At 68.1% G+C, this 54,671-nt stretch carries 58 protein-coding genes (1 of these 58 running past the window's edge); 31 read left to right on the forward strand and 27 right to left on the reverse strand.

The features are described 5' to 3' along the window. A partial coding sequence (locus tag BEMPMBAN_RS17905) for an LCP family protein (protein ID WP_234897552.1) occupies positions 1-1,126 on the forward strand: 1,126 nt, incomplete at its 5' end. Between the two features lie 124 nt (positions 1,127-1,250). Beyond that, positions 1,251-1,805, forward strand: coding sequence for a ferritin (locus BEMPMBAN_RS17910; RefSeq protein WP_159232520.1), 555 nt, complete (start codon positions 1,251-1,253; stop codon positions 1,803-1,805). Here the strand turns inward: BEMPMBAN_RS17910 and BEMPMBAN_RS17915 are convergent. From BEMPMBAN_RS17915 to BEMPMBAN_RS17925, 3 genes are all read right to left on the reverse strand, one after another. After that, the gene (locus BEMPMBAN_RS17915; RefSeq protein WP_159232522.1) at positions 1,802-2,623 is read right to left on the reverse strand and encodes a glycerophosphodiester phosphodiesterase; all 822 of its coding nucleotides are present in this window, start codon (positions 2,621-2,623) and stop codon (positions 1,802-1,804) included. The two genes, BEMPMBAN_RS17910 and BEMPMBAN_RS17915, sit on opposite strands and share 4 nt — an antisense overlap. Positions 2,624-2,627: 4 nt before the next feature. Then, the gene (locus BEMPMBAN_RS17920) at positions 2,628-3,677 is read right to left on the reverse strand and encodes a DUF4328 domain-containing protein (protein WP_159232524.1); all 1,050 of its coding nucleotides are present in this window, start codon (positions 3,675-3,677) and stop codon (positions 2,628-2,630) included. A 64-nt stretch (positions 3,678-3,741) separates the two neighbouring features. Next, a complete protein-coding gene (locus BEMPMBAN_RS17925; protein WP_159232526.1) occupies positions 3,742-4,083 on the reverse strand; it encodes a rhodanese-like domain-containing protein in 342 nt (113 codons plus the stop codon). A 372-nt stretch (positions 4,084-4,455) separates the two neighbouring features. Between BEMPMBAN_RS17925 and BEMPMBAN_RS17930 the strand changes: the two genes are divergently transcribed. Beyond that, complete coding sequence (locus BEMPMBAN_RS17930) at positions 4,456-4,614, forward strand: hypothetical protein (protein ID WP_200846026.1); 159 nt, start codon at positions 4,456-4,458, stop codon at positions 4,612-4,614. Here the strand turns inward: BEMPMBAN_RS17930 and BEMPMBAN_RS17935 are convergent. After that, positions 4,565-4,945, reverse strand: a complete 381-nt coding sequence (locus tag BEMPMBAN_RS17935) for a S26 family signal peptidase (RefSeq protein WP_337761917.1) — start codon at positions 4,943-4,945, stop codon at positions 4,565-4,567. The genes BEMPMBAN_RS17930 and BEMPMBAN_RS17935 overlap by 50 nt on opposite strands. 22 nt (positions 4,946-4,967) lie before the next feature. Between BEMPMBAN_RS17935 and sodN the strand changes: the two genes are divergently transcribed. The 4 genes from sodN to BEMPMBAN_RS17955 all read left to right on the forward strand — a co-directional run bounded on the left by sodN (position 4,968) and on the right by BEMPMBAN_RS17955 (position 7,906). Next, complete coding sequence (gene sodN / locus BEMPMBAN_RS17940) at positions 4,968-5,390, forward strand: superoxide dismutase, Ni (protein WP_159232528.1); 423 nt, start codon at positions 4,968-4,970, stop codon at positions 5,388-5,390. A gap of 176 nt (positions 5,391-5,566) precedes the next feature. After that, entirely contained in the window at positions 5,567-6,100 is a 534-nt protein-coding gene (locus tag BEMPMBAN_RS17945) for a peptidase (RefSeq protein ID WP_159232530.1), read from the forward strand. A gap of 266 nt (positions 6,101-6,366) precedes the next feature. Beyond that, positions 6,367-7,056, forward strand: coding sequence for a TMEM165/GDT1 family protein (locus BEMPMBAN_RS17950; protein WP_159232532.1), 690 nt, complete (start codon positions 6,367-6,369; stop codon positions 7,054-7,056). Positions 7,057-7,507: 451 nt separating this feature from the next. Beyond that, the gene (locus BEMPMBAN_RS17955; protein ID WP_159232534.1) at positions 7,508-7,906 is read left to right on the forward strand and encodes a helix-turn-helix domain-containing protein; all 399 of its coding nucleotides are present in this window, start codon (positions 7,508-7,510) and stop codon (positions 7,904-7,906) included. On the opposite strand, the gene BEMPMBAN_RS17960 is transcribed toward BEMPMBAN_RS17955, so the two are convergent. The 3 genes from BEMPMBAN_RS17960 to BEMPMBAN_RS17970 form a co-directional block, all read right to left on the reverse strand. Then, positions 7,903-9,105 (reverse strand): hypothetical protein, encoded by a 1,203-nt coding sequence (locus BEMPMBAN_RS17960; protein WP_234897553.1) that lies wholly within the window; start codon positions 9,103-9,105, stop codon positions 7,903-7,905. The two genes, BEMPMBAN_RS17955 and BEMPMBAN_RS17960, sit on opposite strands and share 4 nt — an antisense overlap. Then, complete coding sequence (locus BEMPMBAN_RS17965) at positions 9,102-9,593, reverse strand: ImmA/IrrE family metallo-endopeptidase (RefSeq protein ID WP_159232536.1); 492 nt, start codon at positions 9,591-9,593, stop codon at positions 9,102-9,104. Before BEMPMBAN_RS17965 ends, BEMPMBAN_RS17960 begins: the two co-directional genes overlap by 4 nt. 61 nt (positions 9,594-9,654) lie before the next feature. Further along, complete coding sequence (locus BEMPMBAN_RS17970) at positions 9,655-10,764, reverse strand: hypothetical protein (RefSeq protein WP_159232538.1); 1,110 nt, start codon at positions 10,762-10,764, stop codon at positions 9,655-9,657. Between the two features lie 229 nt (positions 10,765-10,993). Between BEMPMBAN_RS17970 and BEMPMBAN_RS17975 the strand changes: the two genes are divergently transcribed. The 5 genes from BEMPMBAN_RS17975 to rraA all read left to right on the forward strand — a co-directional run bounded on the left by BEMPMBAN_RS17975 (position 10,994) and on the right by rraA (position 14,228). Continuing rightward, entirely contained in the window at positions 10,994-11,650 is a 657-nt protein-coding gene (locus BEMPMBAN_RS17975; protein WP_159232677.1) for a DUF6474 family protein, read from the forward strand. Between the two features lie 10 nt (positions 11,651-11,660). Continuing rightward, on the forward strand, positions 11,661-12,230 hold the full coding sequence (locus BEMPMBAN_RS17980; protein WP_159232540.1) for a copper resistance CopC family protein: 570 nt from the start codon (positions 11,661-11,663) through the stop codon (positions 12,228-12,230). Then, positions 12,206-13,150, forward strand: a complete 945-nt coding sequence (locus tag BEMPMBAN_RS17985) for a CopD family protein (protein ID WP_159232542.1) — start codon at positions 12,206-12,208, stop codon at positions 13,148-13,150. Before BEMPMBAN_RS17980 ends, BEMPMBAN_RS17985 begins: the two co-directional genes overlap by 25 nt. Before the next feature lie 79 nt (positions 13,151-13,229). Continuing rightward, on the forward strand, positions 13,230-13,685 hold the full coding sequence (locus BEMPMBAN_RS17990; protein ID WP_159232544.1) for a hypothetical protein: 456 nt from the start codon (positions 13,230-13,232) through the stop codon (positions 13,683-13,685). A 54-nt stretch (positions 13,686-13,739) separates the two neighbouring features. Further along, complete coding sequence (gene rraA, locus BEMPMBAN_RS17995) at positions 13,740-14,228, forward strand: ribonuclease E activity regulator RraA (protein ID WP_159232546.1); 489 nt, start codon at positions 13,740-13,742, stop codon at positions 14,226-14,228. A gap of 55 nt (positions 14,229-14,283) precedes the next feature. Here rraA and BEMPMBAN_RS18000 read toward each other — a convergent pair whose 3' ends face one another. Next, positions 14,284-15,759 carry a flavin-containing monooxygenase gene (locus BEMPMBAN_RS18000; protein WP_159232548.1) on the reverse strand — a complete coding sequence of 492 codons (1,476 nt, stop codon included), beginning with the start codon at positions 15,757-15,759 and terminating at the stop codon, positions 14,284-14,286. Between the two features lie 76 nt (positions 15,760-15,835). On the opposite strand from BEMPMBAN_RS18000, the gene BEMPMBAN_RS18005 reads away from it, so the two are divergent. Further along, positions 15,836-16,486 carry a TetR/AcrR family transcriptional regulator gene (locus BEMPMBAN_RS18005; protein ID WP_200846027.1) on the forward strand — a complete coding sequence of 217 codons (651 nt, stop codon included), beginning with the start codon at positions 15,836-15,838 and terminating at the stop codon, positions 16,484-16,486. 23 nt (positions 16,487-16,509) lie between these two features. Beyond that, positions 16,510-17,727, forward strand: coding sequence for a DNA polymerase IV (dinB, locus tag BEMPMBAN_RS18010; RefSeq protein ID WP_159232554.1), 1,218 nt, complete (start codon positions 16,510-16,512; stop codon positions 17,725-17,727). A gap of 9 nt (positions 17,728-17,736) precedes the next feature. Here dinB and BEMPMBAN_RS18015 read toward each other — a convergent pair whose 3' ends face one another. Further along, on the reverse strand, positions 17,737-20,472 hold the full coding sequence (locus BEMPMBAN_RS18015) for a Vgb family protein (RefSeq protein WP_159232556.1): 2,736 nt from the start codon (positions 20,470-20,472) through the stop codon (positions 17,737-17,739). A 130-nt stretch (positions 20,473-20,602) separates the two neighbouring features. After that, positions 20,603-21,607 carry a PHP domain-containing protein gene (locus BEMPMBAN_RS18020; RefSeq protein ID WP_159232558.1) on the reverse strand — a complete coding sequence of 335 codons (1,005 nt, stop codon included), beginning with the start codon at positions 21,605-21,607 and terminating at the stop codon, positions 20,603-20,605. Between the two features lie 118 nt (positions 21,608-21,725). Here BEMPMBAN_RS18020 and BEMPMBAN_RS18025 point away from each other — a divergent pair, with 118 nt between their 5' ends. Both BEMPMBAN_RS18025 and BEMPMBAN_RS18030 read left to right on the forward strand, forming a co-directional pair. Next, positions 21,726-22,103: an ArsR/SmtB family transcription factor gene (locus BEMPMBAN_RS18025; RefSeq protein ID WP_159232560.1), complete on the forward strand. Its 378-nt coding sequence runs from the start codon at positions 21,726-21,728 to the stop codon at positions 22,101-22,103. Next, a complete protein-coding gene (locus BEMPMBAN_RS18030; protein ID WP_159232562.1) occupies positions 22,100-23,746 on the forward strand; it encodes a SulP family inorganic anion transporter in 1,647 nt (548 codons plus the stop codon). Before BEMPMBAN_RS18025 ends, BEMPMBAN_RS18030 begins: the two co-directional genes overlap by 4 nt. A 13-nt stretch (positions 23,747-23,759) precedes the next feature. On the opposite strand, the gene BEMPMBAN_RS18035 is transcribed toward BEMPMBAN_RS18030, so the two are convergent. After that, positions 23,760-24,362, reverse strand: a complete 603-nt coding sequence (locus BEMPMBAN_RS18035; protein ID WP_234897555.1) for a TIGR03086 family metal-binding protein — start codon at positions 24,360-24,362, stop codon at positions 23,760-23,762. A 38-nt stretch (positions 24,363-24,400) separates the two neighbouring features. On the opposite strand from BEMPMBAN_RS18035, the gene BEMPMBAN_RS18040 reads away from it, so the two are divergent. Continuing rightward, positions 24,401-25,255: an LLM class F420-dependent oxidoreductase gene (locus BEMPMBAN_RS18040; RefSeq protein WP_159232564.1), complete on the forward strand. Its 855-nt coding sequence runs from the start codon at positions 24,401-24,403 to the stop codon at positions 25,253-25,255. Positions 25,256-25,760: 505 nt separating this feature from the next. On the opposite strand, the gene BEMPMBAN_RS18045 is transcribed toward BEMPMBAN_RS18040, so the two are convergent. Beyond that, positions 25,761-27,227: a glutamate synthase subunit beta gene (locus BEMPMBAN_RS18045; RefSeq protein WP_159232566.1), complete on the reverse strand. Its 1,467-nt coding sequence runs from the start codon at positions 27,225-27,227 to the stop codon at positions 25,761-25,763. After that, entirely contained in the window at positions 27,220-31,845 is a 4,626-nt protein-coding gene (gene gltB, locus BEMPMBAN_RS18050) for a glutamate synthase large subunit (protein WP_200846028.1), read from the reverse strand. Before gltB ends, BEMPMBAN_RS18045 begins: the two co-directional genes overlap by 8 nt. A 643-nt stretch (positions 31,846-32,488) precedes the next feature. On the opposite strand from gltB, the gene BEMPMBAN_RS18055 reads away from it, so the two are divergent. After that, positions 32,489-33,289 (forward strand): PaaI family thioesterase, encoded by an 801-nt coding sequence (locus BEMPMBAN_RS18055; protein WP_159232570.1) that lies wholly within the window; start codon positions 32,489-32,491, stop codon positions 33,287-33,289. A gap of 10 nt (positions 33,290-33,299) precedes the next feature. On the opposite strand, the gene BEMPMBAN_RS18060 is transcribed toward BEMPMBAN_RS18055, so the two are convergent. The 3 genes from BEMPMBAN_RS18060 to BEMPMBAN_RS18070 all read right to left on the reverse strand — a co-directional run bounded on the left by BEMPMBAN_RS18060 (position 33,300) and on the right by BEMPMBAN_RS18070 (position 35,206). Next, a complete protein-coding gene (locus BEMPMBAN_RS18060) occupies positions 33,300-33,842 on the reverse strand; it encodes a Dps family protein (RefSeq protein WP_159232572.1) in 543 nt (180 codons plus the stop codon). Positions 33,843-33,913: 71 nt separating this feature from the next. Beyond that, positions 33,914-34,822, reverse strand: coding sequence for a DNA-3-methyladenine glycosylase family protein (locus tag BEMPMBAN_RS18065; protein ID WP_159232574.1), 909 nt, complete (start codon positions 34,820-34,822; stop codon positions 33,914-33,916). Positions 34,823-34,831: 9 nt separating this feature from the next. Continuing rightward, a complete protein-coding gene (locus tag BEMPMBAN_RS18070) occupies positions 34,832-35,206 on the reverse strand; it encodes a DUF427 domain-containing protein (RefSeq protein ID WP_159232576.1) in 375 nt (124 codons plus the stop codon). Positions 35,207-35,248: 42 nt separating this feature from the next. Here BEMPMBAN_RS18070 and BEMPMBAN_RS18075 point away from each other — a divergent pair, with 42 nt between their 5' ends. Beyond that, on the forward strand, positions 35,249-35,719 hold the full coding sequence (locus tag BEMPMBAN_RS18075) for an SRPBCC family protein (protein ID WP_159232578.1): 471 nt from the start codon (positions 35,249-35,251) through the stop codon (positions 35,717-35,719). Between the two features lie 72 nt (positions 35,720-35,791). Here BEMPMBAN_RS18075 and BEMPMBAN_RS18080 read toward each other — a convergent pair whose 3' ends face one another. Beyond that, entirely contained in the window at positions 35,792-37,174 is a 1,383-nt protein-coding gene (locus BEMPMBAN_RS18080; protein ID WP_234897556.1) for an NAD(P)/FAD-dependent oxidoreductase, read from the reverse strand. Between BEMPMBAN_RS18080 and BEMPMBAN_RS18085 the strand changes: the two genes are divergently transcribed. Beyond that, the gene (locus BEMPMBAN_RS18085) at positions 37,167-37,706 is read left to right on the forward strand and encodes a DUF4262 domain-containing protein (RefSeq protein ID WP_337761918.1); all 540 of its coding nucleotides are present in this window, start codon (positions 37,167-37,169) and stop codon (positions 37,704-37,706) included. The genes BEMPMBAN_RS18080 and BEMPMBAN_RS18085 overlap by 8 nt on opposite strands. Before the next feature lie 3 nt (positions 37,707-37,709). Here the strand turns inward: BEMPMBAN_RS18085 and BEMPMBAN_RS18090 are convergent, their stop codons facing one another. Both BEMPMBAN_RS18090 and BEMPMBAN_RS18095 read right to left on the reverse strand, forming a co-directional pair. Further along, positions 37,710-38,759 carry an NAD-dependent epimerase/dehydratase family protein gene (locus BEMPMBAN_RS18090; protein WP_159232582.1) on the reverse strand — a complete coding sequence of 350 codons (1,050 nt, stop codon included), beginning with the start codon at positions 38,757-38,759 and terminating at the stop codon, positions 37,710-37,712. Further along, entirely contained in the window at positions 38,756-39,256 is a 501-nt protein-coding gene (locus BEMPMBAN_RS18095; protein WP_159232584.1) for a nuclear transport factor 2 family protein, read from the reverse strand. Before BEMPMBAN_RS18095 ends, BEMPMBAN_RS18090 begins: the two co-directional genes overlap by 4 nt. Positions 39,257-39,394: 138 nt before the next feature. On the opposite strand from BEMPMBAN_RS18095, the gene msrB reads away from it, so the two are divergent. Both msrB and msrA read left to right on the forward strand, forming a co-directional pair. Continuing rightward, positions 39,395-39,853: a peptide-methionine (R)-S-oxide reductase MsrB gene (msrB, locus tag BEMPMBAN_RS18100; protein ID WP_159232586.1), complete on the forward strand. Its 459-nt coding sequence runs from the start codon at positions 39,395-39,397 to the stop codon at positions 39,851-39,853. Further along, a complete protein-coding gene (gene msrA / locus BEMPMBAN_RS18105; protein ID WP_159232589.1) occupies positions 39,850-40,359 on the forward strand; it encodes a peptide-methionine (S)-S-oxide reductase MsrA in 510 nt (169 codons plus the stop codon). The genes msrB and msrA overlap by 4 nt, the downstream gene beginning before the upstream one ends. A 4-nt stretch (positions 40,360-40,363) precedes the next feature. Here msrA and BEMPMBAN_RS18110 read toward each other — a convergent pair whose 3' ends face one another. Continuing rightward, on the reverse strand, positions 40,364-41,716 hold the full coding sequence (locus tag BEMPMBAN_RS18110; protein ID WP_159232680.1) for a cytochrome P450: 1,353 nt from the start codon (positions 41,714-41,716) through the stop codon (positions 40,364-40,366). A gap of 107 nt (positions 41,717-41,823) precedes the next feature. Between BEMPMBAN_RS18110 and BEMPMBAN_RS18115 the strand changes: the two genes are divergently transcribed. Further along, on the forward strand, positions 41,824-42,405 hold the full coding sequence (locus BEMPMBAN_RS18115; protein WP_159232591.1) for a TetR/AcrR family transcriptional regulator: 582 nt from the start codon (positions 41,824-41,826) through the stop codon (positions 42,403-42,405). A gap of 7 nt (positions 42,406-42,412) precedes the next feature. Here the strand turns inward: BEMPMBAN_RS18115 and BEMPMBAN_RS18120 are convergent, their stop codons facing one another. Continuing rightward, the gene (locus tag BEMPMBAN_RS18120; RefSeq protein WP_159232593.1) at positions 42,413-42,982 is read right to left on the reverse strand and encodes a TetR/AcrR family transcriptional regulator; all 570 of its coding nucleotides are present in this window, start codon (positions 42,980-42,982) and stop codon (positions 42,413-42,415) included. An 84-nt stretch (positions 42,983-43,066) separates the two neighbouring features. Between BEMPMBAN_RS18120 and BEMPMBAN_RS18125 the strand changes: the two genes are divergently transcribed. After that, a complete protein-coding gene (locus BEMPMBAN_RS18125; protein WP_159232595.1) occupies positions 43,067-43,744 on the forward strand; it encodes a class I SAM-dependent methyltransferase in 678 nt (225 codons plus the stop codon). A gap of 23 nt (positions 43,745-43,767) precedes the next feature. Here BEMPMBAN_RS18125 and mmpH read toward each other — a convergent pair whose 3' ends face one another. The 4 genes from mmpH to BEMPMBAN_RS18145 form a co-directional block, all read right to left on the reverse strand. Continuing rightward, complete coding sequence (gene mmpH / locus BEMPMBAN_RS18130; RefSeq protein WP_159232597.1) at positions 43,768-44,832, reverse strand: MMP endo-(1,4)-3-O-methyl-alpha-D-mannosidase; 1,065 nt, start codon at positions 44,830-44,832, stop codon at positions 43,768-43,770. Further along, the gene (locus BEMPMBAN_RS18135; RefSeq protein ID WP_159232599.1) at positions 44,825-45,550 is read right to left on the reverse strand and encodes a class I SAM-dependent methyltransferase; all 726 of its coding nucleotides are present in this window, start codon (positions 45,548-45,550) and stop codon (positions 44,825-44,827) included. Before BEMPMBAN_RS18135 ends, mmpH begins: the two co-directional genes overlap by 8 nt. Continuing rightward, the gene (gene manT, locus BEMPMBAN_RS18140; RefSeq protein WP_159232601.1) at positions 45,544-46,779 is read right to left on the reverse strand and encodes an MMP alpha-(1->4)-mannosyltransferase; all 1,236 of its coding nucleotides are present in this window, start codon (positions 46,777-46,779) and stop codon (positions 45,544-45,546) included. Before manT ends, BEMPMBAN_RS18135 begins: the two co-directional genes overlap by 7 nt. Positions 46,780-46,997: 218 nt before the next feature. Further along, positions 46,998-47,453 carry a PPOX class F420-dependent oxidoreductase gene (locus tag BEMPMBAN_RS18145; protein WP_159232603.1) on the reverse strand — a complete coding sequence of 152 codons (456 nt, stop codon included), beginning with the start codon at positions 47,451-47,453 and terminating at the stop codon, positions 46,998-47,000. Between the two features lie 49 nt (positions 47,454-47,502). On the opposite strand from BEMPMBAN_RS18145, the gene BEMPMBAN_RS18150 reads away from it, so the two are divergent. Then, a complete protein-coding gene (locus BEMPMBAN_RS18150) occupies positions 47,503-47,808 on the forward strand; it encodes a DUF222 domain-containing protein (protein ID WP_159232605.1) in 306 nt (101 codons plus the stop codon). 218 nt (positions 47,809-48,026) lie between these two features. Next, positions 48,027-48,665 (forward strand): FMN-binding negative transcriptional regulator, encoded by a 639-nt coding sequence (locus tag BEMPMBAN_RS18155; protein ID WP_159232681.1) that lies wholly within the window; start codon positions 48,027-48,029, stop codon positions 48,663-48,665. Here the strand turns inward: BEMPMBAN_RS18155 and BEMPMBAN_RS18160 are convergent. Together BEMPMBAN_RS18160 and BEMPMBAN_RS18165 are read right to left on the reverse strand one after the other, a co-directional pair. Continuing rightward, on the reverse strand, positions 48,605-49,150 hold the full coding sequence (locus tag BEMPMBAN_RS18160) for a hypothetical protein (RefSeq protein WP_159232607.1): 546 nt from the start codon (positions 49,148-49,150) through the stop codon (positions 48,605-48,607). The two genes, BEMPMBAN_RS18155 and BEMPMBAN_RS18160, sit on opposite strands and share 61 nt — an antisense overlap. After that, the gene (locus tag BEMPMBAN_RS18165; RefSeq protein ID WP_159232609.1) at positions 49,147-49,317 is read right to left on the reverse strand and encodes a hypothetical protein; all 171 of its coding nucleotides are present in this window, start codon (positions 49,315-49,317) and stop codon (positions 49,147-49,149) included. The genes BEMPMBAN_RS18160 and BEMPMBAN_RS18165 overlap by 4 nt, the downstream gene beginning before the upstream one ends. A gap of 141 nt (positions 49,318-49,458) precedes the next feature. On the opposite strand from BEMPMBAN_RS18165, the gene BEMPMBAN_RS18170 reads away from it, so the two are divergent. The 5 genes from BEMPMBAN_RS18170 to BEMPMBAN_RS18190 form a co-directional block, all read left to right on the forward strand. After that, positions 49,459-50,841 (forward strand): acyl-CoA dehydrogenase family protein, encoded by a 1,383-nt coding sequence (locus BEMPMBAN_RS18170; protein ID WP_159232610.1) that lies wholly within the window; start codon positions 49,459-49,461, stop codon positions 50,839-50,841. A gap of 94 nt (positions 50,842-50,935) precedes the next feature. Beyond that, positions 50,936-52,783: a hypothetical protein gene (locus tag BEMPMBAN_RS18175; RefSeq protein WP_159232612.1), complete on the forward strand. Its 1,848-nt coding sequence runs from the start codon at positions 50,936-50,938 to the stop codon at positions 52,781-52,783. Continuing rightward, a complete protein-coding gene (locus tag BEMPMBAN_RS18180; protein WP_200846029.1) occupies positions 52,780-52,935 on the forward strand; it encodes a hypothetical protein in 156 nt (51 codons plus the stop codon). Before BEMPMBAN_RS18175 ends, BEMPMBAN_RS18180 begins: the two co-directional genes overlap by 4 nt. Positions 52,936-52,948: 13 nt before the next feature. Next, entirely contained in the window at positions 52,949-53,356 is a 408-nt protein-coding gene (locus BEMPMBAN_RS18185; RefSeq protein ID WP_159232614.1) for a hypothetical protein, read from the forward strand. Next, a protein-coding gene (locus BEMPMBAN_RS18190; protein WP_159232617.1) for a hypothetical protein crosses the window boundary here: on the forward strand, positions 53,353-54,671 show its 5' portion. 10 nt of this gene lie beyond the right edge of the window; only the first 1,319 of its 1,329 coding nucleotides appear in the window; the start codon lies at positions 53,353-53,355; its stop codon lies beyond the right edge, outside the window. Before BEMPMBAN_RS18185 ends, BEMPMBAN_RS18190 begins: the two co-directional genes overlap by 4 nt.

Here is a 54,671-nt window from a genome sequence, read left to right on the forward strand (position 1 = left end):
ACCGCCACCTCCGCGTAGGCCGCCCCCACCGGCCGCATCTCCCCCACCTCGACACACACCTGCACCTCGACACACACCTACACCGAGGCCTTCGGCACGGACGGGGCCACCGCCCGCCGCCCCGGCACGCCCCAGCAGACGGCCCGGACGGGTGCGGCGCTGGCTGCGCGTTCTGCTGGCGTGCCTGGTGGCGCTCGGCCTCGCAATGGTCGGCGTCGGGGTCTGGGTACAGACGTCGCTGACACGCATCACCGCCCTGACCGACTATCCGCAACGGCCGGCCCAGGGCGCGGGCACCACCTGGCTGCTCGTCGGCTCGGACAGCCGCGCCGGCCTCACCCCCGAGCAGCAGGCCGAACTGGCCACCGGTGGGGATCTGGACTTCGCCGGTTCGGCGCGCACCGACACCATCCTGTTGGTGCATCTGCCCGGGTTCGGCTCGGCGACCCCGGCGACGATGGTGTCCATCCCCCGCGATTCGTATGTCCCGATTCCCGGGTACGGCTCCGACAAGGTCAATGCGGCGTTCACCCTGGGCGGACCGGCGCTGCTGACCCAGACCGTGGAGCAGGCCACCGGGCTGCGCGTCGACCACTACGCCGAGATCGGTTTCGGTGGGTTCGCGGGCCTCGTCGACGCCGTCGGCGGCGTGACCATGTGCCCGACCGAACCGATCAGTGACCCACTGGCCGGCATCGACCTGCCGGCCGGATGCCAGCAACTCGACGGCCGCTCGGCGCTGGGGTTCGTCCGCACCCGCGCGACACCCCGCGCTGATCTGGATCGGATGGCCAATCAGCGTCAGTTCATGTCCGCACTCGTCGACCGCGCCACCAGCCCGGCCGTGCTGCTGAACCCGTTGCGGTGGTATCCGACGGCCCGCGCGGCGGTCGACACCGTGACCGTCGACGACGGCGACAACCTCTGGGATCTGATCCGGCTGGCGTGGGCGTTGCACGGGGGTCCGTCGTCGATCACCACCGTGACGGTGCCGATCGGCGAGTTCACCGACAACGGGTCCGGCTCGATCGTGGTCTGGGACAGTGAGGCCGCACCGCGGTTGTTCGCCGCGCTGGCATCGGACGCAGCCATCCCGCAGGATGTGCTCGACGCCGCGAACCCCTAGCCTTGGCAAACACTCCGACGAGCCGTAATCACCGTCACGGCAGCGGCTCACACTAAGGATATGCTGGCCTGCGTTAGGTCAACCTTCGCTGACAATAGGGTTTGACCTGCTATATCTTCGAGACATGACCACTACGGAATCTTTCGACGCGACCGAGACCAAGTTCCACGGCCTGCTCGATGAACAGGTCCGCAGCGAACTCACCGCCTCGCAGCAGTACCTCGCCATCGCGGTGTATTTCGACGGCGCCGACCTGCCGCAGTTGGCCAAGCTCTTCTACCGGCAGTCGGTCGAGGAACGCAATCACGCGATGATGCTGGTGCAGTACTTCATCGACCGCGACGTGCTCGTCGAGATCCCGGCGGTGGACCCCGTCCGCAACGGTTTCCAGACGCCACGCGACGCCCTCGGGCTCGCGCTCGACTCGGAGCGGGCGGTCACCGAGCAGTTCAGCCGGCTGGCCAGCACAGCCCGCGACGAAGGTGACTACCTGGGCGAGCAGTTCGTCCAGTGGTTCCTCAAGGAACAGGTCGAGGAGGTCGCGCTGATGACGACGCTGGTGCGCATCGCCGACCGTGCCGGAGCGGACCTGTTCCACCTCGAGGATTTTGTCGCCCGCGAGATCGCCACGCCCACAGGCGATCCCGTGGCACCCAAGGCCGCAGGCGGCGCACTCTAGTCGCGACCGGCACCGGTCAGGCCGTCCTGCAGCCACGCCTTGGTGCGGCCCGGATGGTTGGTCGCGATCCAGGCCACACCCACGTCACGGCAGTACTGCACGTCCTCGTAGTGATCGACGGTCCAGCAGTACAGGGCACGTCCCTGGGCGGCGGCCCGGTCCACGAGTTCCGGATGGTCACGCAGTGTCGCGATGGACGGTCCGACCGCGGTGGCCCCGACCGTGGTGGCCGCGCCGCCTCCCAGATAGCGCGACGTCTCCCCGAGCAGGACCGTCGGCAGCATCGGTGCAGCGCGCCGGATCCGCCACACGGCCGCGGCCGAGAACGACATCACCACGGCCCTCGACAGCGCGGCCGATGCCGGTGACGCGATGCCATAGCGATGCAGCAACGCCAGCACCTTGCTCTCGACCAGCGCGCCATAACGCACCGGGTGCTTGGTCTCGATGAACATCTTCACCGGGCGATTCCAGTCGAGCACCAGCGTGACCAGGTCTTCCAGCGTCAGCAACCCGGTGTCACCATGGCTGCCGTCGGCACGCCAACTCGGATGCCACGCGCCGTAGTCCAGCTCGCGCAGTTCGGCCAGGGTCATCTCGCTGACCAGTCCCGTTCCGGTGGAGGTCCGGTCGAGGCTGCGGTCGTGGACACAGACCAGGTGGCCGTCCTTGGTCAGCCGCACATCACATTCGACGCCGTCGGCGCCCTCGTCGAGAGCCAGCTGATAGGCGGCCAGGGTGTGCTCGGGACGGTCCGCCGAGGCGCCGCGGTGCGCCACCACGAACGGGTGACTGCCGAACGTCTCGTCGGAGCTCATATCGCTATGCTGCCGGGTTCTGCCCTTCGGGCTCAACCGGTGGGTCGCCTTCGTCCTTCTCCGGGGCTGCCTCGCGGTCCGCCGGAGCCGACTCGGGCTCGTCGGTGGCGACCATCACCCAACGCTTCGACGGCCGCTCCACGGGCTGGCGCTCGAAACCGAGGAAGACCTGCAGCGCCAGCAGCAGGGCCGCGAGTGCCAGCAGGTAGGCGACGATCGTGGTCACGGTGTTGTCGGCGATGGCTTGCGGGTTGGTGCTGAAGCTGGTGACGAAGGCGAACACCGACACCGCCGTGCTGAGCACCCAGACCGCCCACCAGACCACGATCGGCCGGCGCAGCCACCTCTGACGCGCCTCCACCTCGGCCAACTCGATGACGTAGACGGGTGCCCAGGCCAGGTTGACCACCGGGATCAGACATCCCGCACGCAGCGCCCACACCGATCGCGGCTCCTGCTGCCCCCGGTGGGCGAACGCCGCCGCTCGTCTCGCGACCAGCCAGTTGGTCAGCAGCAGCGCGCTCGCCACGACGATGAACATCGCGACCACGCTGACCGCGACGCCGCCCCAGGTGGCCGCAGCGGCGACCCACGGGTTGAGCAGCACGGTGCGGTTGATGATCAGCAGCACGTACCGCACCAGGTGAATGAATGCCGCGGCGCCGAGCACCGCCATGGCCGCCACCAGCGTGACCCGCACCGTGGTCGCCGACGGTCCGCCGCGCTGGGCGCGCTGTTCGGCGGGGGCGTCGAAGTGTTCCACCAGACCCCAGCGGGGAATGACCTGGTAGCGCGGCGTCGGGCCGAGCTCGCGCCGCGTGTGCCGCGGCGGGGGCGGCGTGCCGGGTCGCACCGCAACCCAGCGGTATCCCGACGGCAGCGTGGGTCCGGTACGCCGCGAAGCGGGCTGGGCCTGCGCCTGACCGGGACCCCACTCCTGCGCGCTGGCGGGCCCCGACGGTGCAAGCAGCGTGCCGTTGCAGCGTGGACACCAGACCCGCTGCCGGTCGCGTACGTTCCACCGCGTCCCGCACTGGGAACACACCTGGATCATCCGACCAGCCTAATGGGGTGGCGGACAGTGGGCGGACGGCCAGGTACCGCAGCGTCCGTTCGCCTCAGACGGTGCCGGCGCCGCCCGTGTCGCGGACCACGGGCCGACCGGCCCCGGCCCAGGCCGACATGCCGCCGCTGACGTTGACCGCTTGATAGCCCTGGTGCGCCAGATACTGGGCCACCCGCTGCGACCGGCCGCCGGAGTGGCAGATGACGTACAGCCGGGCGGCGGTGTCGACCTCAGCCATCCGCGCGGGAATGTCCCCCATCGGGATGTGCTGGGCCCCCGGCGCGTGGCCCTGCTGCCACTCGTCGTCTTCGCGCACGTCGAGCAGCACCACACCGTCACCGAACGTGGCAGGCACGTCGCCGATTGCCACCTGGGGCACATCCGTGTCATCCATCACCACATGCTGGCACGGGCGCGGGGCCGGGCACCACCGGGCGCCTGCCCGGCAGCAATCTGAAAGCTATCCACAGTTTCCACAGGTCTATGCACAGGGCCACGGGGTCGAAAACCCTCCTGAGCGCGCCGTCGGGACGGCAGGCCCCCGTGGCTGTGGATGAACCCACCGCCGCCACGCCCGAGCGATCAACAGGTCCGGTGCCGCGTGAGCGAAATGGCTCGCACTGCTAAGTAATTGGTCTCCGTCGACGGTGGCCCGGTCCCGATTTCTCAACAGCGAACAAAAGAGGTTATGATCGGCGTCACAGGGTCGATTGTGTGACTGATCTCACTGGGGGAGGTATTCGCACGTGTTGGTGAGGAGCATCTGATGGCATCGTCGTCGATGGACTCAGGGTCCGCCTTTCCGCCGTCGGAATGGCATGCCTCGTCGCGCGTGTACAACCGCAGCCAGCTGATGGCGTTCCTGCGCGCCGGCCTCATCGCTCTTGTGCTGCTGGGCTTCCTGGCTCTGATCGTCCTGTTCTGATCTTCCACACCACCCGGTATGACCCGGCGGCCGGCACCCACCCGAAATCATGGGAATCGGCGGCGCCCGCGGCGTCCGGGTTGTCCGAGCGCGCCTCGAACGTCACGGTCTTCTCGCCGCGATACACCTCGCCGACACGCTTGACGAGCCAGTGCGAGGACTTCGTCGGATGGCGAAAGACGCGCAACTGGCCGCGCCGAGGATTGCCGCCACGCAGCGCCAGCAGTCCGTCGCCGGGGCACAGCGCCGGGCGCATCGAGTCCTCGACGACCACGAAGCTGCGCAACGGCCAACGACGGGAATCAGGCCGCGGCCCATGGTTACGGCGCATGGCCTAAGGGTAAGTTAGGACCATGCTGCATCGACTTTTCTCCAACGCCACCCCCGCCCACGCCCACTGCGACTTGTACTGCGGCGTCTACGACCCCGCGCAGGCAAAGATCGAAGCGCTGTCCTGCCTCAAGACGCTTCAGAAGTATCACGACTCGGACGACGAACACTTCAAGGTGCGCGCGATCCTGATCAAGGAGCAGCGTGCAGAAGAGGTCAAGCACCACCTGATGGTGCTGTGGGCCGATTTCTTCACCAAGGACCACTTCGAGCAGTTCCCCAACCTGCACCAGCTGTTCTGGGACGGTGTGCACGGCGCGGGTGACGTCAAGAAGTCGCTCGACGTGGCCGTCGCCGAGAAGCTCCTGAAGACCATCGACGAGATCGCCGACATCTTCTGGCAGACCGAGAAGGCCAAGGGCATGGGGGTCTACCCGCCCGCCTGACGTGCCACCGGTACACCACAACTGACACCACCCGGCTCGGTCCTGCACCGAGCCGGGTTTTGTTTTTCGCGGGTTGGCACTCGTGTCCACTTGCGTGCCAGTGGGTATCTGGCGCATCCTGAGCGAATCGACCCACAGTCGTGTCGGGCATTTCTGCGAGGGTGCCGGGAGGCGTAATGGATCCAGGGTCCGGCCGGGCGATCGAGATCGCCCCGTTTCATTCGCGTGGGTCGCTCAAGGGTTTCGTGGTCTCTGGACGCTGGCCGGATTCGACGAAGGAGTGGGCGCAGCTCCTCATGGTAGCGGTCCGGGTCGCGTCGCTCCCGGGCTTGCTCTCCACCACAACCGTTTTCGGGGCCCGCGAAGAACTCCCGGACGAGCCGGAGCCCGGCACCGTCGGCCTGGTCCTCGCCGAGGGCACCGTTGTCGGCGAATCCGCCATGACCCCCGGCCATTTCGCGCACCGCCAACCGCCGGCACTGTTGATGCTGCACCCCCCTTCGGAAACCACTCCGTCGCTGCCCGAGTGCAACGGCGCAGCCTCAGGCTGCGTGCTGTTACCCGGCCTGCCACATCTGGGGCTCGAGCACCGCGCCGCCTGGGTCGAAGCCGAGTCGGACGGCACCGTGACGTCGATGGTGAGCCGCGTCGGTGTCGACCCGATCAGCCACCCCGACACCGCCATCCTCGCCATGCTCCTTGCCGCGTAAGCATTTTCGAATCCAGACATTCGTATTCGGATAACGCTCGATTCGGCTGCCCGAAATCCCGCCCTGCGGTGGCGCTCTCGGTGATCTGCGACTAACGTCGGTGCAGTCAGCGAAGGGGAGTAGCCCCAAATCGTGGTGTCGACATACTGGCGTGAGCCCGGCACCCGAACCGCCTCCGAGTGGAGCAGCGGTGGGCGAGACCTTCGACCGAAGCCTGTCAGGTCGAGAGCATCAACCTGTCGGCGGAGCGTCGAGAGGTCACTTCCATGCTCACCGCCATTCTGGTAAGCCTCGCAGTGGTGTTCGTCGCTGAACTGGGCGACAAGTCTCAACTGATCACAATGACGTATTCGCTACGTCACCGCTGGTGGGTGGTGCTCTCCGGGGTCGCCGTCGCGGCCATGCTCGTGCACGGTCTGTCGGTCGCCATCGGCCACTTCCTCGGGGTGTCACTGCCCGAACGGCCCATCGCGTTCGCCGCGTCCGTCGCCTTCCTGCTGTTCGCGGTGTGGACCTGGCGCGCCCGAAGCGAGGACGGCGAGGACGAGGTGCGGGTCGCCGAACCTCGATTCGTGCTGTTCGCGATCGTGTCGTCGTTCGTGCTCGCCGAGCTCGGGGACAAGACGATGCTGGCGACGGTCGCGCTGGCCAGTGACCACCACTGGGCCGGCGTGTGGATCGGAGCGACGATCGGCATGGTGCTGGCCGACGGCGTGGCCATCGCGGTCGGAACGCTGATGCACAAACGCCTGCCTGAGCGTTTCCTGCATGGGCTGGCCAGTGTGCTTTTCCTACTCTTCGGGCTTTTCCTGTTCTTCGACGGCGGCCTGGGCCTGCCCTGGGTGGCTGTCACTGTGACCGCCGCGGTGGCGGCCCTGGCCTCGGCCGTCGCGGTGACGTCGTGGCTGCGTCACCGTCGGCAGGCCGCCGAGCTCATCGCCCAGGAAACGTCGTAGGACACCTGCCGAACTGCCACTGGCTACTGACACTTGTCCCGACTGCGGGTTGCGCGCCCGTGGCCCAACTGTGGTCCGTCACATGGCGTGGAGCGGCATCGTCAGCTACCGGGCAGGAAGCCGCCCTCGGCCGGCCAGCAAACGACGAAAACGGTGGATGCCAGAGAAGCGGAGGTTGCCCGGGAAACCTGGGGAAACTTTCCTGATGGGCCGATCCAGGTGCCGGGCGTATGCTCGCTACGGTGCCGTTAGTATTTGCTTAGCCGCACCGTACTCTGGAGGTATCAGTCGCTGCCGCCGACGCCGTTGACGCACTAGCGGCGGACCGCATCCGGGAACCGGGTTAACTTTTACTCGGTTTGCACTTGGTTGTGGACTTAACTGTCGCTACGATGATCAGCAAATACGCCGCCCTGAAAACACCGCTTGTCTGCATGTGGAGGTCAACCCGATGAGCAATACGTTCGCCGCTCGCCTGAACCGGCTGTTCGACGTCGTCTACCCGCCAGGACGCGGCCCGCACACCTCGGCCGAGGTGATCGCCGCCCTCAAGGCCGAAGGCGTGACGATGTCCGCGCCGTACCTGTCGCAGCTGCGGTCCGGCAACCGAACCAACCCGTCTCAGGCAACGATGGCGGCGCTTGCCAACTTCTTCCGGATCAAGCCCGCGTACTTCACCGACGACGAGTACTACGAGAAGCTCGACAAGGAGCTCACCTGGCTGGCCGGGATGCGCGACGAAGGTGTTCGCCGGATTGCGGCGCGCACGGTCGGGTTGTCCGCCGAGGCGAAGCAGGACATCTCGCAGAAGGTCGACGAACTGCGTCGTCGCGAGAATCTGGATAATTAGCCCGGTTCAGATGTCGGCTGGTCAGCCGGCGAATCAGTCTCGGCCCGGGCACTCCTTCTGGCGGTTGCGGACTCAGGCGTGAGGCGGCGGAACTGGCGTGCGATCTCGAGGATCCATTCCCGGTCCGAGTAGGTAGCCGGTTGACGGAGCCAGGCCAGACCCGGAAACGTCCTGTGTGCGCTACGTGGTGTGGCGTCGCTACCGGCGTGCAGCCACCTGGCAATGACTTCGGCCTGCTCGACCGGCGATACCTCCGGTGGGTCCAGGTCGGCGAGATCGCCGGACCCGCCGTGTATCGTCGCGGCCGCGTCCACGCGGCGTAACGCGCCGTCGGCAGCTGTGGCCTCCAGGAACAACGCATCGGAGATCAGGGACATCCGCTCGGCCACCCGGAAGACCAGTGGTCCCCGGGGCCGGACCCCGATCCCGACATCGGGATGGCGGCGGCCGAGTTCGTCGAGAAGCGGTTGGATCATCCGCAGCTCCCGCCGCGCCCCGAACCAGTCCTCCAGGCTGGGCAGCAGCGATCCGGCGGCGATGACGAGCATCGCGCACCCCAGCAGGGTCGCCGCGGCGCCGATCCCGACGAGCCCGGTGGTGCCGACGGCACGCAGCATGACAAACGCCAGCGCAAGCACGATCAGCACGATCCCGAGCGTGAACACGAACAGTGCCCGCCCGCGACGGGTGCGGTTGGAGTGCCGAAGGCCCGCCCACACCACCAGGCTGAGCGCCAGAAGCACGTACAGCATCGGGAGCAACCATGGCAGCGACGTGCCGCCGGAGCCGAGATTGCGTCTGAGGTACTCCTCCGGCGACATCTCCGGTTGGGGTCCGCCGGCGAAGAACAGGGCCAGGCTAACGCCGGCGATCAGGGCCGCAACGCTGTACTGCGCGATGGCGATCTTCTTCGCCGTCGCCGGAGTCCGCACCGAAGACACCGTGGTGATCATCACGCAGCTGCCAGCGGCGCAGCCGATCAGCGCCACCTGACTGAGCCCGATCGAGATGTTCGGCCACTTCAGCAGCGTGTCGATCAACAGCGTGAGCGGCTGCCAGTTGAGTGCCGCCACCACGCCCAGGCTGCCGAGCGCCAAGATCATCGCCGCGCTCACCAGCGACTGCTTGTTGACCAGCGCCCACCCGATGCGCAGGCCGGTGGCCAATCCCAGGAGACCGGCGATCACCCAGACGATCAACCAAACGCCTCTCCGAGGCGGACCTGGACGATCGACGCGCGGTCGGAGGGAAGCCGGCCCAGACGGTAGATCAGCAGCGCCGCGAAGTCCTCGGCTTCCTGCTCCGCATCCTCCCCGCTCGGACCCATACATCCGGTCCGCTGGTTGAGCATGTAACCGATGAGCTCGGAACTGGCCATCTCGGTGTTCTCCCTGGCCGCCTGGACCACCGGGATTCCCTCGTGCCCCAGGACGAGATGGCCGAGCTCGTGCGCCAGCGTGCGATCCCAGGCGGGCAACCCCTTCTGGATCAGGAACACGTCGTGGTCCGCGAACTGGCGCCATTGACCGCATACGCCGGGCGGCAGGTCGGCCATCGTGATCTCGATCGACCTTCCACGGTTCGCGCCGACCGCGTCGACCAGCCGGGTCAGCGACACCTCCCCCTGCTTCGGGGCGAGGTCGAGAACCTCATTGACCGCGCGGGTGACGCGCCGACTCGCAGGCATGTGACCCCCTCTCCGTGTCGTTCACTATCCGCCGCTCACTGTTGCAAAGCGACCGTTCTTGTCAGTTCATGTACCTGGAAATGCCGCTGGTGCGCACCGCGTGCCCCGCTTTGGCCTGGCGGTACCCCAGCAATCCGCCGGCGCCGGTGAGCACCAGGATTCCCGCCAGCCCCGGTACCGCGAGCACGGCGATCTGCGCGAAGCCGGCGCCACGCAGATACTCGACGTACCCGGCCCGGTAGGACGGCGACCCCACCGCGACGTTGCTGCCGGAGGCGGCGGGCGGCGCCTGCCGGGCGGGTCGCGATTCGGCGGTCCCTTGCCGTGGACCGTTGGACAGCGCGGAACCCGTCCCGCCACCGCTGGGTCCCGGCCTCGGACCGGCGCCGATCGGAGCCGGGACGAGCACGGGCACGCTCACCGGAACCCCGGCCACCCCGCTGTCCGCCACCCCGCCGACCGGCACGGTGTCGACGATGTCGGGATCGATCGGTTCGCCGAGCGGCGGCGAGAACTCCGGGGGCACCGCCCGTGGGGGGACGGTGAACGGAAGCCGGGCGGGTGGTTCCGCCTCGCGACGGCCGCCGCTGCTGTCGGATACCGGTGGTTCGTCGGTGTCGGGATCCGGCCAGGGCCACCAGGGCGGGCAGTCCCAATCCCGCTCCGGGTTCTCACAGCACGGTGGCCACAGCTTCCTGTCCCCTGCCGCCTCCGCGTCACGACCGAGGACGTCGAGACCATCCTCCAACGCCACCTCGGGATCCACGTCGGCCGCGGGTTCGTCGACCTGCTCAGACTGCTCGTCCTCCTCGTCCTCATGAGCCGCCGGTTCGCGATCGGCGGGGTCCGCCGGCTCCCGGTCGGTCCGATCGGCAGGGGCCTCGCGATCGGGGCCGCTGGGGTTCTCCGCGGTGTCGGGCTGACGGACGCTCGACGACGTGCCGGACTTGCTGCCCGACGTGTCCGTCCTGCCCGATGTGTCCGACTTCCTGCCCGATGTGTCCGACTTCCTACCCGATGTCTCCGTCCGGCCCGATGTCTCCGTCCGGCCCGATGTCTCGCCGGTTGACTGTCCTGGGTCGGCGAACGCAGTGGCGGCGCCGACACCACTAGTCAGCAGCCAGGAAGCGACGAGGCAGGCCGCCGCAGCCATCCGCGCACGCGAACCCACGTCGTCACCACCCCTCGACGTACATGGCCGTCGACGTCGCCGGCGCCGTTTGACCAGATGATTGGTCCAATTCTCGCACAATCGCGATGTGCGGTTTGCTGAGAAGCCCAAACGCCTCGGTCGTCGGGCCGCGGCGACCGAGGGGCGGACCGAACGCTAGGGTTTGGTCAGCGTGACCGCCGAACATCCGGCGGGATGTGTCGACGACAAGATCTGGGAGGCCGCAGGGATGAGCCTGTTCAAGCGACGCAAATCCCGAGCTACCCGAAGGGCTGAAGCCCGCGCCATCAAGGCGAAGGCGAAGCTGGAAGCCAAGCTGTCGGCCAAGAACGACGTCCGTCGGTTCAAAGCGGAACAGAAGGCGCAGGCTCGCGCACTCAAGGCACAACTCAAGGCCCAGCGTGACAGCGACAGGACCGCGCTCAAGGTTGCTGAAACAGAACTGAAGGCGGTCCGTGAGGGCAAGCTGTTCTCCCCCACGAAGGTTCGCAGGGCGCTGACCGTGTCGCGTTTGCTCGCTCCGGTGGTGGTGCCTCTGGTGTATCGCGCGTCGATCGCCGCCCGCGGGCTGATCGACGAACGTCGCGCAGACAAGCTCGGTGTTCCGCTGAGCCAACTCGGACAGTTCTCCGGGCACGGCGCCCAGTTCTCGGCCCGCATCGCCGGTGCTGAGCACTCCCTGCGTCAGTTGTCGGCGAAGAAGCCGAAGGATGCGGAGACCAAGCAGTTCGTCAACGCCGTCACCGAGCGCCTCAGCGATCTGGCGGCAGCGGTCACCGCGGCCGAGAACATGCCGACCGCACGCCGTCGGGCGGCGCACGCCGCGATCGCCGAACAGCTCGACGGAATCGACGCCGACCTGATGGCGCGCCTGGGCGTGGCCTGACCCTCGATCGATGAGAACACTCCAACGCGAGCTACCTGCCGTCGTCACCCGGCTCGTCGCCGTGGCCGTCCTGACCGTCGGGCTCGTCACCGGTGCGCTGGCGACGGCCGGTGTGGCGGCCGCCCACGCCGCGAGGATCGCCGAGGATCCCGCCGAGAACTCCCAGCTGACCGAGGCGCCGACCCGGGTGAGTGCGACGTTCAACGAACCGATGCAGGCCGAGTTCGCGGCGATGACCGTGATCGGTCCCGACGGTGTCGGCTGGTCCGACGGCGACCCCGCCGTCGACGGGCCGGTGATCAGCGTCGGAGTGCGTCCCGGGGCCCCAGCCGGGGACTACACCGTGAACTACCGGGCCACCTCCGCCGACGGGCATGTCGTGTCGGGCTCGTGGTCGTACCGTCTGCTGCCGGCGGCCGGTGCTGCCCCGCCGCCGGCGACATCGCCGGCGCCCGCCCCGGCCGCCCCGCCGCCGGCATCGGACACCGACGCCGACGGGCTGCCGATCTGGCCGTTCGTCGCCGGGGTGACAGTGCTTGTGGCCGCCGGCGCGTTATGGGCGGTTCGGCGCAATTCGTGACCCATCGCCGGGCGGTGGCCGGTGCCGTGTTCGTCACCGTGTCGGCAGGCGTGACGGCGTGGGCGCTGGCCTATCCCGCCGCTCCGTTGGCCCCGGCGCTGGCCAGGGCCCTCGCTGACGGTGCCGCCGTCCTCACGCTCGGGCTGGCCGTGGTGCCCGCGCTGGACACCGGCCGCCATCGCGACGAACTCATCCGGACTGCACGGGCGCCGCTGGTCGTCGCCGCGGCGATCTGGCTGGTCACCGAGCTGGTCCGGCTGGTCCTCGCGACCGCCGAGGCGACCGGGACCGACGTCACCAGCCTCGGGGCGCGCACCGTCGTCGCGTTCACGATGGACACCGCGCCGGGACGAGCGGGCCTGGTCACGGTCGTCGCCGCAGGGGCGGTGGGGGTGATCGCGTCACTGGCGCCGCGGTCGGTGCCGGTGTGTGTTGTCGCCGCCGGCCTGGCCGGCATCGGCGTCGTCGGGCATCCGCTCACCGGGCACCTGTCGCTCAGCGCGTGGGGCGGCGTCGCGATCGCGGTGCACGCACTGGCAGCGGCCCTGTGGTGCGGGGTGCTCGCCGCGCTGGTGCTCACCGTCGACCACCGCGGCCAGTGGGCGCGGCTGTTGCCGCGGTTCTCCCAGCTCTCCCTGGTGTGTGTCGCGGTGCTGCTTGCGGCGGGCGTCCTCGGCGCTGCGGTGGTGCTCCGGTCACCTGTCGACCTGTACGCGACTGGCTACGGCAGGGTGCTGACCGCCAAGGTCGTGCTCACCGTCGTGCTCGTGGTGCTGGCCTGGCGTAATCGGTCGAGCTGGCTTCCCGCCGCCCGCGCCCACCGGGCCACCTCCGTCGTGTCGCGAGCGCGGGCATACACCGAGCTGGGACTGATGGCGGTGACGCTGGCCGCGGCCGCCACACTGGCGGTGACCGGATGACACCGGGAATCCGGCCGATAGGCGACCTGGCATGATGGGGAACACTGCCGGGTGCAGACTACTCAAAAGGAGCAGCGACATGGCAGACCAGCCGGATCGGCCCGACGAAAGTCCCGATGCCGCAACCCCTGCAAATGAGCCGCCGCCGGCGACCAAGCCCCCCGCCGCGAAGACGGCCACGCCCGCCAAGAAGGCTCAACCGGTGAAGAAGGCGCCCGCGAAGAAGGCAGCAGCCGCCAAGAAATCGGCGCCCGCCAAGAAGGCCACACCGGCTAAGAAGGCGCCCGCGAAAAAGTCCCAACCGGCTGCCACCAAGCTCGTCGCAACCAACGGCGACCTCAGTACCGCTGCCAACGAGGCTGCAGCACAAGCGAAGTCGGCGGTCGCCACCGCCAGCAACGCCGTCTCCGGTCCCCCGCCGGCCCAGCCTGCGGACAACGTAACGTCGCGTCTGCCCATCGCGGCCGCGCTGCTCACCGCGCTGCTCGCCATCGCCGCGGTGGTGTATGTGGCACGGCGCGGCAACGACGACTGACGCCGACGTCGAACCGGGGCTCGCACAGTTCGTGCACGACGTCATAATGGCGCGGTGACCGTTACGCCGCGCCCCACCGCCGACCTCGTCGACGACATCGGCCCCGACGTCCGTAGCTGCGATCTGCAGCTCACCCAGTACGGTGGCCGTTCATCGTTCGCCGGACCCATCACCACGGTGCGTTGCTTCGAGGACAACGCGCTGCTCAAGTCGGTGCTCGGCGAACCGGGCGATGGTGGGGTACTGGTGATCGACGGCGCCGGATCCGTGCACACCGCGCTGGTCGGCGACGTGATCGCCGAACTCGGCCGTGCCAACGGGTGGTCCGGCCTGATCATCAACGGCGCGGTGCGGGACGCGGCGACCCTGCGCACGCTCGACATCGGCATCAAGGCGCTGGGCACCAATCCGCGCAAGAGCACCAAGACCGGTGACGGGGTGCGCGATGCGGCAGTGGAGTTCGGCGGCGTGGTGTTCGTCCCCGGCCAGATCGCCTACAGCGACGACGACGGGATTGTTGTCGTCGCCGCAGGCGACCAATAGCCGTCGTCGCCGCAGGCGACCAATAGCCGTCGTCGCCGGAGGCTGACCGGCCTGGCTACGCGGAGCTGGCCGCAGGCACCCGGTGCCTGGAGAACTCCAAGGCGGCGTCGTCGACCTTGCCCCTGCGGATCAACTGCAGGTCGAGCAGGTAGTTCTGCTTGAGCCGCCACGGCGCGCGTGACCCCGCCTTGGGCAGGTAGTCCAGTGCGCGCAGCACATAGCCTGGGGTGAAGTCCATCAGCGGCCGTTCGTCGACGGCGTTGCCGGGGTGCTTCGGTTCGACCTTGTCGTATCCGTTGTCGTCCATGTAGTTGATGACCCGGCAGAAGAACTCCGACACCAGATCGGCTTTCAGCGTCCAGGACGCATTGGTGTATCCGATCGTGAACGCCATGTTCGGCATATCGGTGAGCATCGTGCCCTTGTAGGCCATGGTGTCGTTGAGCTCGATCGGCTTGCCGTTGCGGGAGATCGTCGCCCCGCCGAACAGCTGTAGGTTCAAACCCGTTGCCGTGACGATGATATCGGCCTCGAGCTGCTTGCCGGACGACAGCTTGATCCCGGTCTTGGTGAACCGCTCGATGGTGTCGGTGACGACGTCGGCCTTGCCGGCACGGATGGTCTTGAACAGATCCCCGTTGGGCGCCAGGCACACTCGCTCGTCCCACGGGTTGTACCGCGGGTTGAAGTGCTTGTCGACGTCGTAGCCCTCGGGCAACCTGCGGCGGGCCATCGTCAACAGCTGTTTGCGGAACATGTCCGGGAACCGGCGCGCGATCTGATACTGGCCGGACTGCGCCAGGATGCTCTTCCACCGGTTCAGCACGTAGGCCGCCTTCTCGGGAAGGCGCTTGTTGGTCTGCACCGTGAACGGGTCGACGTCGGGCAGTGCCGCGATGAACGTCGGCGAGCGCTGCAACATCGTCACGTGGCCGGAACCCGAATTGACAAGTGCCGGAATGAGAGTGACTGCCGTGGCGCCGCTGCCGATCACCACGATCCGCTTGCCGGCGTAGTCGAGGTCCTCGGGCCAGTGTTGCGGGTGGATGATGGTGCCCTCGAAGTCCTGCGAGCCCGCGAACTCGGGCGAGTAGCCCTGGTCGTAGTTGTAGTAGCCACTGCATGCCATCAGATAGCGTGCGGAGATCTCGACCTGTTCACCGTCCCGATCCACGGTGACCGTCCAGCGGTTGTCGGCGTCGGACCAGTCGGCGGACTTGACGTTCTGGCCGTAGCGGATGTGCTTGTCGATGCCGTACTCGGCGACGGTGTCCTTCAGGTAGGTCATGATGTCGTGGCCGTCGGCGATGGCCTTCTCGGACGTCCACGGCTTGAACCGGAAACCCAGCGTGAACATGTCGGAGTCCGAACGGATACCGGGGTACTTGAACAGGTCCCAGGTGCCGCCGAGGTTGGCACGGCGTTCCAGGATCACATAGCTCTTTTCGGGACAGCGGTCTTGCAGATGCCAGGCGGCACTGATGCCGGAGATCCCGGCTCCCACGATGACTACGTCGACAAATTCGGTCATGGTGTCAAGCTATCAACGCTGTGTTGAATGAGTCAACACCCTGTTGAGAAAATCGACATGCTGTAAAGTCAACGGGGTGAGTACAGCGGAAACTGCCAGCCAGGCGCGCCCCGGCCGGGGCAGACGCGCCGCACGCCCTTCCGGCGACGACCGTGAACTGGCCATCCTCGAGACCGCGGAGCGACTCCTCGAGGACCGGTCGCTGGCCGAGATCTCGGTCGACGACCTCGCCAAGGGCGCCGGGATCTCCCGGCCGACGTTCTACTTCTATTTCCCGTCCAAGGACGCGGTGCTGTTGACCCTGCTCGAGCGGGTGATCGACGAAGCCGACACCGCCCTGCAGGGGCTGATCGCGGGTCGGTCCGCCGACCGCCTCGGCATCTGGCGCGACGGCATCAATGCGTTCTTCCAGACCTTCGGCGCCCATCGCGCGGTCTGTGCCGCCACCGTCGCGGTCAAGTCCGCCAACTCCGAGGCCCGCGCCCTGTGGGCGACCTCGATGCAGCGCTGGATCGACCACATCGCCGCGGTGATCGAGGTCGAACGGGCTGCCGGGGCCGCACCGGTGACGCTGCCCGCAGTCGAGTTGTCAACGTCGCTGAACCTGCTCAACGAAGCGGTGATGACGGCGTCGTTCGCCGGCCACCAGCCCGCCCTGCCCGACCATCGGGTGCTCGACAACCTCGTGCACATCTGGACCACCAGCATCTACGGCGATACGCCCTAGCTGTCGGTCCTGGATGCGAACATGTGTTCGTGTCCGAAGCGGTGGCGAGCATCCTGCACGCCGACCTCGACTCGTTCTATGCATCGGTCGAGCAGCGCGACGATCCGGCGCTGCGCGGGCGGCCCGTGATCGTGGGCGGTGGCGTGGTTCTGGCCGCGAGCTACGAGGCGAAGGCCTACGGCGTGCGCACGGCGATGGGTGGACGCCAGGCCCGGGCGCTGTGCCCGCACGCCCTGGTCGTCTCGCCCCGGATGGCCGCGTACTCACAGGCCAGCTCCGCAGTGTTCGAGGTGTTCCACGACACCTCCCCGGTGGTCGAGCCGCTGTCGGTGGACGAGGCGTTTCTCGACGTCTCCGGGTTGCGCCGGGTGGCGGGCACCCCGCTGCAGATCGGCGCCCGGTTACGCGAGCAGGTGCGCGAGCGGGTCGGCCTGCCGATCACCGTCGGTATCGCCCGTACCAAGTTCCTGGCCAAGGTCGCCAGCCAGGAAGCCAAGCCAGACGGGTTGCTGCTGGTGCCGCCGGACCGTGAGTTGGCGTTCCTGCATCCGCTGCCGGTGCGACGGCTGTGGGGGGTCGGCGCCAAAACGGCCGACAAACTCCACGCGCACGGCATCAACACCGTCGCCGACGTGGCCGAACTCGGCGAATCGATGCTGGGCTCGATGGTCGGCCCCGCCATGGGCCGTCAGCTGTTCACGTTGTCCCACAACATCGACCGTCGCCGGGTGCTGACAGGGCACCGCCGCCGCTCGGTCGGGGCGCAGCGAGCGCTGGGCCGGGCCGGCAACATGATGACGCCGGCCGAGGTGGACGCGGTCGTCGTCAACCTGATCGACCGCATCACCCGGCGGATGCGCAAGGCGCAACGCTGCGGGCGCACCGTGGTGTTGCGGTTGCGGTTCGACGACTTCGGCCGGGCCACCCGGTCCCACACGATGCCGCGGGCCACGGCGTCGACGGAGGTGATCCTCGGCGCCGCCCGTGTCCTGGTCGCGGCTGCCGGCCCACTGATCGCCGAACGTGGGCTGACGCTTGTCGGGTTCGCGGTGTGCAACATCGACCGCGACGGGGCCCAGCAGCTGGAACTCCCGTTCGCTTGCCCTTCCATGGCTGTCGATATGACCAGCGTCGACGCCGCGATCGACAAGGTTCGGGGCCGCTACGGCAACGCCGCGCTGACCCGCGGGGTGCTGGTCGGCCGGGACCCGGGTCTGGAGATGCCGCTGCTGCCGGACTGAGCGTGCGGCTCAGACCGTCGACGCCGCCTCGGCCGCTTCCGCCAAGGCCCGGATTTCCGCCATCTCCAAGATCTGCACACCCGCCGCGGTGGTGACGAACAGGAGCTCACCGTCACCGCTGACGTCGAGGTCGCCGACGCCGCCGGAGACCGGGACGGTCAGCGCCACCTCCCCGGCGCCGGGCCGGATCACCGAGACGATGTCGCGGTCCCCACCGGCGACGAAGACGAACTCCCGATCTGGGGCGTACGCGACAGCGGTAGGCGCTCCCCCGACGTCGATCGTCGCGATCACGGCCCGGGTCGTCGCGCCGACGACCACCAGGCTGCCGTTCACCTTGTCCGTCACGTAGACCCGGTCCGCGTCCACGGCGATGCTCTGGGTCCCAACGAGAGAGGGCGGTGTCTCGCCGAGATCCACGCTGGTCACCGCACCGGTGGCGATCGTGATGATCGCCAGGTCGTTGGTGAGCATGCCGACGTACAGCGTGGCCCCGTCGGCGCTCACCGCCACGCTGGGTTCACCGAAGGACTGAGAACCGGCGTAGAAGGGCACGGCGAACGCGCCGGTCTCGGTGTTGATCGCGTAGATCTCCGAGGCCTGATTGCCCACCACGTAGAGGGTGCTGCCGTCCGGACTGACCGCCATCGAGCCGGCTTGGCGCGCACCACCGATCTCGACGATCTCACCCGTCTCCAGATCGACTTTGAGCACCGGAATGACGTCGGAGCTGAACCGGGCGACATAGGCGTGCCGACCGTCCGGGGAGACCACGACGCTGGCCGGCACGGCACCGAGGTCCATGGTGTTCAACGTCGTACCTGTGGCCGGGTCCACGACGTAGAGGGTGCGGTCGGACACCACGTAGATTCGACCCGAGCCCACGGCGTCGACGAGCACCGAACCGCGGTTGAACCCGGGGAAGGTGAGCACCTCGTCGGTGTCGGCGGCCGGAATGTCGATGCTCAGCGCCGCGTCGGTGATCCCGCCGTGGCCGTCGTCGACGGCGAAGGTGATCACCTCCGTGAGGTCGGTGTCGCCGGGAACCGCCTGGTAGACGATGCTGGCCCTGTCTCCGTCCCGCAGCAGGAAGTCGAGTGTTACCGGTGCTGCGATCACCTCGACCACCTCGCCTGAGGCATCGAGGACGGTCACCTGGACATAGCTGCCATGCTCGGCGGCCTCGCCGAGCACGCGGACACCATCGCCGTCGGCATCGGTGTACTGAAGGTCGATCACGGCACGGCCTTCAGCGTCGAGCTCGGATGCGTCGACTGCGACCACCGGCAGTGAGTTCTGCGGTTCGACCAGAACCGACAGCACCACCGCGGCCGATGCGGCGCCGAACTCGTCGACAGCGGTGAACCCGACGGACGTCTCGACCGGCTCAGTGAGCCCATGGGCATAGTCCGGCGACGGGGTCCACCGGTAGACGCGCTCCTCGATCTCGGTGAGGGTGCCGACGGCGGCGTCGTAGTCCGGCTGGATGAGCACCGCGTCACCGTCGACGTCGGTGGGGACGGCCGTGAAGGTGACCGACCCGTCGGCACCCGGTTCGCTGCGCCCGACCGCCAGGGTCGGCGCGGAGTTGACGTTGTCGATCCTGAGTTCGACGTCGATCGTGATGGTGGGACCCGTCCACGACAGCAGATGCAGGTGCGGATACGCCGCGATCTCGTCCACCTGTACGGCGAACCGCACGATCTGCGGAGAGCCGGCCGCGGGATCCGGGGTGTAGGTGAACTCGCCATCGGAGTCCAGCTCGAGGACCCCGAACTCAGGATCGGTCAGCACCGAGTACCGCAACGTGTCCTCGGGGTCTGGGTCGATGGCGCCGATGACTCCTGTGACCATTCCGGTCCCCGGGGCGACGGTGTAGACGGTCTCGGTGGCACGGGGGCTGAAATTGAAAAGCGTGTACTCGACGCGGCGGGTGGCCACCCAGATGAACTCCACCAGTCGGGTCCACGGTGTGACCGGCGATCCGACCGGACCCGGCTTCAAACCCAGGAATGCCAACACTCCGGTGAACAGGCCGACCGGCGTCCTGGCCACCGGCAGCGGATCTGCGGTGGTGTCCTCTGTGGTCACCGCCGCAGTGTCGACCTCTCCGACCACACTCGAGAATGCTTGGGCCTCAGCGTGCTCCGCGAGCTGCATGGATGACTGCTCCGTCGAAGCGCCGGACTGCGATGAGTCGATGACCGGTCCGCCGGCGGGAGTGGCCTCGATGTCGACACGAGTAGCTACTTCTTCGGTCTCCACAACAGGCCGCGGTGTGGAGTCCTGACCAGTCGCCGACCCGCGTTCGTCGGCTTCGTCGCCTTCGTCGTCTGCGTCGGCGTCGCCCGTTGCGTCGCCTTCGTCGGCTTCCTCCTCTTCGTCGGCTTCGTCGGCTTCCTCCTCTTCGTCGGCTTCGTCGGCTCCGTCGGCTTCGTCGGCTTCGTCGGCTTGGTCGTCTTGGTCGTCTTGGCCGTCTTCGTCGGCTTGGTCGTCTTGGCCGTCTTGGTCGTCTTGGCCGTCTTGGTCGCTTTGGTCGGCGTCGGCCTGATCGTCGTTGCCAGCGGTCGCGGAGTCGTCCGGCCCCGACGGCACACCGGACCGCTTCTCCGATGAGGCGGAGTCACTTCGAGCCGAGTCCGGCACTTCGGCACCGGCCACCGCCTGGCCGGTGGTGACGGCGACACCGAGCCCCACCGCCAGAGCCAGGCCACCGATGCGTGCTGCGTGGTTTGAGGTGCGCATGGGCCGGTCTCCTGTTTTGCCTAGGTGGCGGCCCTTCAGGCCGCAATAGGCCTCGAAATTTACGCCTGCGCCAATACGCTTTCTGTGCGAACGCAAATTGTTCTTCGTGAATTAATCTCCCCGGACCGACTCAGGACGTCGTCCACTCCAGCAGCTGTTCAGCGGACCAGCTGTTGACGATCCGGTCGGCTGTCAGCCCGTTGTCGAGCGCACGCTGGGCGCCGTAGCCGAGAAATTCCAGCTGGCCAGGGGCGTGGGAGTCGGTGTCGATGGAGAACACGCAGCCGATCTCCATCGCGAGCTTGAGCAGCCGGGTCGGCGGATCGCGCCTCTCCGGACGGGAGTTGATCTCGACGGCGGTGCCGCTGTCCCGGCAGGCGGTGAACACCTTCTCGGCGTCGAACTTGGACTCGGGCCGTTGCCCGCGGCCCCCGGTGACGAGCCGGCCGGTGCAGTGGCCGAGCACATCGGTGTGTGGGTTGGTCACGGCCCTGATCATCCGCCGGGTCATCGACGGGGCGTCCATGGCGAGCTTCGAGTGCACACTGGCGACGACGATGTCGAGCCGCTCGAGCAGGTCAGTGTCCTGGTCGAGGGAGCCGTCCTCGAGGATGTCGACCTCGATCCCGGTGAGAATCCGCATCGGCTCCACCTTTTCGCGGAGCTCGTCGATGACGTCGAGCTGGTGACGCAGCCGCTCGGGTGACAAGCCGTTGGCGATCCGCAACCGCGGTGAGTGATCGGTGAGTGCGCAGTACTCGTGCCCCAGAGCACGCGCGGCCAGCATCATCTCCTCGATCGGCGCCGAGCCGTCGGACCAGTTGGAGTGCACGTGCAGGTCGCCGCGTAATGCTGCGCGGACGTCGCCGCCCCCGATGTCGACGGCGGCGCCGCGCAGCTCGGTCAGCGCGTCGGGTTCACGTCCCGCCCACGCCTGTGCGATGACCTTCGCGGTCTTGGGTCCGATCTGGGGCAACGTCTGCCAGCTGTTGGCCGCGCCGTGCCGGTCCCGCTGCTCGTCGGTGAGCGCTTCGACGACGTCGGCGGCGTTGCGGTAGGCCATCACCCGGCGGGGGTCCTCGCGCGCGCGGTCCTTGTAGTACGCGATCTGACGCAGCGCGGTGACCGGGTCCATGGGTCCAGTGTGCCCAAATTCGGCTCCGGGTTAGACACACCACAGTTGACGGATTCGGCGACGCGGACGGCTACAGTGGATTGAGTATTCTCTCAATCCATCAATCCGCGAGGTGTCCGTGCCTGATCGTGTCCCGGATGCGGCCGACCGCCCCCTCTACGAGATCAAGGCCAACCTGTTCAAGGCGCTGGCCCATCCGGCCCGGATCCGCATCCTGGAGATCCTGTCCACCGCCGGCGCGCCGACGCCGGTGAGCGAGATCCTCGCCGAGACCGGTATCGAGGCGACGTTGCTCTCCCAGCACCTGGCGGTGCTCAAGCGGCACCATGCCGTGAGCGGCCAGCGCGTCGGCAACGCGGTGTTCTATCAACTCGCCCACCCGAAGATCTCCGAGTTGCTGGTCATCGCCCGGACTTTCCTCGCCGACACCCTCGGCGCGCAGCGTGATCACCTCGAAGCGATCCGGGCACTGCCGCCCGTGCAACCTCCCCGATGATCGCCTCAGCGGCGAACAATCTCGCCCGCCTGCTGCCCAACCGCCGCGACTACTCCGACCTTCCCCGATCGTGGCGCCGCGACATCCTGGCCGGCGTCACCGTCGGCGTGGTCGCGCTCCCCCTGGCTCTTGCGTTCGGCATCAGCTCCGGAGTCGGCGCGGCCGCCGGTCTCATCACCGCTGTCATCGCCGGACTGGTGGCCGCGGTGTTCGGCGGCTCACACGTACAGGTGTCGGGACCGACGGGCGCGATGGCAGTGGTGCTCGCCCCGATCGTCGTCCTGCACGGGGTCGGCAGTGTCGCCCTGGTCACCGTGCTCGCTGGGCTGATCGTGCTGGCCGCCGGTGTCACCGGATTGGGGCGCGCTGTGACGTTCATTCCCTGGCCGGTGATCGAGGGCTTCACCCTCGGGATCGCCGCCATCATCTTCCTGCAGCAGCTGCCCGCGGCCTTCTCCACGACGAGCACGCCCGGCGACCGCACCCTGGTCGCCGCCTGGCACGTCGTCAGCCATGCCGACTGGGCTCTAGCCTGGAAAAGCCTTGGGGTGGTGGCGTTCATCGCGCTGCTGATGATCGTGCTGCCCCGCCTGCACCCCAGCATCCCGGAATCGCTGAGCGCCGTCGTCGCCGCCACCGTGCTGGTCGTGGCCCTGGGCATACCGGTCGCCAGCATCGGTGAACTGCCTTCACACCTTCCCGCGCCGGTACTGCCGCACGCGGACCTCGGCGCACTTCGCGACCTGGTGGGCGCCGCGCTGGCCATCGCGGCGCTGGCCGCGATCGAGTCGCTGCTGTCCGCGCGGGTAGCAGCGACGATGGCACCCACCGGTCCCTACGATCCCGACCGCGAGCTCGTGGGCCAGGGACTCGCCTCCGTCGCCTCCGGAATGTTCGGCGGCATGCCCGCTACCGGCGCGATAGCCCGTACCGCGGTCAACGTCAGATCCGGCGCCTGCACCCGCGTCTCGGCGATCGTGCACTCGCTGGTCCTGCTGGGCGTGGTCTACCTGGCGACAGGGCCGGTGTCGGCAATCCCGCTCTCGGCGCTGGCCGGTGTGCTGATGGTGACCTCGTTCCGGATGATCTCGGCGTCCACCGTGCGAAAGATCATGCGTTCCACTCGTTCTGATGCACTGACATTCATCCTGACGGCCGTGATCACGGTGTGCTTCGACCTGATCGAGGCGGTGGAGATCGGCGTCGTCGTCGCCGCGTTCTTCGCGCTGCGCAGCGTCGCGCGCCGCAGCAGTGTGTTGCGGGAGGAGCTTCCCGGTCCACACCGGCCGGGTGACGAGGAGATCGCCCTGCTGCGCCTGGACGGGGCGATGTTCTTTGGTGTCGCCGAGCGGATCTCGACTGCGATCGCGGATGCCGAAGGGCCACGAACCTCGGTGGTGATCATCCGGATGTCACAGCTGGGCATGCTCGACGCCACCGGCGCGCACACCTTGGCCCAGATCTGCACCGAACTGGAGGGCCGAGGTGTCACCGTCATCATCAAGGGCGTGCGCCCAGAGCACAACGCGTTGCTGGCCAACGTCGGCGTCTTCGAATCGCTGCGTCACGAACGCCATCTCGTCGACACCCTCGACGAGGCCATCGAGCATGCCCGCACCCATGTGAGCCGCCAGCCCCACTGAGATCAGCCCGCGTTCAGCCGGCAGTCCACGCCGGGTCCCGGCCACTACGCCCGGCGATGCGGTCGATGGCGGGTGCGTCCTCCGACACGGTGATCGCCGGACCGAACAACCCCTCGGTGCCCGACGGTTCGAACTGCGCGAGGTGAGCCAGACACGCCTCGGCGGTGGCAGCGTCGACGTCGTAGGGCTGGCCGGAAGCCCGGGCCACATCCCAGCCGTGGATGACCACCTCCGACAGCGCCACCGCGCCCGCCACGTCACCGGGTAGGTCAACGCCCCCCGCCCGGGTCATCCCCGCCCAGGCGTCGGGTTCCCGCCACGCCTTCGCCAGCTCCGCGAGGTTCGCGGGATAGGCCGAGCGCCAGTCCGGCTCCAGATCACCACCTTCCTCCGGCGGTGCGTCGGTCAACGGACCCAGGTCTTTTCGTGCCGCGGCGGCGAACGCGACGGCGAGTCCCCCGACATGGGCCACCAGCGCGCGCAACGGCATCTCGGCGCACGGCGTCGGCGCATCGAGTTGGTCGTCCCGGACGTTGTTCAACACCGCGGTGGTGCGGCGGCATGCCTCGCTGAAATCGATCACGGCATTACGACTCGTGCCCGGCGGGAAACTCATCGCCGACGTACCGGGGAACGGGACTAACCTCGGGAGGCGTGCGCTTCGCCTTCAAGACATCACCACAGAACACCACCTGGTCTGACATGCTCGCGGTCTGGAAGGCCGCCGATGACATCGAGGTCTTCGAATCCGGCTGGACGTTTGACCACTTCTATCCGATCTTCTCCGATCCGACGGGCCCGTGCCTGGAGGGCTGGGTGACGCTGACTGCGCTGGCCCAGGCCACCAGGAGGCTGCGGGTCGGGGTGCTCGTCACCGGCATCCACTACCGCCACCCTGCCGTCTTGGCCAACATGGCGTCCACGCTGGACATCGTGTCCGGTGGGCGTCTCGACCTGGGCATCGGCGCAGGCTGGAACGAGGAGGAGTCCGGGGCCTACGGCATCGAGCTCGGCAGCATCAAGGAGCGGTTCGACCGATTCGAGGAAGCCTGCCAGGTACTGAAGGGACTGCTGTCCCAGGAGACGACCACGTTCGACGGGACGTTCTACCAACTCACCGACGCCCGCAACGAACCCAAGGGGCCGCAGCGGCCACACCCCCCGATCTGCATCGGAGGCAGCGGCGAGAAGCGCACCCTGAGGATCACCGCGCAGTACGCCGATCACTGGAATTTCGTCGGCGGCACTCCCGAGGAGTTCGCCCGCAAGCGCGACGTGCTCGCCGCGCACTGTGCCGATGTCGGCCGGGACCCCAAGGAGATCACCCTGTCGGCGCATATCCGGCTGGGTGAGGACCACAATTTCCGCAAGGTGATCGAAGACGCGATCGCGCTGGGAGCCCAAGGTCTGGATCTGGCGATCATCTACCTGCCGCCGCCGCACGACCCCCGTGTACTGGAGCCGTTGGCCGACGCGATCTCCGCGTCCGGCTTGCTCAGCAAAGATTAGCCGTGGTCACGAAGCGATAACGGTTAAGCAAACCTGAGATCACGCGCCCGAGGTGACGCCTGATCGCTGGGCCGACAGTTCGCTAGGCGCCGTAGCGGAGGAGTTCGTCAGCGGTGACCAACCGTTCGGCCTTCTCGGGGAATCCGCGGCTCTTGACCGGGTGACGAAACAATGACCAGGCGATTCGCCCCACTCGGTACCGGGAAATCGGGTTGATATACACGGTGATTCTCCTGCGGTGTTCCAATAGCTGGACCGGGGAGCCACCTTACCGCAGCGCCCTCACCGAGTCATTAGATACCCACCCTCTGGCAAACTGCCGGAGGCACGCCGATCAAAGATCGGATGTTTTTGGAGTGACTGAAGTGACGGATGTGACTCGACCGAGACTATGAGATTGCACACAGGGTTGCGGAACCGCCGCCGTCGCGACCCTCAGCACAATCTCGGCAAGCGCTCATCTCGGCAAGCGCTCATCGCTGCCATCTGCTCTTCGCGCAAGCGCTCATCGCTGCGGCGCCGCCGTGGGCTCGATCGGTGCCGGCAGCGCGGTCCGGCCCATCAGGTACTTGTCCACTGCCGACGCAGCGGCCCGCCCTTCGGCGATCGCCCACACGATCAGCGACTGGCCGCGCCCCATATCGCCGGCGACGTACACCCCGGGCACCGACGTCGCGAAATCGTCGTCGCGTGACACGTTGCCGCGTTCGGTCATCTCGACGCTCAGGTCGGTGAGCAGACCTTCCCGCTCCGGGCCGGTGAAACCCATAGCCAGCAGCACCAGGTCGGCGGGCAACTCGAAGTCGGTGCCGTCGATCTTCTCGAACTTGCCGGCCTTCATCTCGACCTCGTGGCCACGCAACGCGGTCACGTGCCCGTCCTCGCCGAGGAACTCCTCGGTGTTGACCGAGTAGACCCGCTCGCCGCCCTCCTCGTGCGCGGAGGAGACCCGGAACATCAGCGGATACGTCGGCCACGGCGTCGAATCGGCCCGCGTCTCCGGCGGCCGCGGCATGATCTCGAACTGGTGCACACTGGCCGCGCCCTGCCGGTGCGCGGTGCCCAGGCAGTCCGCTCCGGTGTCACCACCGCCGATGATGATGACGTGCTTGCCGTGGGCCGTGATCGGCGGCTGACCGTCGTCGTCGACGACCGGATCACCCAGCTGCACGCGGTTGGCCCAGGGCAGGTACTCCATCGCCTGGTGGATACCGTCGAGCTCCCGCCCGGGGATCGGCAGGTCGCGACGCGCGGTCGCGCCACCGGCGAGCACCACCGCGTCGAAGTCCTTGCGCAGCTGTGCCGCCGTGACGTCGACGCCGACGTTCACCCCGGTGCGGAACTCGGTGCCTTCGGCACGCATCTGGTCGAGGCGCCGGTCGATGTGGCGCTTCTCCATCTTGAACTCCGGTATGCCGTAGCGCAGCAACCCGCCGATGCGGTCGTCGCGCTCGAACAGCGTCACCGTGTGCCCCGCCCTGGTCAGCTGCTGAGCCGCCGCCAGGCCGGCGGGACCGGAGCCGACGACGGCGACGGTCTTGCCGGTCAGCCGGTCGGGGGGCAGCGGGACCACCCAGCCCTGTTCGAAGGCGTTGTCGATGATCTCGACCTCGACCTGCTTGATGGTCACCGGATCCTGGTTGATGCCCAGCACACACGAGCCCTCGCACGGGGCCGGGCACAGCCGCCCGGTGAACTCCGGGAAGTTGTTGGTCGCGTGCAACCGCTCGATGGCGTCGTGCCAGCGCCCGGTCCGCACTAGGTCGTTCCACTCCGGGATGAGGTTTCCGAGCGGGCAACCCTGATGGCAGAACGGGATGCCGCAGTCCATGCAGCGGCTCGCCTGCTCCTTGAGCACGTCATGGGAGAAGTCCTGATAGACCTCGTTCCAGTCGCGCAGGCGCAGGTCGACCGGCCGCCGGGGCGGGGTCTCGCGATGAGTGACCTTGAGGAAGCCGCGGGGATCAGGCACTTGCGGCCGCCATGATCGCCTCGTCCACATCTTTTCCGGTGCGCTCCGCCTCGGCGATCGCCTCCAGCACGCGCTTGAAGTCGCGCGGCATCACCTTCTTGAAGTTCACCAGCTCACCGTCCCAATCCGCCAGAATCCGTTGTCCCACTGCCGAATCGGTAGCGTCAACGTGAGCCTGGATCATGCCGTGCAGCCATTCGGTGTCCTCGGAGTTCGCTTCGAGCGACTCGAGCTCCACCATCTCGGCATTGAGGTTGTCCGCCAGCACGTCGTCGGGGTCATAGACGAACCCGATACCACCGGACATGCCCGCCGCGAAGTTACGGCCGGTCGGACCGAGGATGACGACCCGGCCACCGGTCATGTACTCGCAGCCGTGATCACCAACACCTTCGACGACGGCGTGCGCGCCGGAATTGCGCACCGCGAAACGCTCACCCACCTGTCCCCGCAGGAACATCTGACCGCTGGTGGCGCCGAAGAGGATCACGTTGCCGGCGATGATGTTGTCCTCGGCCACATAGTCTGCGGGCGCACCGTCGGGAGGACGCACCACGACCCGACCGCCGGACAACCCCTTGCCGACATAGTCGTTGGCGTCGCCGTAAACCCGAAGGGTGATGCCGCTGGGCACGAAGGCTCCGAAACTGTTGCCCGCCGAACCCTCGAAGGTGATGTCGATGGCGCCATCCGGAAGACCCTGGCCACCATAGGCTTTCGTCACCTCGTGACCGAGCATCGTACCGACGGTGCGGTTGACGTTGGTGATCGTCGTAGAAAAGCGGACCGGTGTCCCCGAATCCAGCGCTTCCCGGCACTGTGCGATCAACTGCTGATCGAGCGCCTTGTCCAGGCCGTGGTCCTGCCTCGAGCTGCAGTACAGGTCCTGGTTCATGAACGCCGACTCAGGCTCGTGCAGAACCGAACTCAGGTCCAGCTTGTGGGCCTTCCAGTGCTCGGCGGCCGCAACCGTGTCGAGCATCCCGACCTGGCCGACCATCTCGTTGACGGTACGGAAACCCAGCTGCGCCATCAGCTCCCGGACCTCTTCGGCGATGAACATGAAGAAGTTCTCCACGAACTCGGGCTTGGCGTTGAACCGCTTGCGCAGCACCGGGTTCTGAGTGGCCACACCCACCGGGCAGGTGTCGAGGTGGCAGACGCGCATCATGATGCAGCCGGCGACCACCAGGGGCGCGGTGGCGAAGCCGAACTCCTCGGCGCCCAGCAAAGCGGCGACCACGACGTCGCGACCGGTCTTGAGCTGGCCGTCGACCTGTACGACGATCCGGTCACGTAACCCGTTGAGCAACAACGTCTGCTGCGTTTCGGCCAGGCCGAGCTCCCAGGGGGCGCCGGCATGCTTCTGCGATGTGAGTGGGGTGGCCCCGGTGCCGCCGTCGTGGCCGGAGATCAGCACGACGTCGGCGTGAGCCTTGGAGACCCCGGCCGCGACCGTCCCGACCCCGTTCTCGCTGACGAGCTTGACGTGCACCCGCGCCTGCGGGTTCGCGTTCTTCAGATCGTGGATCAGCTGGGCGAGATCCTCGATCGAGTAGATGTCGTGGTGCGGCGGCGGCGAGATCAGGCCGACCCCGGGCGTCGAATGGCGCACCTCGGCGACCCACGGGTAGACCTTGTGGCCCGGGAGTTGGCCGCCCTCACCTGGTTTGGCGCCCTGGGCCATCTTGATCTGGATGTCGGTGCAGTTGGACAGGTAGTGGCTGGTCACGCCGAACCGGCCCGAAGCCACCTGCTTGATGGCGCTGCGGCGCCAGTCACCGTTCTCGTCGGGGTCGAACCGGGAGACGGCTTCGCCGCCCTCACCCGAGTTGGAGCGGCCGCCGAGGCGGTTCATCGCGATGGCAAGGGTCTCGTGGGCTTCGGCGGAGATCGAGCCGTAGCTCATCGCCCCGGTGGAGAACCTCTTGACGATCTCGGTGGCCGGCTCGACCTCTTCGATCGGCACCGCCGGGCGTTCCCCGTCGCGGAACTTGAGCAGTCCGCGCAGCGACGCCATCCGCTCGCTCTGGTCGTCGACCAGGGACGTGTACTCCTTGAAGATCGAGTACTGCCCGGTACGCGTCGAATGCTGCAGCTTGAAAACAGTGTCCGGGTTGAACAGGTGATATTCACCCTCGCGGCGCCACTGGTACTCGCCGCCGACCTCGAGCTCGCGGTGCGCCCTCTCGTCGGGCCGGTCCAGGTAGGCCAACGCGTGCCGGGCGGCGACGTCGTTGGCGATGTCTTCGAGTTCGATGCCACCGACCGGACAGGACAATCCGGTGAAGTACTCGTCGAGCACCTGCTGGCTGATGCCGACCGCCTGGAACAACTGGGCGCCGGTGTAGGACGCCAGCGTGGAGATGCCCATCTTCGACATCACCTTCAGCACGCCCTTGCCCGCCGCCTTGACGTAGTTCGCCTTGGCTTGATCACTGGAGATCCCGGTGATCACACCGCGGTCGACCATGTCCTCGATGGATTCGAACGCCATGTACGGGTTGATCGCCGCGGCGCCGAATCCGACGAGGCACGCCATGTGGTGCACCTCGCGGGCGTCGCCGGCCTCGACGAGCAGGCCGACCTGGGTTCGGGTGCGTTCCCGCACCAGGTGGTGGTGCACGGCCGACACACTCAACAGCGAAGGGATCGGGGCGAGCTGTTCATTGGACTCGCGGTCGGACAGCACGATCAGCCGGGCACCGTCACGAATGGCCGCCGACACCTTCGCCCGCACGTTGTCCAGCGCCTCCTTGAGGCCCTGGCCACCGCGGTTCACCGGGTACAGGCAGCGGATCACCGCGGCCCGCAGCCCGTGCTTGTGACCCCGGATCTCGTGGTCCGGGTCGACGCAGATCAGCTTCGACAGTTCGGCGTTGCGCAGGATCGGCTGCGGCAACACGATCTGCCTGCACGAATCGGCTCCCGGGTTGAGCAGGTCGCCCTCGGGGCCGACAGCGCCCGCCACGCTGGTGACCACTTCTTCGCGGATCGCGTCCAAGGGCGGGTTGGTCACCTGGGCGAACATCTGCTGGAAATAGTCGTAGAACATCCGCGGGCGCGCCGAGAGCACCGCGACCGGGGTGTCGGTGCCCATCGATCCCAGCGCTTCGGCGCCGGTGCGCGCCATCGGCGCGACCAGCAGGTTGAGCTCTTCGTAGGTGTAGCCGAAGGCCTGCTGGCGCAGCACCACCCGGTGATGCGGCATCCGCACGTAGTCACCTGCGGGCAGCTCGTCGACGTGGAACAGCCCGGCATCGAGCCACTCCCGGTAGGGATGCTCAGCTGCCAGCTCGGCCTTGATCTCCTCATCGGCCACGATGCGGCCCTGCGCGGTGTCGACCAGGAACATCCGGCCCGGCTGCAGACGCATCTTCTTCACGACGGTGGCGGGGTCGAGGTCGAGCACACCGGCCTCCGAGGCCATCACCACCAGACCGTCGCTGGTCACCCAGATCCGCGACGGTCGCAGACCGTTACGGTCGAGCACCGCGCCGATGACCGTGCCGTCGGTGAAGCAGACCGAGGCCGGCCCGTCCCACGGCTCCATCAGCGAGGCGTGGTACTGGTAGAAAGCCCGGCGGGCCGGGTCCATCGACTCGTGGCGCTCCCAGGCCTCCGGGATCATCATCAGCACGGCGTGGGGCAGGCTACGGCCACCGAGGTGCAGCAACTCGAGCACCTCGTCGAACCGCGCGGTGTCCGACGCGCCGGGCGTGCAGACCGGGACGATCTGCTCGAGGTCCTGGCCTTCGCCGAAGACGTCGGTTTTGATCAGCGCTTCCCGGGCCCGCATCCAGTTCTCGTTGCCGGTGACGGTGTTGATCTCACCGTTGTGGGCGACCCGGCGGAACGGGTGCGCCAACGGCCAGGACGGGAACGTGTTGGTGGAGAACCGCGAGTGCACGATCCCCAGCGCGCTGGTCAGCCGTTCGTCCTGCAGGTCGAGGTAGAACGCCCGCAGCTGCGGCGTCGTCAGCATGCCCTTGTAGACGAAGGTCTGACCCGAAAGACTTGGGAAGTAGACCGTTTCACGGCCCGGCCCGTCCTGACCGGGCCCCTTGGTGCCGAGTTCGTGTTCGGCGCGTTTGCGCACGACATAGGCGCGGCGTTCGAGCTCCATCCCCTCTGCGCCGCCGATGAACAGCTGGCGGAAGGTCGGCATGGCGTCACGGGCGAGCGCACCGAGCGACGAATCGTCGGTGGGCACATCGCGCCAACCCAGCACCTGCAGCCCCTCGGCCTCGGCGATCTTGCCGACCGACTCACACGCGATCGCGGCGTCCTTGGACGACTGAGGCAGGAACGCGATGCCGGTGGCGTAACTGCCAGGCGCGGGGAGCTCGAAGCCTTCGTTCCTGCAAACGGCCCGGAAGTACTCGTCGGGCACCTGCAACAGGATGCCCGCCCCGTCGCCGGTGTTCGGCTCAGCGCCCTGGGCACCGCGATGTTCGAGGTTCAACAGGGCCGTGATGGCCTTGTCGACGATGTCGCGGCTGCGACGACCGTGCATGTCGGCCACCATCGCCACGCCGCACGCATCGTGCTCGAACGCGGGGTTGTAGAGCCCTTGCGGACGTGAGGAGCTAGTCCCACCCCTGCTATTGGGCGCCATTCCCACCTACCTTTTTCCTTGCACACGCCGCAGCGGAGCTGAACGGAGCGGCAACCGTCGACGAGAGCGTTAGCCGGCCTGGCGGTGGAGGTGCCTTCGTGCAGCACTGAACGACGGCCCTTTTCCCACTCGCCACAAGTGATCAAAACGATATGACAAAGGGCACCTGACATGCCAACTTAGTCGACCCTAACCAGATTCGCCGAGCGCCGGGAACGCGGATGCCACCCCGGCGCCGATCGCAGACGAATGCGGTTGTCACGGTAGTTGTTTCGCCATCCTGGCGATCCACGAACGACGATGAGGGATAGATCACACCCTGTGAACGACTTGGAATTTTATTTGCTGTGGAATGAATTTTCATTCCTGTAGTGCGGTGACAATCCCACGCGGTATTTGCACAAAAGCTTAGTCGGATTCTTAGAATAGGCAAGGGTCGGACTCGCCCGGCCCGGGCCGTAGCAGCGCCGGGCCGACACCTTGGCGCAGCCATGTAATCCGCTGTCTGACAGCGGGTCTGCCGGTAGTCCCGGAAACCGGCGCGGCCCGGCGGGGGGCTTCGCCGAAGAACCCGGCCGGCCGCCACGCCCGTAGGTACCCGCCAGGGGTATGCCTCGGCGAGCGGCTACGTCAGGCTGCGGTGATGCCCTACCCGCTGGACACGCCGCTGGGTCGCTTCGGCATCGAGACATTGCAGGAGAGCCCGCAGCGCTGCGCCGCGTCCATTCCGGCGGGCGGGATGCTCAACCCCGTCACCGGCGCGCCGACCATCGCTCCGCTGGCAATGCTGGTGGACCACGTCGGCGGGTTGATCAACCACCACCGCCGGGGGAACCGCGAGTGGACGGTGTCCAGTGAGCTGGCCCTGGAACTGTCAACGGGTGCCGCCGAGGTGATCGCGTCGCACCCGGGCGTGCCGGTGGTCGGTGTGTCCCGGCCGATGGGCCGCAAGGGCAACGCCGCCCTGGGGTTGTGCGAGCTGAGCGTCGACGCGGACGTGGTCGCTACAGCGACGGTGCGCTCGTTCTACATCACCGCGCCCGACGGCCTGACCGCCTGGCCCGACGGACCCTCAGGCTCGCTCCCCGGCTCCACGCTGGCCGAGTTGATGGCCGTGCACGTCGGTGAAACCGGCGGCGCAGCAACGGTGTTGGTGCAACGTGCCGACCCGGCGCTGAACAACAGCGTCGGCGTCGTGCACGGCGGGGTGGCCTCGATGGGGCTCGAACTGGTCGGGTCGGCTGCCCTCGATGGAAGCAGCGACACCGGCTTTCGCACGGCATCGTTGCGGGTGAATTTCCTGCGTCCGTTCCACGGCGGCGGCGAGGCGCATTACCTCGCCAAGCCGCTGCACGTCGGTCGCAGCAGCGGCGTGGCGGAGACACAGGCAGTCGGCCGGGATGGCAGGGTCGCCATCCTCGCCCGACTGACTGCTTATCGCTGAACCGTCTGTGCTACTTCTTGGCCTTGCTGGCCGCCGACTTCTCGGTGGTGGCGCCCTCGGTCACGAGCTGACCGCCCGAGTTCTCCAGGTGCGCGCGCACGAACCACTGGAACTTCTCCAGCTCGCCGGCGTGGCCGATCAGCATGTCCTCGGACACCGGGTCCAGATCGCCGAGGCGTTCGATGCTCTTGCGGGTGTCCTCGATCACGCCGTTGTACACCAGGTTCAGCGCCGCCAGGTGGGCCTGCACGGTGTCGCGGTTGACCGAGTAGTCGTCCCAGGTGCGGTCGTCGATGATGGCGCCCGGGGTGCCCAACGGCGACTTGCCGAGTGCGGCGATGCGCTCGGCGGCCTCGTCGGCGTACCCGCGGACCAGTTCGACCTGGGGGTCGATCATCTCGTGCACACCGATGAAGTTCGGGCCCACGACGTTCCAGTGCACGTGCTTGAGCGTCAAGTGCAGGTCGTTGTAACGGCTGAGCGCCTTCTGCAGCAGCTCGGCTACTTCGGCGCCTTCCTTGTCGGACATTCCCGGCACGGTGAATGAAGTCATTGATAGCTCCTTCGCTTGTCTCCGCCCAGGTGTACCCGGGCGCACGGCGCGATAACCACTTCAAGATCACGTCACATTTCGGCAAGGTTCGGGATCGGCGCCCTCGGCCCGAATCGCGGGTTGACCGCCAGCCCGCTGGCTTCGAGCAGCCGCACCGCCCGGTGCCGATGCGGGCGCACCGGCTCGAGCAGTTGCACCATCGCCGGGTCGTCGATCGGGTGTCCCAGCAGGCTCCAGCCCACCATCTTCGCCAGGTGGTAGTCACCGACCGACAGCGCATCGGCGTCGCCGAACGCCCGCTGCGCCGTCTCGGCGGCCGTCCACTCGCCCACCCCCGGCAACGACATCATCGCGGCGCGCGCCGAGTCGGACGGGCGGGTGACCAGCCGCTCCAGCGCGTCCGCACGTTGGGCGCAGCCCACCATGGTGCGGGCGCGCGCCGGATCGACGTTGGCGAGGTGGAACTCCCACGACGGGATGCGCCGCCACGCGTCCGCCGACGGTGGCACGCGTAGATGCTCGGGCGCCGGACCGGGAGCCGGCGCGCCGTACCGGGTCACCAGCCTGCGCCATGCCCTACGGGCATCGGCGCCGTGGACCCGCTGTTCGAGCACCGCGGGCATCAGCGCCTCGAGGACCCGACCGGTGCGGCCCAGCCGCAGGTGCGGGACGCGGCGCCACGCCGCGGCGAGCGTCGGGTCGGCAGGGTCGAAACCAGTCGTGTGATCGTCGGCGCCCAGCAGCGCGGGCAGGGTCTCGAGGAACTCGCCCGCACCCGGGCCCCAGGTCTCACAGTCGACGGTGTCGGGTGCTGCGCGGCAGATGCGCGCGGTGACGGGCCCGCTGCGCATCAGGCTGGTGCGCCAGATGGCACCGTCGACGGCGTCGTGGTGGCACGGGTCTCCCCTGCCCCGACGTAACGGGGCCAGCGTCAGGCCCGGACTGGCGAGTCCAGCAAAAACCACGCTGGCCGAGGGCACGTCGCCAGCCTAGGCCTCGACGGTGACGTCGGCCTTGTCCGGGTAGAACGCGACATGACCCGCGATCGGCGCGACCGCGGCGAAAGGTTCCCGGTAGGTCCAGACCGCGTCCTCGACGGTCCGGCCGCCCTCGGTACGCAGGTGGTAGTAACCGGCGTCGCCCTTGAACGGGCAGTACGTGCCGGTATCGCTCGGGACCAGTTCTGCGACCACATCAGCGAGCGGGATGTAGTACACGGCCGGATAGTTCGCCTCCTGCAGGGTCAGGGCGGCGTCCGTCGTCGCGACGAGGGCTCCACCGGCGCGCACAGTGACGCGGCCGCGGGTCGGTTCGATCGTGATGGGATGGGCCTGCGACGGCTCCAGTACTGGTCGGTCGGTCATGTTCCCATTCAACGCCGCGCCCGGGCCGATACCATCCCCGCCATGACTACTCCGGCTCCCGACGCCCATGGATCGGTGACGATCGCCGCCGACCCGACGGCGGTGTACGCGCTGTTCACCGACCTGTCCACGATGGCGTCGCTGGCGGAGGAGACCGAGTCGATGCAATGGCGTAGGGGATCCGGCGCCGCCCCCGGCGCGGTGTTCGCCGGGCAGAACCGCAACGGCTCCCGCACCTGGACCACGAAGTGCACGGTCACAGCCGCCGAGCCGGGCAGGGTCTTCGCGTTCGACGTCCACAGTGCCGGGATCGTGCCGATCGCCCACTGGCGCTACGACATCGAACCGGCATCCGGTGGCTGCACGGTCACCGAATCGACGTGGGACCGCCGTCCCCGCTGGCTCCGCAAACCCGCCGCGATGGTCACCGGGGTCAGCGACCGCAACACGGCGAACACCGAGCACATCAGGCTCACGCTGCAGCGGCTCAAGGAACGCGCCGAAACCGGCTAGATGACACCGAGCGTGCAGATCTCGCACGCCTCACTCGCGAGTTGCGTACAACAACTGCACACTCGACGCCGGTCAGTGCGGGCGACCCGCGATCTTGTCCGCCACCACCGCGATCGGGGACGTCCGTGGCCCGCCCCGCGACTCGTGCCAGTCGGCGGCCTTGTAGGCCAGATACATGCCGCGCACGCCCAACCACCGCAACGGCTCGGGCTCCCAGCCACGGCAGCGGTGGCCGACCCACGGTAGTGCGGTCAGCGGGGTCGAGCGGTCGAGTACCAGGTCGGTGAGCGTACGCGCGGCGAGATTCGTCGCGGTGACGCCGTGTCCGACATATCCGCCGGCCCAGCCCAGGCCGGTCGTCCGGTCGAAGTCGACGGTCGCCTCCCAGTCCCGCGGCACGGCGAGCACGCCGCACCAGCCGTGGGCGATCGGCACATCGGCGACCTGCGGCAGGAGGGAGTGAAGGGTGGCGCGCAGGTGCGCGATGGTGCGTTCGGGCACCCGCCCGTCGCGGTCGATCCTGGATCCGAACCGGTAGGGAACGCTGCGTCCGCCGATGGCGATCCGGTCGTCGACGGTGCGCTGGGCGTAGAAGAAGCCGTGCGCGGTGTCCCCCAGCGTCTGCCTGCCCTGCCAGCCGATCGTGTGCCACAGCTGGGCGGGGATCGGATCGGTCGCGATCATCGAGCTGTTCATCGGTAACCAGCGGCGTTTCAGGCCGGGCAGGCCGGTCGTGAAGCCCTCGGTGGCGCGTAACACCACCGGGGCGGTGACGGTGCCTCGGCCGGTGGTGGCGCGGCCGGTGCTGATCTCGGTGACCGGGCTGCGCTCATAGATGTCCACGCCGAGTCGTTCCACGGTCTCGGCCAGGCCGCGGACCAGCCGGGCGGGCTGGATGCGCGCGCAGTGCGGATTGAGATAGGCCGCAACGACATCGTCGATCCGGATACGGCTGCGCGCCTCGTCCGCGGTGAGCGGCTCGATTCCGTCGACCTGCCAATGCCGTTCGGCGTCGATGGCTGCGGCCAGGCGCGACGCCTGGGCTGGGTTGCGGGCGACCTCGAGGGTGCCGCCCTTGACGATGCCCGCATCGATGCTCTCCCGTGCGGCGACGTCGATGACCTCGTCGACGGTGTCGTTGAGCGCCCGCTGCCAGGCCACCACGCGGTCATGTCCGTACTGCTCGGCCATCCGCTCGCGGTCGCCGGGGACCAGGCCCGACAGCCAGCCCCCGTTGCGACCGGACGCGCCGAAACCGGCGAAGCGGGCCTCGAGCACCACGATCCGCAGCGAAGGGTCGGCGCGTTTGAGGTAGTAGGCGGTCCACAGCCCGGTGTACCCGGCGCCGACGATGCAGACATCGGCGTCCCGGCTGCCGGGCAGCGGCGCCCGGGGCCGCGGCAGTCCGTCGAACCAGTGCGATACCTGGCCGTTGACCGGGGCATTGATGGACACCGACAGATTGTGGCAGCACCTCGCCGGGACCCGAAATGTCGGTGCCGCGGTGCACGCTGACACCATGTGCTGGCTCTGCGACCATCCGATGGCAACTCGGCAGGACTACCTGGACATCCTGCGGGCCAAGGCGCGAAAGCACGGTTGGGCCGTGCAGTACGTCGAATGTGACCGATCACCGTTTGCCTACACGGTGGGGCTCAACGACTGGGGCCTGCCCGAACTGTTGATCACCGGGGTGTCGCCGTCGCGTGCCTCGCGGCTCCTCGGCGCCGTGGCCCGTGAGGCGCTGCGTGGCGCGGCATTGACCCCGGGCGTTCAGCTGAAGGTGCGCCAGGGTCCGTTGGTCGAGTTCGTGGAAGTCGACCACCCCGAGGTGCACATGGGGTGGGCGATCGAACATGCCCAGGCGCCCATCCGGGCGGTGCAGGCGGTGTGGGCCGACGGAAGTGGGCGGTGGCCGTGGTCGGTGTCATTCTGTGACGGGCTGCGGCGCCAACCTGTGCTCGGGATCCGCGCCCGAGCAGCCTGACCGTCAGCCCGCGGATCGGCTGGCGCGTTTGGCCTCGCGCAGGCCGACCCAGAACTTCGCGGCCTCTCGGATCGATTCCTCCACCGGCCTCGGCTGCCAGCCCAGTTCACGTCTGGCCTTGCTGCAGTCGACCAGCGCCTCGGCACGCATCAGACGCAGCGAACCCAGCGACAGGCGTTCATCGGTACCCGTCAGCCGGGCCTTCGCGCTGCCCAGTGCCGCCATCGCGTAGGACAGTGCCAGCGGCATCGTCCTCGTCGGCGCGGCGACGCCGGCAGCCTCGGCGGCAATCCGCACCACCTCGGCATTGGAGATCATCTTCTCCGAGATCAGATAGCGTTCGCCGACGCGTCCCTTCTCCGCGGCGAGCAGCATCGCCTGCGCGGCATCGTCGACACCGACCGCCTCGAGTTCGATTCCGCTCATCACGAACGGCAGCTTTCCGAAGGCGGCACCGGCGATGATCGCGCCGTGCGGGGTGCGACCCCAGTCAGCGCCGCCGTAGGTCGTGGACACACACATCGCCACGCCGGGCAGGCCGTGGTTCCGCGCGTAGTCCATCACCAGGTTCTCGGCCTGCACCCGTGATCGGACGTAGGGCGTCAGCCTGGCGTCGGCGGCCTCGGAGATGGTGTCGGCCTCGGTGGCCACGTGCCCGCGCCGCCGCCCGACGGTGACGTAGCTGCTGGTGAACACGAACTTGCGCAGACCTTCCGCGACGCCGGGTTCCACAGCGATGTCGAGAACGTTGCGCGTGCCCTCGACGTTGGTGTGGAACAGCGGTGCGGGATCCCGCAACCAGCCGCGGGTGTCGACGACGCAGTAGTAGACGTCGGCACAGCCGGTCATCGCCTCGCGCAGCACGGCATCGTCCCAGATGTCACCGACGAAGCGCGTCACCTCCAGGTCGTCGATGCCGATCGTGTTGGCGCCCTCGCGCACCATCACCCGGACGTCCCTGCCGTCGGCGACCAGCCGGCGGGTGACGTGGCTGCCGAGGTAGCCGTTGGCGCCGATCACCAGGACCGGGGCGGCGGGAGACGATCCGGTCACCGCGCCACCTTGGCCATCCACTCGGCGGCGACATCGGGCAGGGTGCCGAGTTCCTGAGCCTTCTTGCACCACTTCAGCGTCGCCGCGACGAACCGCAGCGGGTTGTAGACGTCCTCCTGGCGACACCATTTGCCGTCGCCGGCGTAGGTGACGATGGAGATGTTGGTGGCGCTGATGATGGTGCCGTCGCCGGGGTCACGCATCGGGTTGTCGAGTTCGCAGATGACACGTCCGGACGCCTCGTCGTAGACCTTCCAGCGCGATGGGAACGACGTCATGTAGCTGCCCGGGAAGGTCTCCATCGTGTCCCAGATCCAGGGTCGCACCTCGTCGTGGCCGCGCATGGTGCCCGCCGCGTGCTCGATGTAGAGAACGTCGTCGGTGTACTGGTCAACCCATGGATCCCAGTCCCGGGTGTGCGCCGCGCGGTCGACTGTCTGCTCGAAACCCGCGAACGCTTGGATGAGCTCGTCTCGGGTGAAAGTGTTGCCCGTCACATCAGAAATAGAACACGTTCTACTGCCGGTTGTCGAGGCGGCTCAGGCGACGGCGCTCAATACCCGGCGGGAACCGAGCCTAGCGACGCTACCGCCGACCAGGATTAAAACCGCAGCACAGAGGGTTATACCGGCACGATGACACAGCGATACAACAAGAACCCGGCCGCCGTCGACGCGTTGTCCCCCGAGCAGTACCGGGTCACTCAGCGCAACGGCACCGAGCGGCCCTTCACCGGTGAGTACTGGGACAACCACGAGCCGGGCATCTATGTCGACGTCGTATCGGGCGAACCGCTGTTCGCGTCGACGGACAAATTCGACAGCGGCTCGGGGTGGCCGAGTTTCACCCGACCGATCCAGGGCGCCGACATCGTGGAGAAGCGTGACTTCAAGCTCCTGATGCCCCGCACCGAGGTGCGTTCCGGGCACGCCGACAGCCACCTCGGGCACGTGTTCAAGGACGGTCCACGCGCCCAGGGCGGCCTGCGTTACTGCATCAACTCGGCCGCCTTGCGCTTCATCCACCTCGACGACCTCGACGCGCAGGGGTATGCAGAGTACAAGAGACTTTTTTCGAAGGAGGATTCTCGATGAGCGATCACAAACGTGCCGTGTTGGCCGGTGGCTGTTTCTGGGGGATGCAGGATCTTATCCGCAAGCAGCCGGGGGTGGTGTCCACCCGGGTGGGCTACACCGGCGGTAAGAACGACCACCCGACCTACCACAACCACCCCGGCCACGCCGAGGCCATCGAAATCGTCTACGACCCGGAGCAGACCGACTACCGGGCGCTGCTGGAGTTCTTCTTCCAGATCCACGATCCCACCACCAAGGATCGGCAGGGCAACGACGTCGGAACCAGCTACCGCTCCGAGATCTTCTACGTCGACGACGAACAGCGGCAGGTCGCGCAAGACACCATCGCCGACGTGGACGCTTCGGGCCTGTGGCCCGGCAAGGTGGTCACGGCGGTCAGCCCGGCGCCGGATTTCTGGGAGGCCGAACCCGAACACCAGGACTACCTGGAGCGTTATCCCAGCGGCTACACCTGCCACTTCCCGCGCCCGGGATGGAAGCTGCCCAAACGCGCCGAGGTCTGATCCGCTAGGCGCGGCGGTGCATCACGACGCGGCCGCCGTCCGCGGGGGTGTAGGCCACTCCGCGGGAGTGCGCCTTCTCTCCCGGGGCGGTGGTGGTCTCGATGGTGAAGTGCCGCAGCACCGTCCGCAGCACGACGTCCATCTCGACGTTGGCGAACGCCGCCCCCACGCAACGGCGGGTACCTCCCCCGAACGGGATGTGGGAGAAGGTGTTCGGCCGCTGGCCGACGAAGCGCTGCGGGTCGAAACGGTCGGGGTCGGTGAACTCCTGGCTGCGATGGTGCACCCGGTCGATCGCGACGACGATCGAAAACCCCTGTGGGATCACCCATTCCCCGAGCTGGAAGGTCGGCGCGTAGACGTGCCTGCCTGCGAAGTCGATGACGGTGCGGGACCGCTGGATCTCCAGGATGGTGGCCTGCCGGTACTCGTTGCCGTCGGTGTCGGCCTCGGCGGCCAACCGGGCCAGCACCTGCGGGTGGCGGCTGATCCGTTCGAACGCCCAACCCAGTGTGGCAGCGGTGGTTTCGTGACCGGCGGCCAGCAGCGTCAGCAGTTCGTCGCCGATGTCCTGGCGCGACATCGTCGAGCCGTCCTCATAGGTGCTGCGAAGCAGCAGCGCAAGGACATCGTCACGGTCCTCGAGGTGCGGGTCGGCCTGCACCGCGTCGATGAGCCTGCCGATCACCTCGTCGTACCGCCGTCGGTAGGCCGCCAGGCGGCCCCACGGACTGAACCGTCCGTAGGTGCGCCGCGGCGTCGGCAGCACGGCCAGGCGCGAACCGAGCGTGACCCACGGCGGGATGATGCGCCGGAGCTCGTCCAGATGCGCGCCGTCGGCACCGAACACCGCCCGCAGGATGGCGTTCAGCGTGATCCGCATCATCGGCTCGAGCGTCTCGAACGCCTGCCCCTCGGGCCAGTCGGCGGCCTCGCGCAGCGTCTCCTCTTCGAAGATCGTCTCGTAGTTCTTGATGCTCTTGCCGTGGAAGGGCGGTGTGAGCAGCTTGCGCCGGCGGCGATGGTCCGTGCCGTCGAGGGCGAACACCGAACCCGACCCCAGCACCCTCGACAGGTTTGGCTGGATGTTTCCGACGTCGTCGGTGTTGGCCATGAACAACTGCTTGGCCAGTGCCGGGTCGGTGACGATCACGGTCCGCCCGAAGACGGGCAGCGTGAGCGTGAAGACGTCACCGCACCGGCGAACGATCTGGGCCACCGTCCAATTCCGGGAGACCGAGAAGCCGGCTCCCTGAAGGAACTTCGGGATCGGCGGGCTGGGCGGGAGCCGCACCGGCAGCGGTGCAGCAGCCTCCGAAGCCGGCGGGAGTGGCGTGATGATGGTCGCTTCGCTCATCGGGTTCTCCCGCTCGATCGATCTGGTACTGCGGTGTACCGCGGTCATGTCCGGTACGGTACCGCTTGGTACCACGGCGGCGCAAGGGTGCCGGGAGGGCGGTTGTGATGACCTCTCCTGTCCTCGCGTCGAACGCCGAGCGGCTGCTCGACGGACTCGCCGCCTCGATCGGGGAACGCGGCTACCGTGACACCACGGTCGCCGACATCGTGCGCCACGCGAGGACCTCCAAGCGCACGTTCTACGAGCAGTTCGCCGGCAAGCAGGAGTGTCTGATCGAGTTGCTCCGCAGGAACAACGCGGACCTGATCAGCACCATCGAGGCCGCGGTGGACCCCGAGGAGGACTGGCGGGTGCAGATCCGTCAGGCGGTGAGCGCCTACGTCGCCCACATCGAAGCCCGGCCCGCGGTCACGTTGAGCTGGATCCGGGAAGCCCCTGCGCTGGGAGCCGCGGCACAGCCACTGCACCGACAGGCGATGGATCACCTCACCGACATGCTGGTCACCCTCACCGGCAGCGCTGGATTCCGCCGGGCCGGACTGACCCCGGTCTCCGGCCCGATGGCCCTGATCTTGCTCGGTGGACTGCGGGAGCTCACCGCGCTTCACGTCGAGGACGGCGGGGACGTGCGCCGCATCGCCGGACCCGCCGTGGCGGCCGCGTCGGCGCTGCTCGGCGCCGGCTGAGCCGGCGTCAGCCCAGCATCAGGCGCGCCGACTTCTCCAGCCTGCGGGCGATCTCCTGGTAGGACGCGTAGCCCATGCCGGCCCGCACCAACGCGCCGGAGTAGAGCATCTCCAGGGAGTCGATGACGTCGGGATCGGTGTCGGGCCCCAACGCTGCGGCGAGCCGCTCGCGGATGTCACGCCCGATCCGCAGCCGGAGAGCCTCGACGTCGGGGTCCTTGCCGAGCAGCGCCGTGGTCACCGCGCCCGCGAACTCGGGCTCGTCGGCCACCAGCATCGAGATGTGGCCGAGAACGTCGATCACCTTGGCGGCGCGATCGCCCCCCTCACGGTCGGTGCGCGGCGAACTCGCCAGCCGGCGCCAGAAGACCTCGGCCACCAGATGTTCTTTGGACGAGAAGTAGGTGTATGCGGTCGCGGCTCCGACACCGGCCTCGGCGGCCACCCGCCGCACGGTCAACCCGGCGAACCCCTCACGACTGAGCAACTCCAGTGCCGCGCGGCCCAACCGGTCCACGGTGTCGGCCTGCCTGGCCGTCAGCCGGCGCCGAGTCGACTCCAGAGCCGGATCGGACACATGTCCGGACGCTACTACAACTACACCGGTGTCGCCAGGCACCGGTGCGGCTTCCGCTGCCGGCAACGGTTAGGTTGAACCACGATGAACCACTCCGACACCGCGCTCCCCGCCGACGCCGCCGCCCTGTTCGACCTTGCCGACAGGGTCACCGGATTCATGCCCGCCGACGAGGGCCGGGCGCTCTACGACACCGCCGTGGATTACCTCGGGGACGGCATCGGGGTCGAGATCGGTACCTACTGCGGCAAGTCCACGGTGCTGCTCGGCGCGGCCGCCAGACAGACCGGCGGCCTTGTCTACACCGTCGACCACCATCACGGATCGGAGGAACACCAGCCCGGCTGGGAGTACCACGACACGACCATGGTCGACCCGGTCACCGGGTTGTTCGACACCCTCCCGACGCTGCGCCACGCCCTGGACGCCGCCGACCTCTACGAGCACATCGTCGCGATCGTCGGGCGCTCGCCGGTGGTCGCCCGGGGCTGGCAGACTCCGTTACGGCTGTTGTTCATCGACGGTGGGCACACCGAGGAGGCGGCGCGCCGGGATTTCGACGGCTGGGCCCGATGGGTCGACACCGGTGGCGCGCTGGTGATCCACGACGTCTTCCCCGATCCGGCACAGGGTGGTCAGGCACCGTTCCACATCTACCGCCGTGCCCTGGACACCGGGGAGTTCCGCGAAGTCCGGGAGATCGGTTCGATGCGGGTGCTCGAGCGGGTGTCCGGGTCGGCTGGCGCCCTCGGAGAGGGCTAGAACTCGCCGGCACTCGGCGCGGGTTAGCGCTCGCTGGTCGCGCACTCGCAGTCGTATTCGCCCTCCAGGCCCCTCGGAAGATCAGTGGCGCGGAAGATGCCGCTGCCGGGCGTGGTCGACGACAGGGCGTCGGCGGCGAGGATGACCGCTGCACCGGTCCAGGTGGTGCGCTCCACCGGCCAGCGCTTGCCGTCGGCGTAGACCAACCCGGTCCAGTAGGACCCGTCACCCTCACGCAGGTGATGCATGGCCGCGAACTGTTCGTGCGCCCGCTCCCGTTCGCCGATGGCCTCCAACGCCAGCACCAGCTCACAGGTCTCGGCGCCGGTGACCCACGGGCGGTCGTCGACACAGCGGATCCCGAGACCCGGCACGACGAAGTCGTCCCAACGCTCGTCGATGCGCGCGAGTGCCCGCGACCCGCGCAACGCGCCGCCGAGCACCGGGTAGTACCACTCCATCGACCAGCGGTCCTTGGCGACGAACCCGCCGGGATGCTCGACGATCGCGTGACCGAGGCGGCCGACCGCGACCTCCCACTCCGGCTGCGGGGCGTCGAGGTAATCGGCCAGCGCCAACGCGCACCGGATGCTGTGGTGAATGCTGGCGCAACCGGTCAGCAGCGCCTCGGCGGTGGCGCCGGAAGGGCCTCGGCCCCAGGCGATCTCACCGGTGCTGAACTGGAGTTCGAGGACGAAGTCGATGGCCTTGGCCACCACCGGCCACATCGCCTCGGCGAACCGCCGGTCGTCGGTGACCAGCACATGGTGCCAGACCCCGGTCGCGATGTATGCACAGAAGTTGCTGTCACTGTTGGGATCCTCGACGACACCGGCACGCAGTTGGATCGGCCAGCTACCGTCGGGCCGCTGCGTCCGGCGTGACCATTCGAATGCCGCGCGCGCCGGTTCGAGCAGACCCGCCACCGTCAGCGCCATCGCGTTCTCGACGTGGTCCCACGGGTCGGTGTGGCCGCCGACCGACCACGGGATGGCCCCACTCGGCTCCTGTGTCGCGGCTATCGACTCGGCGGTCTGCCGGCACTGGCCAGGCGTGAATACGCCTGGCAAACCTGGGATCTCAGACATCGACTGCGTCGGGCTTACGGAAGTAGAGCGCGACGCTCTTTCCGATCAGCGGGTTCAGCGCCGACTCGGCGGCGCGGGTCAGCCAGGGGCGGCTCATCATGTCCCACACCAGTAGCTTGTGGTAAGCGCCGACCACCGGGTTGCCGGTCTTCTCGGTGCCCACAGCACATTTGAGCCACCAGTACGGCGCATGCAGGGCGTGGGCATGATGAGTATGGGTCAACCGCAGACCGTGCGCGAGGACCTTGTCGCGCAACTCGTCGGCGCGGTAGATGCGGATGTGCCCGCCCTCGTTGGCGTGGTAGGAGTCCGACAGCGCCCAGCAGATTCGTTCCGGCAGGTAGCGCGGCACCGTGATCGCCAGGGCGCCACCGGGCTTGAGGACGCGCACGAGTTGCGCGATCGCCTGATCATCGTTGGGGACGTGCTCGAGGATCTCCGAGGCGATGACACAATCGAAGGTGCCGTCGTCGTAGGGAAGTTCGAGCGCGTCGCCCTTGACCGCCTCACCTTTGGCCGAAGCCGGCGCCTCACCCTGTTCCTGCATCGCCTGCAGGATCTCGTCGACGTCGTTGAGATCGGAGGCGCTCTGGTCGAAGCCGATCACGTCGGCGCCGCGGCGGAACGCCTCGAAGGTGTGGCGACCCGCGCCGCAACCGACGTCGATCACCTTGGTCCCGGCGCCGACCCCAAGACGATCGAAGTCCACGGTCAGCACGTCGCAACCCTTTCGCATGCCCGCTGGTAGACCGCGACGGTCTGCGCGGCAACCGATTCCCAGCTGAACACCTCGAGCGCGCGGCGTCGACCGTTGTCACCGAGCCTGCGCAGCTCCAGCGGCGAGTCCAGCAGTTCGCCGAGCACGTTCGTCAGCTCGTCGACGTCGGCGGGCCTCACCAGCCGGGCGCATTCGCCGTCGGATCCGACCACCTCGGGCAGGGCGCCGGCCCGGCTGGCGACGATCGGGGTGCCGCTGGCCATCGCCTCCACGGCCGGAAGCGAGAAACCCTCGTAAAGCGAAGGGATGCAAGCGACTTCGGCGGAGGCCAACAGGCTCGCCAGCTCGGAATCGCTGAGCCCGCTCGAGCTGTGCACGATGTCGGAGATACCCAGTTCGGCGATCAGCTTCTCGGTGGGGCCGTTCGGCTCCAGTTTCGCCACGAGCTGGAGTTCGAGATCCCGCTCGATGCGCAACCGGGCGACGGCATGCAGCAGGTGGCTGACACCCTTGAGCGGCACGTCGGCACTGGCGATGGCGATGATGCGGTTGCGGACCCGCTGCTGTGCGGGCTTGAACAGCTCGGTGTCCACGCCGAGCGGCACGACGTGGAGTTGGTCGGCGTCCACGGCGAAGTCCTCGGCGATGTCGGCGGCCGACGTCGTCGAGACGGTGAGCAGTTCGGGGATCTGACGTGCCACGATCTTCTGCATCTCGGCGAAGCCGTACCACCGGCGAACCAGCGGTTTGCGCCACCACTTCGCCGCGGCCACGTCGAGCACCCGGTCCCGGGTGATCGGGTGGTGGACCGTGGCGACCACGGGAAGGCCCGATGCCGCGATCGTCAGCAAGCCGGTGCCCAGGCACTGGTTGTCGTGGACGACGTCGAACTCGTCGCGGCGCTCGGCCAGCAGCCTCGCGGCGCGCATGCTGAAGGTCTTGGGTTCCGGGAATCCGGCGGTCCAGGTGGTGAGCAACTCCTGCAGGTCGATCCGGGTCTTGATCTCGTTGGGCATCGGGATCCGGAACGGGTCCGGCTCCCGGTAGAGGTCGAGGCTGGGCACCTTGGTCAGACGCACCCGCGGGTCGAGCACCTCGGGGTAGGGCTGGCCGGAGAAGACTTCGACATCGTGGCCGAGCTCGACCAGCCCGCGGCTCAGGTGCCGGACATAAACACCCTGACCGCCGCAGTGGGTCTTGCTCCGGTAGGACAGTAAGGCAATGCGCATGCTCAGCTCACACGCCCTGCACGGTGCGCACGCACACCGATGGTCCAGGTGATATCGCCGCTCTGAGCTGGCCGAATCGTATGCAGCAAGTAACCCGAACCCTCCTGGACATGTGTCCAGACTATAGTTTGATGTGCTAGCTGACGCAACGCGACTGCTAGCTCTGACTACCACAGACGCCGCCGGGCGTCCTCTTCAGCCTCTCCGCCGACCCCCGGCTACCGCGGCGGGAACCCGCCCGTCGCGACCGGCCCCCACCGCTGCGGGGTGACCCTGATCAGGCACTTGTGTTGATCGATCATGGCCTGGCGGTACTCCTGCCAGTCCGGGTGCTCCCCCGCCACCGAGCGGAAGTACTCGACGAGGCCTTCGACGGCGTCCGGCGTATCGAGCACCTCAGCGCGACCGTCGACCTGCACGCAAGGCCCGTCAAAATCGTCGGACAACACCACCACGCTCGCGCGGGGACGGCGCCGGATGTTGGCCGACTTCGCTCGCTGCGGATAGGACGCGACGACGATGCGCCCCTGGGCGTCCACCCCGCCGGTCACCGGCGAACTCTGCAGCGATTCCCCGGCCCGGAACGTCGTCAGCACCATCCGGTGCCTGGGCCTGATGAACTCCAGCAGTTCGGGCAGTGTGACCACGTCGGCGGTGGCGAACTTCCTGGCCATGGTGCCAACTGTATTCGACGTGTCGGAGCGCGTCGCTATCGTGTCGAACATGAGTTCGAAAGATGAAATACTGACCGCGCTCGACGCCGCGGATGTCGCCTGGCAGGCGCTCACCGCGCTGCCGATCCACACCCTTCGCCCCGCCGATCAGCGCGCCGTGCTGATCCGGCTCGAGGCAATGGACAAGAAGTTGGCCGCCCTGCAGCACCGGCTGCTCGGGAGCATGGTGGCCGGCCCCACGCCGGTCGAGTTCGCCGGCGCTCCATGGGCCGAGGTGCTGGCCCGCCGGCTACGGATCTCCGTCGGGGAGGCGCAACGACGCATCGCCGACGCAGCTGAGCCACGGTCCGCCTGACACCGGAGCAGCCGAACGCGGTGAACCGCCTTTACGATCTGACCCATCACCGTCATCGGGGGTGGGATGGCCGGGTTCGACAGTCCCGGGGGGTCGCCGAATGGCGGCGCTATGGCAAGGTGCCGTTCGCAGCCGGTCTGGGCTATTCCATGGGCCGTGTCGATGCCCGATGCGACCGACACATCGAGCAGCGTGGATGGTTCTACGCTGGGCTGACCATGTACATCCCGCCGAAGTTCGCGGTGCCGGAGGCCGACGCCCGCGCGGCGCTGGCCCGGGCAGGCTTCGCCCATCTCGTCACCCATACGGGCGACGGCATGCTGGTCACCCCGTTGCCGCTGCTCTACGACCCCGGCCGGCACTCGCTGATCGGGCATGTCGCACGCGCCAACCCGCACTGGCAGGCAGCGGAGGCCGACTCGGTCGCCCTCTTCTCTGGTCCGCAGGCCTATGTCTCGCCCAGCTACTACGCCACCAAGCAGGAGACCGGCAAGGTGGTGCCGACGTGGAACTACGAACTCCTTGCCGTCCACGGGCAGCTGATCGCACATGAGGACCCGACGTGGCTGCGCGACCTGGTGACACAGCTGACCAACCGCCACGAACAGGGCCGCGCCGAACCCTGGCAGGTCACCGATGCCCCCGAGACCTATCTCCGCGGTCAACTCCAGCGCATCGTCGGCGTCGAGCTGACGATCACGTCGGTGGAGGCCAAACGCAAAATGTCGCAGAACCAACCCGAACGCAACCGCGCAGGCGTCGTCGCCGGCCTGAAAGCGTCCGCCAGATCGGCCGATCACGCAGTGGCAGAACGCGTCTCGGACCTGGGCAGCACGACAGCGAAAGGCCTCGGGTAGCCCAGACCTTCGAGCTGCGCCCGCCGCACCGCGTCCAGACCGACCGTCCGCACCTCACCCGAGGACGGTTCGTAGCAGCGCAGCGTCCCGGCGGTGGCGCCGACGACCAGCACCCAGTGCCGCGGGAGCCACCGCCCGACCAGCATCGGCACCGGCAACTCGGAGCGGACCGCGTCGAGGACGTCGTCGAGCCGGTCGCGCCTACCCCACCACATCCGCCACCGGTAACGCAGTGCTCGACCGCGGGAGCGGCACGTCAGCGCCCGAGCCATCGCCATCGGCGTGGTCCCCAGCGCGCGCGGCCACACCCGGTTGACCAGCGCGTGCACCCGCAGCTGTTCCTGCGCGAACCACGCCCGGTCGAACCCGGAGCCCGACAGGTGTGAGCGGTACGCCGGGTCCAGCAACGCCCCGGCGACGACGGCCACGGTAGGCCCGCACGTCCGGCCGTCGCGCTGCCGCAACCGCAGCGCGGCGATCCTCACCCCGCACCGCCGGCCTCGTGGGGCTCCGCGTAGGTCCACCGGCGGCCGGTGGCGCACCCGATCAGCGCCTCGCGGTCCTCGAATCGCTCGGCCGTTCTGGCCAGGTTGTCGCTGATCGTGGCGTCCAGCAGGGGCGGCTCTGCGATTCCGGACGAGTGCGACAACATCGGCCGGCTTCCCTCCACCGTGGATTTCTCGCTCGGGCTGGGTACTGCACCCAGCGTAGGCCGGATGAAAGTGGGGTTGGTCAGAATGCTCGGTTGTTCGCTGCGGTGTTCGCAGCTGGTGCTCGTCCATCTGGGGTGTCCATGACGTTTGATCTCACGCCCACGGCGGCACAGCACGACCTGGCCCGGCGCGCCCACGAGTTCGCCGAGCAGGTGGTTCGTCCGGTCGCCGCAGACTACGACCAGCGCCAGGAGTTCCCGTGGCCCGTGCTGGAAGAAGCGGCGAGACAAGGGTTCTACAGCCCGTTGTTCTACCGCGACCTGATCGGGGATCCGACCGGGCTGTCACTGCCGATGTTCATGGAGGAGTTGTTCTGGGGGTGTGCGGGGATCGGACTGGCCGTCGTGATGCCGGCCCTCGCCCTCTCGGCCATCGGCCAGGCGGCCTCGCCCGATCAGATGCTGCAGTGGGCGCCGGAATGTTTCGGCACCCCCGGCGACCTGAAGCTGGCGGCGCTGGCGATCTCCGAACCCGAGGGCGGCAGCGACGTCCGCAACCTGCGCACCACAGCGCGCCGCGATGGCGACGACTGGATCATCGACGGGCACAAGATGTGGATCGGCAACGGCGGCATCGCCGACGTCCACGTGGTCAACGCCGTCGTCGATCAGGAGCTGGGGCACCGCGGCCAGGCGTTGTTCATCGTCCCCGGCGGCTCCCCGGGCCTGGACATGGTGCGCAAGCTGGACAAAGTCGGCTGTCGCGCCTCGCACACCGCCGAACTGCGGTTCAACAGGGTCCGGGTGCCCGCGGACCATCTGCTCGGTGGCCAGGAGAAGCTCGATCGCAAACTGGCCCGCGCCCGCGAAGCCGTCGAGGGCGCCAGACATTCCGGCTCGGCCACCATGGGCACCTTCGAGCAAACCCGGCCGATGGTCGCCGCACAAGCCCTCGGCATCGCCAGGGCGGCGCTGGAGTACGCCACCGAGTACGCCAACCGACGCGAGGCGTTCGGCGCACCGATCATCGACAACCAGGGGATCTCGTTCCCGCTGGCCGACCTCGCGACCACCATCGACGCGGCGAGGTTGCTGACGTGGCGGGCTTCATGGATGGCCGCCACCGGTGTGCCGTTCGAGCGGGGCGAGGGGTCGATGGCCAAGCTGGCCGCCAGTGAGGTGGCGGTCCGCACCACCGAGCGGGCCATCCAGACGATGGGCGGATGGGGTTACATCAAGGACCACCCCGTCGAGAAGTGGTACCGGGACGCCAAGCTCTACACCATCTTCGAGGGAACCAGCGAGATCCAGCGCATCGTGATCTCCAACGCGCTGGGCGCCGCCGACGGGAAACCGCCGATGCACTTCGACCTCGAGCCGACCGGCGGACCGTTGAATCGGGCCTTCGGCAGGGGAACCCCGACGCGCACCCGGGTCGCGAACTCCGCACTGACGATGAAGGACCGGATTCCGGGCCCCGTGATGAACATGGCGATGAAGGTGCTGCGCCCGCCCCGCAAATAGCCAGATACCCGATACCCCTGGTTTCACCCTGGCGATTTCTGGCAACATTACTCGCGAGTCACATAACAGTCCGAGACTGCGGGTGGGGATGACAATGGAGTTCTCTCGAATGGCGGCGTCGTTGCTGGCCCAGGGCGACGAGGGCGGCGGAACAGCGCTCAACGAGATCATCGGTCTGTCCGCCGCCGGGGCGGTGGTCACGGCGGTACTGCTGTGGATCGGCTACCTGCACCGCAATCACAAGATCACCTGGCTGACCTCGCTGGCGGACTGGTCGGGACGCCGGTTCAAGCGCCCGCCCTGGGTGGCGCTGCCGATCGCGATGTTCGTCTCCTCGATCATCTGCGCGCTGTTCGGGTTCATCTGGGACGTCAGCCTGCACATCGGAAACGGCCGGGACGACGGCGCACTGGCCAACCCGGCGCACTACTTCATCCTGATCGGCCTGTTCGGGATCTTCGTCGCCGGCTGCACCGCGATGGTGCTGCCGGTGGGCGAAGAAGCCAAGCCCGGACCGTCCGCGGTCCGCATCACCGACGACTGGCACGCCCCGGTAGGCGGCATCGTGATGGCCGGATGCGGGCTGTACGCGCTGATGGGTTTCCCGCTCGACGACGTCTGGCACCGCATCTTCGGCCAGGACGTCACGCTGTGGGGACCGACCCACCTGATGATGATCGGCGGCGCAGGGTTCTCGACGCTGGCCGCGCTGTACCTGGAACGTGAGGGGCGGCGGGTCCGGCCGGAGGACGCCCCGCGCGACGGCGTCGGCCTGAAGTTCGTCCAGTATCTCGCATTCGCCGGCGTGCTCATCGGAGCGTCGGTCTACCAGATCGAATTCGACTTCGGCGTGCCGCAGTTCCGCCAGGTCTTCCAGCCGATGCTGATCGCCGCCGCGGCGGCGTTGGCGCTGGTGGCCGCGCGGATCTTCATGGGCCGCGGCGCTGCCCTGATCGCGGCGCTGATCGCCGTCGGACTGCGCGGGCTGGTCGCGCTGGCGGTGGCGCCGGTGCTGGACGCGCCGGTCAACTGGTTCCCGCTCTATCTCGGCGGCGCGGTCGTCGTCGAACTCCTGGCGTTGACGCCGCTTCTCAAACGTCCGGTCGTCTTCGGCCTGGTGGCCGGTCTGGGTATCGCGACGGTGGGCCTGTGGCTGGAATCGCTGTGGATCAACGCCGTGTACCCGTTGCCGTGGCCGTCGAGCATCTGGCCGGAGGCACTGGCGATGTCGGTCCCGGTGGCTGTCCTCGTCGGTGGTTGCGGCGCCTTGGTCGGCATGGTGCTGTGTGGGCAGCGCCTGCCACGCCGCGCGATCGGCGTGGGCCTGGTGGCCTTGACCGTCGTCGCCATCGGCGCGGCGACCGCCAACGGCCTGCGTTACGACATGCCGCAGAACGCGACCGCCCAGGTCACCCTGACCGAGGCACCCGCGGTCGACGGTCAGCGCTATGTGACCGCCGACGTGCGACTCACACCCCCGGACGTCGTGAGCGACGATCCCAACTGGGTGACGGTGCTGGGCTGGCAGGGCGGCCTGCAGAATCAGCGCGGTCAGTTCGTCGACAACCTCGAGCAGGTCGGCCCCGGCCACTACGTCTCCACCGAGCCCATGCCGGTGTCGGGAACGTGGAAGACACTGCTGCGCGTGCACGACGGCCGGACGCTGGCGGCGGTGCCGATCTTCCTCGCCGGCGATCCGGGTATCGGCGCCGAGGAAGTTCCCGCCGAAGCGCAGTTCACCCGGCCGTTCGTCTCGGAGATCACCATCCTGCAGCGGGAGCGCAGCCCCGACATCCCGGAGTCACTGTGGCTGATCGGATGCCTGATCGTGCTGGCCTGCACGCTGGCCATGGTCGCGGGAGTGACCTGGGGCGGCGGCCGGATCAACAACAACGAACCCAGCGGCAGTGACGCGGAACTGCAGCCGTCAGCGCAGTCATGACCTCCGGCGCCGACATCAACATCCTGGCCGACCATCCGATCTGGATCGCGGTGCCGGCGTTCGCACCCGCCATCGTGGTGGCCGGCGTGGTCGTCTACATCGCAGTCAAGAACCGACAGAAGAAGGACAATCCCGACCGTGACAGCGCGTGACAGGGTCCTGGCCATGACGGTCGCAGCCGTGGTGACGCTCTCCGGATGCGGCGGCAGCGGTGGTGAGGGCACGGCCGCGCCGGGCACCACCGCGTCGGCCAATCCGACGGCCGCCACGGCCGGCCCGACCGAAAACGCCGACGCCGCACAGCCGACACCGCTGGTCATCGACATCGTGATCGAGGGCGGCGACGTCACCCCCACCAATGTGGCCCGCGAGGCCGCGGTGGGACAACCGATCGAGCTGCGGGTCGACAGCGACAGCGCCGACGAACTGCACGTGCACTCGACGCCGGAGCACACCTTCGACGTCGGGGTCGGCCCCGACCAGTCGTACCGGTTCACCGTCGAGATGCCCGGCCGCGTCGACGTCGAACTGCACCAGCTGCACAAGACGGTCGCGACCATCCAGGTGCGATGACGTCAGATCCGTCAGTCGCCGTGCTCGCGCACGGCCTCGGCGGTTCCGCCGACCTGCCGATCCCGTACACCTACGCGCTCGTCGGCGCCGCCTGGGCGCTGACCTTCACCTTCGCCGTCGTTGCGGTGGCATGGAAGAACCCGCGTTTCGACCCCGAGAAGCCGGGCAGGGCGCTGCCGGGCTGGCTGACCACCGCGGTGGACGCGCCGGCCGCCCGCTGGGTGGTCGCCGGGGTGGCGCTGGTGCTGACCGGCTGGGTGGCGATGGCCGCGTTCCTCGGCCCGTCCGGCGCCGAGAACCCGTTGCCAGGGGTGTTCTATGTGCTGCTCTGGGTGGGGCTGCCCGCGCTGTCGCTGCTGATCGGCCCGGTGTGGCGGGTGATCTCGCCGGTGCGGGCCGTCGCCCGGCTCACCGGTGGCCGCACCCTGGGTGGTGTCTACCCGCCGGCGCTGGGGTACTGGCCCGCGGCGGCCGGCCTGTTCGCGTTCGTCTGGCTCGAACTCGCCAGCCCCGACCCCGGCTCGGTGGGCGCGATCCGCACCTGGCTGCTGATCTATCTCGGGCTGACGCTGGCGGGGACCCTGTGGTGCGGGGCCCGGTGGAGTGCGCGGGCCGATCCGTTCGAGGTCTACAGCGTCGCCGCGTCGCGACTGTCGCCGTTGCGCCGCGACGGCGCGGGTCGCATCGTGGTCGGCAACCCGTTCGACCATCTGCTGACGATGCCGGTGCGCCCCGGAACCGTGGCGGTGCTGTCGGTGCTGCTGGGTTCCACGGCGTTCGACAGTTTCTCGGCCATGCCCCGGTGGCGGGCGTTCGTCGACTCCGCCACCTCGTCGGCGGTGACGGCGACGATGCTGCGCACCGCCGGCCTGCTGCTGTTCGCCGGGGTGGTGGCCGCCACGTTCTGGCTGGCGGCGCGCTGCACCGGTGGGGTCGATGCGCAGCGGCGCCGGGAGCTTCCCGGCCTGATGGCGCACTCGCTGATCCCGATCGTGCTCGGCTATGTCTTCGCCCACTACCTGACCTATCTGGTGGAACGCGGCCAGGAGACGATCATCCGCCTCGCCGATCCGCTGGACCGGGGGTGGAACGTGCTGTGGCTGTCTCAGGCCGAGGTCAGCTACGTGCTGTCGATGCATCCGGCGGTGCTGGCCACCCTCAAGGTCGGGTTCGTGGTGGCCGGCCACATCGCCGGGGTGATCGCCGCACACGACAGGGCGCTGGCGCTGCTGCCGGAGCGGCACCGGTTGACCGGGCAGTTGGCGATGATGCTGGTGATGGTCGGGTACACGTTCACCGGCCTGTATCTGTTGTT

It is taken from the genome of Mycolicibacterium austroafricanum, assembly GCF_902705885.1.
GTDB lineage: Bacteria > Actinomycetota > Actinomycetes > Mycobacteriales > Mycobacteriaceae > Mycobacterium > Mycobacterium vanbaalenii_A.

Excerpts from the sequence above, each read along its gene's own strand:
- BEMPMBAN_RS17910 (WP_159232520.1), top strand. The coding sequence starts at position 1,251 with ATGACCACTACGGAATCTTTCGACGCGACCGAGACCAAGTTCCACGGC.
- BEMPMBAN_RS17915 (WP_159232522.1), bottom strand. The coding sequence starts at position 2,623 with ATGAGCTCCGACGAGACGTTCGGCAGTCACCCGTTCGTGGTGGCGCAC.
- BEMPMBAN_RS17920 (WP_159232524.1), bottom strand. The coding sequence starts at position 3,677 with ATGATCCAGGTGTGTTCCCAGTGCGGGACGCGGTGGAACGTACGCGAC.
- BEMPMBAN_RS17925 (WP_159232526.1), bottom strand. The coding sequence starts at position 4,083 with ATGGATGACACGGATGTGCCCCAGGTGGCAATCGGCGACGTGCCTGCC.
- BEMPMBAN_RS17930 (WP_200846026.1), top strand. The coding sequence starts at position 4,456 with ATGGCATCGTCGTCGATGGACTCAGGGTCCGCCTTTCCGCCGTCGGAA.
- BEMPMBAN_RS17935 (WP_337761917.1), bottom strand. The coding sequence starts at position 4,945 with ATGCGCCGTAACCATGGGCCGCGGCCTGATTCCCGTCGTTGGCCGTTG.
- sodN (WP_159232528.1), top strand. The coding sequence starts at position 4,968 with ATGCTGCATCGACTTTTCTCCAACGCCACCCCCGCCCACGCCCACTGC.
- BEMPMBAN_RS17945 (WP_159232530.1), top strand. The coding sequence starts at position 5,567 with ATGGATCCAGGGTCCGGCCGGGCGATCGAGATCGCCCCGTTTCATTCG.
- BEMPMBAN_RS17950 (WP_159232532.1), top strand. The coding sequence starts at position 6,367 with ATGCTCACCGCCATTCTGGTAAGCCTCGCAGTGGTGTTCGTCGCTGAA.
- BEMPMBAN_RS17955 (WP_159232534.1), top strand. The coding sequence starts at position 7,508 with ATGAGCAATACGTTCGCCGCTCGCCTGAACCGGCTGTTCGACGTCGTC.
- BEMPMBAN_RS17965 (WP_159232536.1), bottom strand. The coding sequence starts at position 9,593 with ATGCCTGCGAGTCGGCGCGTCACCCGCGCGGTCAATGAGGTTCTCGAC.
- BEMPMBAN_RS17975 (WP_159232677.1), top strand. The coding sequence starts at position 10,994 with ATGAGCCTGTTCAAGCGACGCAAATCCCGAGCTACCCGAAGGGCTGAA.
- BEMPMBAN_RS17980 (WP_159232540.1), top strand. The coding sequence starts at position 11,661 with ATGAGAACACTCCAACGCGAGCTACCTGCCGTCGTCACCCGGCTCGTC.
- BEMPMBAN_RS17985 (WP_159232542.1), top strand. The coding sequence starts at position 12,206 with ATGGGCGGTTCGGCGCAATTCGTGACCCATCGCCGGGCGGTGGCCGGT.
- BEMPMBAN_RS17990 (WP_159232544.1), top strand. The coding sequence starts at position 13,230 with ATGGCAGACCAGCCGGATCGGCCCGACGAAAGTCCCGATGCCGCAACC.
- BEMPMBAN_RS18000 (WP_159232548.1), bottom strand. The coding sequence starts at position 15,759 with ATGACCGAATTTGTCGACGTAGTCATCGTGGGAGCCGGGATCTCCGGC.
- BEMPMBAN_RS18015 (WP_159232556.1), bottom strand. The coding sequence starts at position 20,472 with ATGCGCACCTCAAACCACGCAGCACGCATCGGTGGCCTGGCTCTGGCG.
- BEMPMBAN_RS18020 (WP_159232558.1), bottom strand. The coding sequence starts at position 21,607 with ATGGACCCGGTCACCGCGCTGCGTCAGATCGCGTACTACAAGGACCGC.
- BEMPMBAN_RS18030 (WP_159232562.1), top strand. The coding sequence starts at position 22,100 with ATGATCGCCTCAGCGGCGAACAATCTCGCCCGCCTGCTGCCCAACCGC.
- BEMPMBAN_RS18035 (WP_234897555.1), bottom strand. The coding sequence starts at position 24,362 with ATGAGTTTCCCGCCGGGCACGAGTCGTAATGCCGTGATCGATTTCAGC.
- gltB (WP_200846028.1), bottom strand. The coding sequence starts at position 31,845 with ATGGCGCCCAATAGCAGGGGTGGGACTAGCTCCTCACGTCCGCAAGGG.
- BEMPMBAN_RS18055 (WP_159232570.1), top strand. The coding sequence starts at position 32,489 with ATGCCCTACCCGCTGGACACGCCGCTGGGTCGCTTCGGCATCGAGACA.
- BEMPMBAN_RS18060 (WP_159232572.1), bottom strand. The coding sequence starts at position 33,842 with ATGACTTCATTCACCGTGCCGGGAATGTCCGACAAGGAAGGCGCCGAA.
- BEMPMBAN_RS18070 (WP_159232576.1), bottom strand. The coding sequence starts at position 35,206 with ATGACCGACCGACCAGTACTGGAGCCGTCGCAGGCCCATCCCATCACG.
- BEMPMBAN_RS18075 (WP_159232578.1), top strand. The coding sequence starts at position 35,249 with ATGACTACTCCGGCTCCCGACGCCCATGGATCGGTGACGATCGCCGCC.
- BEMPMBAN_RS18085 (WP_337761918.1), top strand. The coding sequence starts at position 37,167 with ATGGACACCGACAGATTGTGGCAGCACCTCGCCGGGACCCGAAATGTC.
- msrB (WP_159232586.1), top strand. The coding sequence starts at position 39,395 with ATGACACAGCGATACAACAAGAACCCGGCCGCCGTCGACGCGTTGTCC.
- msrA (WP_159232589.1), top strand. The coding sequence starts at position 39,850 with ATGAGCGATCACAAACGTGCCGTGTTGGCCGGTGGCTGTTTCTGGGGG.
- BEMPMBAN_RS18110 (WP_159232680.1), bottom strand. The coding sequence starts at position 41,716 with ATGAGCGAAGCGACCATCATCACGCCACTCCCGCCGGCTTCGGAGGCT.
- BEMPMBAN_RS18115 (WP_159232591.1), top strand. The coding sequence starts at position 41,824 with ATGACCTCTCCTGTCCTCGCGTCGAACGCCGAGCGGCTGCTCGACGGA.
- BEMPMBAN_RS18125 (WP_159232595.1), top strand. The coding sequence starts at position 43,067 with ATGAACCACTCCGACACCGCGCTCCCCGCCGACGCCGCCGCCCTGTTC.
- mmpH (WP_159232597.1), bottom strand. The coding sequence starts at position 44,832 with ATGTCTGAGATCCCAGGTTTGCCAGGCGTATTCACGCCTGGCCAGTGC.
- manT (WP_159232601.1), bottom strand. The coding sequence starts at position 46,779 with ATGCGCATTGCCTTACTGTCCTACCGGAGCAAGACCCACTGCGGCGGT.
- BEMPMBAN_RS18145 (WP_159232603.1), bottom strand. The coding sequence starts at position 47,453 with ATGGCCAGGAAGTTCGCCACCGCCGACGTGGTCACACTGCCCGAACTG.
- BEMPMBAN_RS18150 (WP_159232605.1), top strand. The coding sequence starts at position 47,503 with ATGAGTTCGAAAGATGAAATACTGACCGCGCTCGACGCCGCGGATGTC.
- BEMPMBAN_RS18155 (WP_159232681.1), top strand. The coding sequence starts at position 48,027 with ATGTACATCCCGCCGAAGTTCGCGGTGCCGGAGGCCGACGCCCGCGCG.
- BEMPMBAN_RS18165 (WP_159232609.1), bottom strand. The coding sequence starts at position 49,317 with ATGTTGTCGCACTCGTCCGGAATCGCAGAGCCGCCCCTGCTGGACGCC.
- BEMPMBAN_RS18170 (WP_159232610.1), top strand. The coding sequence starts at position 49,459 with ATGACGTTTGATCTCACGCCCACGGCGGCACAGCACGACCTGGCCCGG.
- BEMPMBAN_RS18175 (WP_159232612.1), top strand. The coding sequence starts at position 50,936 with ATGGAGTTCTCTCGAATGGCGGCGTCGTTGCTGGCCCAGGGCGACGAG.
- BEMPMBAN_RS18180 (WP_200846029.1), top strand. The coding sequence starts at position 52,780 with ATGACCTCCGGCGCCGACATCAACATCCTGGCCGACCATCCGATCTGG.
- BEMPMBAN_RS18185 (WP_159232614.1), top strand. The coding sequence starts at position 52,949 with ATGACGGTCGCAGCCGTGGTGACGCTCTCCGGATGCGGCGGCAGCGGT.